The organism is Lentzea sp. NPDC036955 (genome assembly GCF_055608005.1).
Genome location: NZ_JBVJRC010000010.1, coordinates 166,238 through 222,266, shown reverse-complemented (window position 1 = coordinate 222,266; position 56,029 = coordinate 166,238). Strand labels below are relative to the sequence as shown.

Here is a 56,029-nt window from a genome sequence, read left to right as displayed (position 1 = left end):
TCGTTGGCGGACAGCCGGTGCATGGTCCGGCCGAGGTCGACGTACTCGCGCCACGGCTCGGTGGTGCGGCTGACGACCGTGACGCCGAAGCTGGCCCGCTCGTACACGGCCTGGTTGATGGCGATGACGTGCTTGCGCAGCACCAGCTCGTCCGAGACGCGCTCGAACTCGCCGTCGCGGTAGCGGTACTGGCCCGCGGGCAGGTCCGCGACCTTGCCGGGGTGGGTCTGGACGTAGACGTCGACGGCGTCGTCGGTGCGCGGGCCGGTGTGGGCGGTCAGCTGGAACGTGCCGAGGTAGTGGTCCTCGTCGGCAACGTCGAGCAGGTCCTTGATCTCGGGGGTGTGCGCGGCGGCCCGCAGGTCGAGGCCGTAGCCGGGCAGGACCTCCTCGAAGAGGCCGACCATGTGGCCGGTCTCGATCTCCAGGACCTCCTGGACGTTGTTCTGGTACACGCCCTCGATGGCGGCCCTCCGCCCGATGAAGTGCAGCTTGACCTGCGGCTCCTGCTCCTCGACCTGGGCGATCCGGACGAGCTGGTGGCGCAGCGGGTGGTAGTAGTACAACCCCGCCGGCAGGCCCGCGATGTGGTGCAGCTCCAGGTAGATCTGGGTCGCGTAGAGCGAACCCGGCGAGGCGTAGCCGTACTTGGGCAGCAGCCGCTGGTCGCTGTAGTGCGCGCCGAAGTAGCGCAGGATCTCGCCCAGCTCCGCGAACCGCACGGACTTCGGGTCCTTCGAGCCGGTCGCGTCGACCTGGCGGCCCAGCAACGCGGCGAGGTCGGCCGCGGTGACCGCGCCGCCCTCGTAGAACCGGTAGGACTTGCGCGAGAACACGACCTTGCGCTGCAGGCAGGACGCCTCCTCACCGGGCAGCTCGAACGCCTCGCGCCCGCCGAGGTCGTCGCGCACGCCGGGGTTCGACAGCTGCGCGCGGACCTGCAACCGGGAGGACTTCGACTGGTGGTGGGCACCGGAGTTGCCCTGGTCCATCAGCGCGGCTTCCTTGGGGTTCAGCTCGACGCACGCGATCAGGTTCTGGAACCCGGTGCGCTCGTCGGACTTCACGATGACCGCCGCGTTGCGCACCCAGTCGTGCGTCTCGATCGCGAGCCGGATCTCGTCGAGCTCCACCCGGTAGCCGCGCAGCTTCACCTGGCTGTCGGCGCGGCCGGCGAACTGCACGGTGCCGTCCGGGTTCTGCGTGACCAGGTCGCCGGTGCGGAACATGCCGTCCACGAACCGCTCCGCGGTCAGCTCCGGCTGGTGCAGGTACCCGCGGGCGACCTGGAGGCCGCCGATGTGCAGCTCGCCGATCTCGCCCAGCGGCACCATGTCGCGGTTCTCGTCGAGCACCAGGTAGGTGGTGTTCGCGGCCGGCGCTCCGATGGAGATGGACTTGGGGGCGTTCGCCAGCTGCGCCGGGTCGACGGTGAACGACGACGAGTTGATCGTCGTCTCGGTCGGCCCGTAGAGGTTGACGAGCTGCGTGTCCGGCATGGTGGCGGTCGCGCTGACCGCGAGCGTGCGGGACAACGCCTCACCGCCGCTGAAGATCTGCCGCAGGCTCGTGCAGGTGTGGAGCTCCTCGGTGTCGATCAGCGCCTGCAGCAACGTCGGCACGCACTGCAGCGTGGTGACGTCGTGCTCGCGGATCGTGCCGATCAGCATCTCGGGGTCGCGGTAGATGCCGGGCCGTCCCATCACCACCGTGCTGCCGACCGCCGGTGCGAGGATCTCCCACTGCGCGGCGTCGAAGCTCATCGGCGTCTTCTGCACCACGCGCTTCGTGCCGTCGATGCCGTGCGCGTCGTGCAGCCACAGCATCTGGTTGACGATGCTGCGGTGCTCGATCATCACGCCCTTGGGCTTACCGGTGCTGCCGGAGGTGTAGATGATGTAGGCGAGGCTGTCGTGCGCGGGGCTGAAGCCGTCGTCGAACGCCTCGTCGCAGTCGGCGAGCGTGACGATCCTGGTGCCGCTCGGCGCGAGCTCCGCGAGGCGGGCCTTGAGCTCCGGCTGGGTCAGCACGACGTTCGTGCGCGAGTGCTCGATCATGTACCGCAGGCGTTCCTCCGGGTACTCGGGGCTCAGCGGGAGGTACGCGCCACCGCTGCAGAGGATGCCCCACGCGCCGACCACCAGGTCCAGCGACGGTTCGACGAACATGCCCACGCAGTCGTCGGCCGTGATGCCCAGTCTGCGCAGGTGCGTCGCCAGCGCGGAGCTCTGCTCGAACAGCTCGCCGTAGCTGAGGCTGCTGTCGCCGAACACCACGGCCGTGCGGTCGGGGTGCTCCTCGACCTGCTTGCGCAGCAGGTCGGGCAGGCACCCGCCGTCGCGCTGCGTCCCGTCGACTGAAGCTGCGTTCGGCATGCGAGAAGCCCCCAAGGCGTCGGTGGTGACCAATGGGTACGAGAGCCCAGTGCGGTGGAAAACGTACGAACGGCGCCTCGAATCCGTCTGGAGGACGTGCCGAGACGAGGCCGTCACGGCACGTCGGGCCCAGGGTCGTTCCACTGAGGACGGTCGGTCCGGCCCGCACGGGCCGGTGAGGGGCGTCAGGCCGACCTGGAAGGCGCGGTCATCGTCCACTTCGGACTGCGTCGAGCGCCTGCCAGGTGAGCCGGCGCAGCTCGTCGAGGTCGCCGCCGCCCTGGCGCAGCCACACCGTGCTGGCCGCGTCGAGGCACGCCAGCAGGGTCGCCACGACCGCCTCGCCGACGAGGCCGGCCGGGGCGCCACCGGTGCCGACGCGGCGTTCGACCTCCGGGGCCAGCGCCTCCTGCCAGCGCAGGTGCTTCTCCAGGTGGGCGGCGCGCAACGCGGGGGTGGTCGCGACCAGCCGCCCGATCGCGGCGCCGCGTTCGGGGCTCGTGTGCTCGCCGATCACCTCGAACGCGTGCGCCAGCGCCTCCCAGATCGGCTCGTCGTCGGGACGCGCGCGCAGCGCCGCCAGGATCACCGGCCCCTGCTCGGCGAGGTCGCCGAAGACGATGTCCTCCTTCGAGCCGAAGTAGCGGAAGAAGGAGCGCCGGGAGATCCCGGTCGCCGCCACCACCTGGTCGACCGTCGTCTCCTCGAAGCCCTGCTCCAGGAACAACGCCAGCGCGGCGTCCACGACCTCCTCCTGGACGCGGCGGCGGGTGCGGTCCCACAGGCGCTCTGACATGCCGCCAACCCTAGTGCCGTGGCGCACTCCTGGCATCTGGTGCTAGGTTGACACTTGATGCCAGGGAGGCCCAGAAGTGACAATCGACTACCGAGGCGCTCGCGTCCTCGTCACCGGTGCCAGTGCCGGGATCGGTGCGGAGTTCGCCCGTGAGCTCGCCCGCAGGGGCGCTGACCTGGTGCTGGTGGCGCGCCGGGCGGAGCGGCTGGAGGCACTGGCCGCCGAGCTGAAGGGTGTCGAGGTCACCGTGCTGCCGTGCGACCTCACCCAGCCGGACGCCGTGCCGGAGCTGGCCGCCGAACTGCGGGCCCGCGGGCTCACGCTGACCGGGCTGGTCAACAACGCCGGGTTCGGCACGTACGGGCCGTTCGCGCAGGAGGACGTGGAACGGCTGCGCACCGAGATCGCGCTCGACGTCTCCGCGGTGGTCGAGCTGTCCAGGACGTTCCTCGGCGAGCTGGTGGCGTCCGGGCGCGGGGTGCTGGTCAACGTCGCGAGCATGGCCGCCTACCACCCGACGCCGCGGATGGCGGTCTACGGCGCGGCCAAGGCGTTCGTGCTGAGCTTCACCGAGGCGCTGTGGCAGGAGCACCGGCGCAGCGGCCTGCGGGTGCTCGCGCTCTCACCCGGCGCGACCGAGACGGAGTTCTTCGCCGTCGCCGGCGAGCAGGCCTCGGGCGGTGCGCGCAAGGTCGGGCCGGAGCTGGTGGTGCGCACGGCGTTGCGGACGCTGGACCGGCGCAACCCGCCGCCGAGCATCGCGGTCGGGCGGGCGAACCGGGTCCTGGTCAGCTTGTCGCGCCTGGTCAGCAGGCGGCAGGCGGTCAGGGCGATGGCCGCGCTGTCGGCCTGAGGCTCAGGTGCCCTGCGGCCAGGCGACGGTTCCGGTGCGCGGCAGCCTTTTCACGACTGGTGGTTGTGCACCGACGTGCCCGCCCTGGTCGCGTCCCGGCCCCAGTTCGCGAGCAGCTGCAACGCCTCCGCGGACGCCGAACCCGGTTCCGCGTGGTAGGTGGTGAAGAACAGCTCCGGCTCGCTGGGCATCCGCAGCGTCTCGTACGCCAGTGTCATCTCGCCCACCAGCGGGTGCCGCAACACCTTGGTGCCGAAGGACTTCTCCTTCACGTCGTGCTTGGCCCACAGCTTGCGGAACAGCGCGCTCTTCAACGACAGCTCGCCGACCAGCGCGGCCAGCTCCGGGTCGTCGGCATAGCACCCGGCGTCCATCCGCAGGAAGGCGACGACGTCGGCGGCCTTGCTCTGCCAGTCGGCGAACAGCTCCTGGTAGGAGGGGTGCAGGAAGATCAGCCGGCCCCAGTTGCGCTCGCGCGGCTCCAGCTCGGACCAGTCGCCGAACAACGCCGCGGCCATCGGGTTCCAGGCGAGGACGTCCGAACGCCGGCCGCCGATGTACGCGGGCACGCCGACGTTGTCGAGCAGGTGCTGCAACGCCGGGCGCACGTGCGAGCGCTGCGCCTTCTTCTTCGTGCCGGTGCGGCTGCGCGTGAGGTTGCGCAGGTGCGCGTGCTCGGCGTCGGACAGCCGCAGGGCGCGGGCGATCGAGTCCCAGACCTCGGCCGAGACGTTGCGGCCGTTGCCCTGTTCCAGCCGCGTGTAGTACGCGACCGAGACACCCGCCAGCTGGGCCAGCTCCTCGCGGCGCAGACCGGGGACGCGGCGGGCGCGGCCGAACCGCGGCAGCCCCACGTCGTCGGGTGACAGCCGCGCCCGGCGGCTGCGCAGGAACTCGCTCAGCTCGGTGCGTGGGTCCACTGTCATGCCCCGAGTATCCCTGACCTGCGTGAACCGTGCCTGCTACTGCCAGTGGTAGGCACAGCGGACGTACGAAAACCAGGTGTCTGGGTAGCGACCGGCGACCGGGGCAGTGTTCTCGGTGACACGACGAGACGAGGAGAACCTGATGAGCACCGTCGCTGCCTACGCCGCTGCGGCACCCAAGGCACCGCTGGAGCGCACCACGATCGAGCGTCGCGCCGTCGGCGCGCACGACGTCCTGATCGACATCAAGTACGCGGGCATCTGCCACTCCGACATCCACCAGGTCAACGAGGGCTGGGGCGAGGCCATCTTCCCGATGGTCCCCGGCCACGAGATCGCGGGTGTCGTCGTCGAGGTCGGCTCCGAGGTCACCCGGCACGCCGTCGGCGACCGCGTCGGCGTCGGCTGCATGGTCGACTCGTGCCGCGAGTGCGACTACTGCCTGCGCGGCCTGGAGCAGTACTGCGCCAACGGCAACACCATGACCTACAACGCCATCGGCCGGGATGGTCAGGCTACCCACGGCGGCTACTCGCAGCAGATCGTGGTCGACGAGAACTTCGTCGTCCGCATCCCGGACGCCCTGCCGCTGGACGTGGCCGCGCCGCTGCTGTGCGCGGGCATCACGCTGTACTCGCCGCTCAAGCACTGGGGCGTGGCCCCCGGCAAGAAGGTCGCGATCGTCGGCCTGGGCGGTCTCGGCCACATGGGCGTGAAGATCGCCGCCGCGCTCGGCGCCGAGGTGACCGTGCTGTCGCAGTCGTTGCGCAAGAAGGACGACGGCCTCAAGCTCGGTGCCCACGACTACCGCGCCACGAGCGACCCGGCCACGTTCTCCGAGCTGGCGGGCCGGTTCGACGTCATCGTCTCCACGGTGTCCGCGCCGCTCAACCTCACCGCCTACCTCGGCCTGCTCAAGACCGACGGCGCGCTGGTCAACGTCGGTGCCCCCGAGGAGCCGGTCTCGATCAACCTGTTCGGCCTGCTCGGCGGTCGCAAGACCCTCGCGGGCTCGATGATCGGCGGCATCGCGGAGACCCAGGAGATGCTGGACTTCTGCGCGGAGCACTCCCTCGGCGCGGAGATCGAGCTGATCACCGCCGAGGAGATCAACACGGCCTACGACCGGGTGCAGGCCAGCGACGTGCGGTACCGGTTCGTGATCGACGCCGCCACGATCTGACCGGCATCTGCGAGTACCGAGCCTTTTCCATCCTCATGATCGGGTGCGTTGTTCGAGGGTGACCTGAGCAGCAAGGAGGGTGCGGGGGCGGGCAAGACTCCCGGCCGGAGGCGCTCAGGCCGGCGCGCACTGAACCCCGGCGTCCTCACCCCAGCCGGTCGCACGGCAGCACGAAGAACCAGCCCGCCGGCTCGTGCTCCAGCCGTGCCTCCGGCGCGTTCGCCGCGCACTGCGCCCGGCCCTGTTCCACGCTCGCGTCCCACGGCACACCGCGCAGCACCGTGCCGGGCTCCTGGAGGTGTCCGATGATGCTCGACACCAGCAGGATGCCGAGCACCCACTGCCCGGCCCGCACGGCGAACCGCTGCCACGCGGCCGGAGGCGCCGCGTCGAGCCCCACCGCGACCGCTGTGAACAGGAACAGCACCGGCGCGACGCTGTAGCGCTGCCCGGCGAGCACCACGCCCGGCTGCTGCACCTGCAGCGCCGCGCTCCAGTTCAGCACCAGGCTCAGCCCGATCAGGAGCACGCTGCAGCAGGTGGCGACCGCGGCCAGCGCCCGTCCGGCGCGGTCGCCCCACCACAGCGCGGCGAGGACGGGCAGACCGGTCACCAGCAGCGCGCCGAGGACGACCAGGTTGCCGTGCGCGGGGTAGAAGAGGCCGAGCCGTTCCGACCCGGTCAGCGCCACCACCGGCACCCGCAGCAGGGCCGCGAGCAGCACCTGCACGGTGTCGACCGGGTCGTGCGAGTACGGCGTGCGTTCAGCGGACAGCACCACCGCGCCCTGCACCAGCGCACCGGCCAGGAACACGACCGGCACCTCCCGGCGCGGCAGGAACAGCCGTACGAGCGCGATCGGGACCAGCAGGAGGACCAGCGGGCTCGACAGCGTCGCCAAGACCACGAACACCGCGACCGGCACGCGCGGCGCGGTCCGCCACAGCAGCGCCCAGAACACGCCGTACAGCAGGAACCAGTGCAGGTTCGCCATGTTGTTCAACGTCTCGGAGTTGCCCGCCGGCACCACGACCACGAGCGCGGCCAGCACGAACCGCAGCGCCGCCGACCGCAGGTACGCGCCGGACGCCGCGAACGTGACGAGCGCGACGACCGCCCGCAGCACCGCCGCCGCGACCGCGAACCCGGCCGCCGTCCACGGCAGCGGCAGCAGCGCGACCAGCTCGGCCACCAGCCGGGGCAGCACGTGCAGGTAGCCGCCGTACGGGTCGACCAGGTTCTGCAGCGCGGGGGAGCGGAGGGCGTCGACGGCGAACCGCGCGCCGTCCTCGGCCCACAGGTGGTCCAGGCGCGCCCAGCCGGCCGGGACGAGCAGCAGGAACGCCACCGAGGCCAGGAAACCGGCCACGTACCCGGTGACGGCGCGCCCGCCCTCCGGTTCGGGGAACACGCTGTCCGCGAGCGCCAGCGGTCTGTCCGTCGTCACCGTCACTCTTGTCCCCCATGTCCGAATTCAGGGGTGAAGGTACCGGTCAGCGCGCGGCGAGGTCCTGGTGGCGTTCGTAGCGCTCCCACTGCTCAGCGGACACCTGCTTGACCGCCGACGAGTTGAGGGTCGCCACCTCCACCGAGCCGATCACCCACAGCTTGTTCTCGAGCAGCAGCCCGACGACGCCTTCTGGGTTGGCGACCGCGGGCGCACCGGCGGGCACCTGCGCCGCGACCTTCAGCTGGTCGACGCCGACCGGGCGGTCCGGCAGCACGGCGCGGGCGAACTTCTCCGCGACCGAGCGGCGTTCGAACCGCACGACCTTGCCGCCCATGACCACGTCGACCGTGCGTTCCGGTGACGGCAGCGCGAAGCCGTTGAGCGCGCTCGCCTCGTCCGCCGTGGTGCAGCCCTTGAGGCCGACCGCGTCGAGGCCGAAGCGGATGATGTTCGTGGGCGCGTTCCCGGGACCGTCGACCGTGGACCGCAGCACGTCCAGCGCCACCCGGCCGCACGGGTCGGCGCCGTTGACCGGTGCGTGGCCCTGCGGCGTGCGCACCAGGCCGGGGCCCTCGCGCCAGATGCCGGGGATGAGCACCGGCTTGAACGGGTGCCGGGTGAAGTCCTTGTTCCAGAACGTCACGGTCGTGCCGTCGTCGGTGGAGTGCGCGATGGCCCACGTCGAGGCCGCGTCGATCCACATCCAGTCGGCGCTGAACGCCTCGACGACCGACCGGGTGCGCGGCTTGTTCGTCGCCGGCACCGGCTGGAACCCGGACTGGCCGAGCGCCTCGACGCCGGTGGCGAACGTCGGGTCCTTCGACCGCAGCACGTACTGGCCCGCGCCGTTCTGGTGCGAGGCGAGGCCCGTGGTGTCGGTGAACATCAGGTACACCCAGCCGTCGAGGTAGACGGCGGACTGCTGGCCGGCGCCGTAGGTGTTCTCCCGGATCACGTCACCGGCCGGCCCGATGATCGACTGGCCGTTGTTCGCACGTGACCAGCTCAGGCCGTCCGGGCTGGTGGCGACGCCGACGGAGCTGCCGTTCGCGTGGTTGTCGCGCGCCGCCCCGGTGTAGTACATGTAGTAGGTGCCGCCGATCTTGATCAGCGACGGGTCGCACGTGTGCATGGCGTCGAAGCTGGTGCCGCTGCCGGAGAACACCGGGACCGCGGTGCTCATCGGCCCGTCCAGCGCCCCGCCCTCGCTGTAGAGGACGTCGTCGCCGCCGGGGGGCGCGGCGCTGAGCTGGCTGCACCACCACGCGCGCACCTTGCCGCCTTCGAGCATCACGGCCGGCCCGTAGTTGTACGGCGCGTCACCGGAGCCGGCGATCACGACACCGGGGCTCTGCCGGGCGTTCTCCGTCTTCAGGTCCAGCTGGTTCCTCGGCGGTGGTGCCTTGCGCGTCGCGCCGGTCTGCGTCGGCCTGCCCTCGCTCGTGACCGCTACGGGGTCGCCGGCGGCCGCATCGGTGCACGCGGTGACCGCGCCGAGGAGCGCCAGCGCAGCGAGCAGCGGAAGAGGTCGGCGACTCAGGGGCACGCACCCATCATAGTGATCAAGTCCTCCAGACGGGTGAAGAACCTGGTAGCGGGCTGTTTCCCGCCCGGCCGGTCCACCTGCGGTTAGCGGGTGCGAGGCCGTGTTCCGCGGGCAACGCCGCTGCGCAACACCGTGATCCGGACGGCCTGCGGGACCACCGGGTGCGCAGCGGGGTTAGCCGGGAGCCGCGCCGGTGTGCCAGCGTGGCTCCCATGTCGTTGCCAGAGCCGGTGGTCCGCGCCGACGCGACCGACCACTACGACCGGGTGCTGTCCTGCGGTCTGCTGCCGTCCGATGCGCTTTGCCTCACCGCGGTGCGCGGCCTGTCCGTCGGCGAGGCACTGCGCCGCTTCGACGGCCTCCCCGGCGAACGCAGGGCCGACCTGGGCGAGGTGAACGCGCGCTCCGGTGGCGCTCACCCCGACGAGCTGCCGGTGGTCCTCGCCGACGAGGTGGACGGCTGGGTGCTGCTGGTCGAGGACAACGGGTGGCACGGTGCGGACCGGGAGGTGCTGGAACGCCTGTCCGCCGGCACGGTGGCGGCCTCGGCTTTCTGGAACGTCAATCTGGTCAGCAATTTGAGCCTCGCGCACGACGGTGAGCTGCTCGGGGCGTTCGACTTCGTCCTGCGGCAGGAACGGCCCGCCGCGCTCGTGCCGTACCTGGAAGGCCTGGAGTTCGACGACGCGCACCGCATGTGCGCGGAGTCGCTCGCGTTCGTGGAACGGGTGTCGGGCGTGCGGCTCACCGAGCAGTGGGCGGCCGGACCGCACTTCGCGTCCGTGGTCGTCGACCTGCGGCGGTTCCGGCCCAGTGATCCCAGGCAGTGGCTTGACGTCAACGAACCCGGCCTGCTGGCGTGGGCCACCACCGCACGGGAGGCTGAGGTCCGCGCCGCGGCCGAGGAGGTCGCGCGCACCGCCTGCGCGGCGGCGGGTGTCGAACCCGAGGCCACGGTCGACGACGTGCTGCGGGACCACCGGCGGGTCATGGAGCTGCGCTGGGACCGCGCCGCACCACCGGACCCGGACCTCGACCCGGTCGCCCGCCTCCAGGCCGCGGTCCGTCAGCGCGACACCGAACCCGTGGCGGAACGCGAGGTCGAGGCGCGGGCCCACGCACGGGCCGCTGTCGTCGCACTCCGGGCGGACGACCCGCTCGCGGCTCTGGCCGGCGCCCGCTACAACGCCCACCGGGCGCTGCGGTTGCGGCAGCCACGGCCTCGGGTGCCGCCGCAGCACGCCGGCTGACCCCGGACACGCCGGTGCCCCCTGGCCGGAGTCGGCCGGGGGGCACCGGGTGTGGTGGGAGCGATCAGCCGTTCTCGGGCTGGGTGACACCCTCGTGGACGTCGTAGCGGTCCGCGTTCATGACCTTGTTCCACGCGGCGACGAAGTCAGCGACGAACTTGTCGGCGGCGTCGTCACTGGCGTAGACCTCGGCCACGGCGCGCAGCTCGGAGTTCGAGCCGAACACGAGGTCGTTGCGGGTCGCGGTCCAGCGCACCGCACCGGTGGCGCGCTCGCGGCCCTCGAAGTTCTCCTCGTCCTCGGTGACCGACTTCCACTCCGTCTCCATGTCGAGCAGGTTGACGAAGAAGTCGTTGGTCAGCGTCTCCGGCTTGGCGGTGAGCACACCGGCCGTCGAGCCGCCGTGGTTCGCGCCGAGCACGCGCAGGCCGCCGACCAGCACGGTCAGCTCCGGCGCGGAGAGGCCGAGCAGGTTGGCCTTGTCGATCAGCAGGTACTCCGACGGCAGCGGGTTGGCCTTGCTGCCGAAGTTGCGGAAACCGTCGACCTTGGGCTCCAGCACGGCGAACGACTCGGCGTCGGTCTGCTCCTGCGTGGCGTCGGTGCGGCCGGCGAGGAACGGGACCTCGACGTCGCGGCCGGCGGCCTTGGCGGCCTGCTCGATCGCCGCGGCACCGCCGAGGACGATCAGGTCGGCCAGTGAGACCTTCTTGCCGCCGGTCGCGGAGCTGTTGAAGGCCTCCTGCACGCCTTCCAGCGTGCGCAGGACCTGCGCGAGCTGGTCGGGCTCGTTGACCTCCCAGCCGCGCTGCGGCTCTAGGCGGATGCGGGCACCGTTGGCGCCACCGCGCTTGTCGCTCTGGCGGAACGTGGAGGCCGAGGCCCACGCGGTCTTGACCAGCTGCGAGACGGACAGGCCGGTCTCCAGGACCTTCGCCTTGAGCGCGGCGACGTCCTCGGCGGAGATCAGCTCGTGGTCGCGGACCGGCACGCGGTCCTGCCAGAGCAGCTCCTCCTGCGGCACCTGCGGGCCGAGGTAGCGCTGGATCGGGCCCATGTCGCGGTGGGTCAGCTTGAACCACGCACGCGAGAACGCCTCGGCGAACGCCTCGTGGTCCTCGGCGAACCGGCGCGAGATCGGCTCGTAGACCGGGTCGACCCGCAGCGAGAGGTCCGTGGTCAGCATCATCGGCTGGCGGTTGAGCGTGCCGTCCTCGGGGTCGGGCACGGTGTTGGCGCCCGCGTCGCCCTTCGGCTTCCACTGGTGGGCGCCGGCCGGGGACTTGGTGAGCTCCCACTCGAACTCGAACAGGTTCTTGAAGAACAGGTTCGTCCACTTGGTCGGCTGCTGCGTCCAGGTCACCTCGAGGCCCGAGGTGATGGCGTCGCGGCCCTTGCCGGTGCCGTGCGTGCTGATCCAGCCGAAGCCCTGCGCGTCCATCAGCGAGCCCTCGGGCTCGGCGCCGACGAGCGACGGGTCACCGGCACCGTGCGCCTTGCCGAAGGTGTGGCCACCGGCGATCAGCGCGACGGTCTCCTCGTCGTTCATGCCCATGCGGCCGAACGTCTCGCGGATGTCGCGGGCGGCGGCTAACGGGTCCGGGTTGCTGTTCGGGCCCTCGGGGTTGACGTAGATCAGACCCATCTGGACCGCGGCCAGCGGGGACTCCAGGTCGCGCTCACCGCTGTAACGGGTGTCGCCGCCGAGCCACTCGGTCTCCGGGCCCCAGTAGACGTCCTCGTCCGGCTCCCACACGTCCGCGCGGCCACCGGCGAAGCCGAAGGTCTGGAAGCCCATGGTCTCCAGCGCGCGGTTGCCCGTGAAGATCATCAGGTCGGCCCACGAGACCCTGCGGCCCCACTTCTTCTTGACCGGCCACAGGATGCGGCGGGCCTTGTCCAGGTTGCCGTTGTCCGGCCAGCTGTTCAGCGGGGCGAAGCGCTGCATGCCCGCGCCCGCGCCACCGCGGCCGTCGTGCGTGCGGTAGGTGCCGGCGCTGTGCCACGCCATGCGGATCATGAACGGGCCGTAGTGGCCGAAGTCGGCCGGCCACCAGTCCTTCGACTCGGTGAGCACGGCGTCGACGTCACGCGCCAGCTCGTCGAGGTCGACGGTCAGGAACTCCTTCGCGTAGTCGAAGTCCCCGCCCATCGGGTTGGCCTGCACGGGGTGCTTGCGCAGGATCCGCAGGTTGAGCTGCTTGGGCCACCAGTCGCGGTTGCCACCGCCCTCGGTGGGATGGCTGCGCCGGCTGTGCGCGACGGGACAGCCGCCGGCCTCCTCCTCGTTCAGCTCGCTCACCTTGGCGTCAGTGCTGTCTGACACAGGAATCCTTCCGGGTGTTCAGGAACTCTTCGCGGCGGTCGTGCACTCGGGGCAGGTGCCCCAGTAGATGACCTCGGCCTCGTCGATGACGAAACCGTGGTCGTCGGACGCGTCCATGCACGGCGCGTGGCCGACGGCGCAGTCGACGTCGGCGATGGCGCCGCAGGAACGGCATACGACGTGGTGGTGGTTGTCCCCGACGCGGGCCTCGTAGCGCGCTACCGATCCCTGCGGCTCGATCCGCCGCAGCAGTCCTGCTCCGGTCAGCGCGCGGAGCACGTCGTACACGGCCTGGTGGGAGACCGCGCCGAGGTTCTGGCGCACGACACCGATGATCGAGTCCGTGTCGGCGTGCGGGTGGGTGTGCACCGCGGACAGCACAGCCATCCGCGGAGCCGTCACCCGCAGTGACGCTCCGCGCAACATGCGCTCGAATTCGGAAGCCGTGGGCACGAACGCCACCCTGCCCGCTTTTCTGGAATGAGTCAAGTTATTGAGTGATGTCAGACAATCGCCGGACGCCCTCGACCAGCGCGTGCTCCGGTGCGCCCCCGTAGGTCAAACGCAGGAAGTTGCCGGGCGGTTCAGCCGCGAACCACGGCCGTCCGGGGAAGACCACCACGTCACGGGCTGCGGCGGCGGTCGTCAGCTCCACGTCGTCGAGCCCCTCCGGCAACCCCACCCACAGGTGCAAGCCGCCCGACGAGGGCGCGACCGTGAAGTCGGGCAGGTGCGTGGCGAGCGCGGTCCGCAAGGCGTCCCGCCTCGACCGCAGCGACTGCTGGAGCGAGCGCAGGTGCCGGCGCCACGCCGGGGACGTCACGAAGTCGATCGCCGCCTCCTGCAACGGTCCCGCGACGTACAGGTCCTGCCGCGACCGGGTGGTCCGCAGCCGCCGCCCGGCCGGTCCGCGCGCGCCGATCGCCGCGACCCGCAGCCCCGGTGCGGCGATCTTGGTCAGCGAGCGGACGTGCACGACGTGGCCGTCGGTGTCCTGCGAGGCCAGTGTGGGCGGCGCCGTGCCGTCGACGGTGAAGCCGCGCGCCCAGTCGTCCTCGACCAGGAACGCCCCGGCCGCGGCCACGATCCGCATGACCTCGGGCCGTCGTTCGGCGGACAGCACGCCGCCGTGCGGGTTCGCGTGCAACGGCTGGCAGTAGAAGAGCTTCGCGCCCGTGTGCGCGAAAGCGGCCTGGAGCAGGTCCGGGCGCACCCCGTCCGCGTCGGCGGGCACCGGCACGACCTTCAGCCCCGCGTCCCTGGCCGCCGCGATGGCCCCGAGGTAGGTGGGCGACTCGACGAGCACCGTGTCACCCCGTCCGCCGAGCCCGCGGAACACCGTGGCGAGCGCTTCCTGGGCGCCCGCGCACACCGTCATGTCGCCCGCCCTGAGCTCGCCGCCCGCCTCCCTGGCGAACCAGGCGCGCAGCTCCTCCCTGCCCTCGACCGGCACCCGCCCCCACGCGGCCGGCCGGCGCGCGGCCCTGGTGAGCGCGGCGCCGAGCGCCTCCACGGGTTGCAGGTCCGGGTCGAGGTACCCGCTGGAGAGCTGGATGACCTCGGGCCTCGGCACCGCGACCAGGTTCGCCACCAGGTCCTCGCCCGGCCGTCCCTCGCCCAGCGCCACGGACTGCCACGACAGGTCCTGCCCGCCCGGCCCGCTCGCGCGTGCGGCGACGAAGCTGCCGCGGCCCGGCCGGACCTCGACGAGCCCTTCGGCCGCGACGCGCTGGATGGCCTGCTGCACGGTCGCCGGCGAGGCCCGGTGCCGCGCCATCAGCTCGCGCACCGACGGCATCCGGTCGCCCGCGCGCCCGGACCGTGCCGCCGCCCTCAGGTCCTCGATAACGCGCAGCGCTGCGTTATCCTCATTCATGAGAGCCAAGAGTAACGTTATCGTGCCTCCGGGGGTAACACTCGGCGCGCTCGCCGTGCTGGGCTTCAGCTACTCGTTGCCCGCGACCCGGCTGGCCGTGCAGGGACTCGACCCGTGGTTCGTCGCGTTCGGCCGTGCCGCCGGTGCCGCCCTGCTCGCGATCGGCTACCTCGCGTTATCGCGTGCGCCGCTGCCGTCGAGGGCGCAGGTGCGCCGTCTCGCCGTGGTCGCCGCCGGCATCGTCGTCGGCTTCCCGCTCTTCACGTCCCTGGCCCTCACCACGCAGACCTCCGCGCACGGCGCCGTCGTCATCGCCGTGCTGCCCATGTCGACCGCGATCTGGGCCGTCCTGCGCGCCCACGAACGCCCACCCGTCGCGTTCTGGCTCTCCAGCGGCGCTGGCCTGCTCGCCGTGCTCGCGTTCCTGGCGGCCGGCGGTGGTTTCTCCGGGTCGTTCGGCACCGCCGACGCGTACCTGCTGATCGCGGTCGTGGTGTGCGGCCTCGGCTACGCGGAAGGCGGCGCGTTGTCCCGCGAGCTCGGCGGCGCCCGCACGATCTGCTGGGCGCTGGTCGTCGCGCTGCCCGTGACCATCCCGGTCACGCTGTGCACAGCGGACTTCTCCCGTGCCACCGGCACCGTGTGGTTCAACTTCGGTTACGTGACAACGGTTTCGATGTTCCTCGGTTTCGTCGCCTGGTACGCCGCGATGGCCGCGGGCGGTGTCGCGAAGATCGGCCAGCTCCAGCTGGCGCAGCCGGTGCTGTCGCTCGGCTGGGCCGCGCTGGTGCTCGGCGAACCGGTCGGCTGGCCCGCGCTCGTGACCGCTGCGGTGGTGCTCGTGTGCGTGGTGCTGACGCAACGAAGCCGTGTGGTGTCAACGAAGTCCGTGCCGGAGCCGGCGGTCCGCTGACCGCCTGGGTGTCGTACCGCGGCCCTATACTGCACCCCTTCGGCTTTGGGGGTCGGCAGTGGCTACACCGGACGAGTTCCTGGACATCGCGGGCGCGCTCACCGAGGCGCACCGCTCGCAGGGGCAGCAGTACGACACCTTCCGCGTGCGGGGCAAGGTGTTCGGCTACTACTGGCCGCGCACGCGGACCGCCGGTCTGCGGCAGACGCTGTCCGAGCAGCAGGCGCTGGTCGCCGAACGCCCGGACGTGTTCGAGGTGCAGTTCACCTCGGGCGGCTTCGGCTGGGTCGTGGTGCACCTGGAGGGCGTCGGGGCCGACGAGCTGGCCGAGCTGGTCTTCGAGGCGTGGCGGCTGTCCGCGCCGGAGGAGCTGGTCGCGCAGGTCCCCGACCTCGCGGGCGGTGTCCGCGCGGGCTAGCGGAACAGGATGCGGGTGATCTCCGTGTCGGTGGCGCGGCCCTCGTCGTAGCCGCCCTCGCGGCCGAGGTCGTTCATGATGGCCAGCGTGTACCGCTGGCCGGGGCCGACGAAGCCGACGGAGTTCATCACCCAGCCGCTGTCCTCCTCCGACCAGCCGTTCTTCGCGCCGGAGTCGGGGCCCCAGACGCCCCACTGCTGTTCGGGGCCGACGCCGCGCATCTGCTCGACGAGGTAGGCGCGGTCATCCGGGTTCACCTGGTCGAGGACGTGGTTGACCAGGCGGTCCAGGTCGTCGGCGGTGCACTTCTCAAAGCCCCAGTAGGGGAACGCGCTCGTGTAGCCGCGTTGGGCGACGAGGCCGGTCATGCCGTACCGGGGGAACGCGGCGTTGAAGGTCGTGCCGCTGTAGCGCTTCCACAGCGTGTCGGTCGCGTCGTCGTCGGAGCTGTGCAGCATCGCCGTCATCAGGCGGCGGTCCTCGCTGCTCAGGCGGATCTGGCCGGCGCGGTGGCGTTCGAGCAGGTTCACGGCCATCGCGAGCTTGATGGTCGAGGCCGTCCACACCTCGTCACCGGCGTGGTCGTTGCGCCAGACCACACCTTTCTCACGGTCGCGCAGGACGATGCCGACGGTGCCGGGCCGGGTCTCGGCGTACTGCTGAGCGGCCTGGATGCGCTGCTGGAACGCGCATTCGAAGCCGCTGTCGGGCAGCGGGCACGCCGGGGGCGTGGCCACGAGCGGCGCCGCGGCAGGGGTGTGGGCGGCGCCGGTCGGGGGAGCGGGGAGCGGGGTCTCGGCCGTCACGGCAGCGCCGCAGGCCGTCAGGGCGAGCGCGCACGCAACGAGGATCGGCCGGAGCATGAGCCGCACCCTAGACACCCGGCCAGGTGGCGTCGACCGCCGGACGGCAGACCGTCCGATCTGCGCGTTTTGTGGCTGAACCCGACTTCGAGTCAAAGATGTTTGACACGGTGTCGGGTTCGTTTTACCTTGGTGATGTCAGGTTTCTTTGACATCAGGAGCGGGACCGTGGCGGTGGAGGAGAAGCGCGCGTGGGCCATGGGGATCGTCGCCCTGGTCGGGTACGCGGTGTACGTGGTGCTGGTGCTGACAGGTGCCGATGGACGGCCGTTGGCCGAAGCGCCGTACGTCGGCGCGGCGTTGTGGACGATCGGGTCGGGGATCGTCGCCGGCATCGTGGCGGGCATCTGGTTCGGGATCGCGTCCCGGCGCGAGGGCGGGCTCCAGGTCGACGAACGGGACCGGGAGATCGGCCGGTTCGGTGACCACGTGGGCCAGTCGTTCGTGGTCATCGGCGGGATGTCCGCGCTGGTGCTCGCCATGGTGGAAGCGCCGCACTTCTGGATCGCGAACGTGCTGTACCTGGGTTTCGTGCTGTCGGCGGTGCTCGGCTCCGCGGCGAAGCTCGGCGCCTACCGGCAGGGCGTGCTGTGAAGCCCACGAAGGTCACGAACTCCATCCGCGCGCTGCGGTTCGCGCACGGCGAGATGACGCAGGCCGACCTCGCGGCGGCGATCGGCGTGACCCGGCAGACGCTGATCGCCGTCGAGCAGGGGCGGTACTCGCCCTCGCTGGAGGTCGCGTTCCGGATAGCGCGCGTGTTCGGAGTCCCGCTCGAAGAGGTGTTCCAGTACCCGGAGGAGGAGACGACGTGAAAGCCGTTGTGCAGCGAAGATACGGGTCGGCGGTGTTCGGTGACCTGGACGTACCGGTGCCGGGGCGGGGTGAGGTGCTGCTGGAGGTGCGGGCGGCGGGGGTCGACATGGGCACCTGGCACCTGCTCACCGGCCAGCCCTACCTGGTGCGCGTCATCGGGTTCGGGTTCCGCGGCCCGAAGTCGCCGGTGCCGGGCAGGGACGTGTCCGGTGTGGTCGCGGCGGCCTGCCCCGGCGTGAGCGGGTTCGCCGTCGGCGACGAGGTGTTCGGCACCTGCGACGGCGCCTTCGCCGAGTACTCCGTCGCCCCCGTCTCCCGGCTGGCGCGCAAACCGGCGGGGCTCTCGTTCACGGAGGCGGCCGCCCTGCCGATCTCGGGCGGGACCGCGGTGCAGGGCCTGCGCTCGGTCCAGCCGGGCCAGCGGGTCCTGGTGCTGGGCGCCGGCGGCGGCGTCGGGTCGTACGGCGTGCAGATCGCCCGGTCACTCGGCGCGCACGTCACGGGTGTGTGCAGCACGGGCAAGGTGGAGCTGGTGCGCTCGTTGGGCGCGCACGAGGTCGTGGACTACACGGTCGCGGACTTCACCGGAACCTACGACCTGGTGCTGGACTGCGGCGGGCACCGTTCGCTGTCCCGGCTGCGCAAGGCGGTGGGACGGCACGGCACGGTGGTGATCGTCGGTTCCGAGACGGCCGAACCGCTGTTCGGCGGGTTCGACCGGTCGCTGCGGGCCATGGCGCTGAACGCGTTCGTCCCGCAGAAGCTCGTCGCGCTGGCCTCCGCGGAACGCGCCGACGTCTTCGAGGAGCTCCGCGTGCTCGTCGAGGCGGGCCACGTCAGACCGGCCGTCGGCCGCACCTTCCCGTTGGCGGAGGCGGTCGAGGCGATCGAGCACGTCCACTCGCGACGGTCACCCGGCAAGGTCGTCGTCACGATCTGACCGCCGATCCCGCCGGTGGTCACGCGGTGCCGTCGCGCATGCTCACCGCGCGTGCGGCAGCGTGAACGAGTCGACCTGCGGCAGGTCGTGCCCGAGCCGGTCCCGCTTCGCCGTCAGGTACGCGATGTTGTGCGGGTTGGGCGGCATCAGCAGCGGCACGCGGGCGGCGACCTCGATGCCGTTGTCCTCCAGGGCCGCGATCTTGTCGGGGTTGTTGGACATCAGGCGGACGGACCGCACGCGCAGGTGCCGCAGCACGCGGGCGGCGGGGGAGTAGTCGCGGACGTCGACGGGCAGGCCGAGTGAGGTGGCCGAGTCGAGGGTGTCCATGCCGGCGTCTTGCAGCACATGGGTGCGGACCTTTGCCACCAAACCGATTCCGCGGCCTTCGTGGCCACGCAGGTAAACCAGCACGCCGCTGCCCTCGCGGACGATGGTGTTCAGCGCGGCGTCGAGTTGTTCGCCGCACTCGCAGCGCATGGCCCCGAAGATGTCACCGGTCATGCACTCGGAGTGGATGCGGACGAGGACGTTCTCGCGCAGCTTCGTCTTGCCGTAGACGAGTGCCATGTGTTCGTGGCCGTCCGCGCGGAAGGCGATCGCGCGGAAGGTGCCGCGGCGGGTCACCAGGTCGGACTCCGCCACGTCTTCGTCGGTGAAGGCCTGCTCGAACATCTCGGGTCCCCTCGTCACCAGGTTCCTCCCGGGCGGTCAACTACGCTCGGGCCTGACGTCGCACCGTAACCCGGCCGCACAGCGGAGGTCATCCTGTTCAGCATCACCGTCCGCGATCACGTGATGATCGCCCACAGCTTCCGCGGCGAGGTCTTCGGTCCGGCACAACGTCTGCACGGAGCAACGTTCCTGGTGGACGCAACGTTCAAACGGGCTGAGCTCGACGCCGACAACATCGTCGTCGACATCGGACTCGCCACCCAGGAGCTGGGCAAGGTCCTGGCCGCGTTCAACTACCGCAACCTCGACGAAGAACCGCAGTTCGCGGGCATCAACACGTCGACGGAGTGGCTCGCGAAGCACATCGCCGACCAGCTCGCCGACGCCATCGCGGCGGGGGCGCTCGGTGAGGGCGCTCACGGCATCGATGGGATCACCGTCACACTCCACGAGTCGCACGTGGCGTGGGCGAGCTACGAACGTGCACTTCGTACTGCCGGCTGACGTCGCCGATCCGGGCAGTCCCAGCGGCGGCAACGTCTACGACCTCCGGGTCGGCGACGGCCTGCACAAGATTGCCGTCGCTGGTGACTGGCCGCGTCCGCGTGACAGCGGAGCGCTTGAGCAAGCGCTTGCGGGCGTTCCGGACGGGGAGGTGGTCCTCCTCGACGGACTGGTGAGCTGCGGTGTGCCCGAAGTGGTCGTGCCGCACGCACGGCGGCTGCGGCTCGCCGTGCTCGTGCACCTGCCGTTGGCCGATGAGACCGGTCTCGACCCGATGACCGCGCACGACCTGAACGAGCGGGAACGACAGGTCCTGCGCGCCGCCGCAGCTGTCATCGCGACCAGTCCGACGGCGGCGCGTGACATCAAGACCAGGCATGGGCTGGAGCACGTCCACGTCGTCGTCCCGGGCACGGACCCGGCGCCGCCGGCCACCGGCACGGACGGCAAGACGAACCTGCTCTGCGTCGCGTCGATCACACCGCGCAAGGGCCAGGACGTCCTGGTCAGAGCGTTGCAGAGGACGAACCACGACTGGCGGCTGACGTGTGTGGGCCCGCACCGCCCGTTCCTGCACCAGATCCCGCGCGACGACCGCGTCAGCTTCCCCGGACCGCTCACCGGCGAGGCGCTGACCAGCGCCTACGTCAACGCCGACCTGTTCGTGCTGGCGAGCAGGAACGAGACCTGGGGCATGGTCGTCACCGAGGCCCTCGCGCACGGCCTGCCGGTCATCGCGAGCGCCGTCCCGGACGCGCTCGGCACCGGCGGGCTGCTCCTCCCGCCGGGAGACGAAAACGCCTTCGCAGCTGCACTGACGCGCTGGTTCGAAGATCACCGGTTCCGCGCGGAGCTCCGGCGCAGGGCGCGGTCCAGAAGGGCTCATCTGTCCACTTGGGACGAATCTGCGCAGGGCCTGCGGAGGGTGCTGGCTAGTCTGCGGCCATGACCTTCGCGCCGGAATGGCTGGCACTGCGGGAAACCGCCGACGCACGCGCACGTTCGACGGAGCTCGTGGACGTGTTCCGCGGAACTCGGGTGAACCGAACCCCGCTGACGATCCGTGACCTGGGGTGTGGAACGGGATCGATGGGCCGGTGGCTCGCCGGGAAGCTCGGCGGCGTGCAGCAGCACTGGGTGCTGCACGACCGCGACCCCCGGCTGCTCGGCCTTGCGCGGGCGAGCATGAACGCCGTCGAGAACGTCACCGCCGAGACGCGGGAGGGCGACCTCACCGCGCTCACCGCCGCCGACCTCGCGGGTGCCGACCTGGTCACCTGCTCCGCGCTGCTCGACCTGCTCACCGCCGCCGAGGTGAACGCTCTGGCCGCGGCCTGCGTAGGAGCACATGTGCCCGCCTTGTTCACGCTCTCGGTGGCCGGCCGGGTCGAGTTCGACCCGGCCGAGCCGCTCGACGCCGCCTTCCAGGACGCGTTCAACGCGCACCAGCGGCGGGTGGTGGACGGGCGCGCGCTGCTCGGGCCGGACGCACCGGCCGCCGCGCAGGAGGCGTTCGCGGCGCTCGGGGCGGTGGTGCGGACGGCGCAGAGCCCGTGGCGCACGCGTGGTGACGCCCTGCAGCGGGAATGGCTCAGGGGCTGGGTCGCTGCGGCGGTCGAGCAGGAACCCGCACTCGCCCCGGCCGCGTCCGAGTACCTGCGCCGCAGGTCGGAGGCCTCCGCGGTGGTCCACCACGTCGACCTGCTGGCCCTACCTGGAGCTGTGTGATGAAACGTTTCTGGCCGTGGCTCCGCCTGCTGGTGGCGGTGGCGATCCTCGTGGGGCTGGGCCTGCGCCTGGGCACCGGGGCGTTCCTCGACGGGCTGCGCGCGATCGACGCGTTCTCCGTCGCCGCAGCCCTCGCGATCGGGTTCGCGACGACGCTGCTCAGCGCGGGTCGCTGGGTGCTCGTCGCGCGCCGCCTCGGCCTGCCGCTGACCGTGCGGACCGCGGTCGGCGACTACTACCGCGCCCAGCTCGTCAACGCCGTGCTGCCCGCGGGCGTGCTCGGCGACGTGCACCGCGCGGTGCACCACGGGCGCGCGTCCGGTGACGTGGGACGGGGCGTGCGCGCCGTGTTCTTCGAACGGTTCGCCGGCCAGTTCGTGCTGATCGGGATCGGGGTCGCGGTGTTCCTCACCCACCCCGCCCCCGGCCTCGGCTTCGCACCGGACGTGACCACGGTCGCCGTCGTGCTCACCGGTCTGGCGGTGCTCGCCGTCCTCGGCTGGCACGTCGGACCGGTCAAGAGGGTGCTGGTCGACACGCTCGCGGACGGCATCCGGCTGCTGTCGCTCAAGACCTGGCCCGCGGTCGTCGTGCTCTCCGCCGGAGCGGTCGCCGGGTACGTCGCGCTGTTCCTCGTCGCCGCTCGCGCCGCCGGGTCGGACGCCACGGTCACGCAGCTCGCGCCGGTCGTGGTCGTCGCGCTGCTGGTGATGGCGATCCCGGTCAACATCGGCGGGTTCGGCCCGCGCGAGGCGTTCCTCGCGGTGGCGTTCGGCGCCGCCGGGCTGGGCGCCCAGCAGGGGTTCACCACCGGCATCGTCTACGGCGTGCTCGCCCTCGTCGCGAGCCTGCCCGGCGCGGTCGTCCTGCTCACCTCACGGCGCAAGACCGTCGGCCAGGTCGAGGTGATGCCGGAACGACTCGACCAGCCCCGCGAGCACCAGCTCGCCCTTGCGCGCTGAGGCCAGTGACGGCCGCCCGACGACACCGGAGGACGTGTACGGCCTCAGACCCAGGGTGAGCATGTGCCGCCGGTCCTCCGCGAGGTGGTCGGCGGACTCGAAGCCGGGACGGACCAGATCGGGGTGGGCGTGCAACAGGATCGAGGTCTCCAGCTCACCCGCGTGCATGTCGCTGTACGCCGAGGTCTCGATGCCCGCCTTCTCCCGCGCGAACGCCCAGTCGTCGCGGCCGGGGAACAGCGCCATCCCGGTCGACTCCTGCACCACGTTCGACAGCACGTAGTTGCCGCCGTGCGCGTTCACCAGCACGAGGTGCTCCACCCCGTTGTGCCGCAACGAGTCCGCGATGTCCGTGACCAGTGACACCAGCGTGCGCGCGGAGATGCTGACGGTCCCCGGCCAGTCGGCGTGCTCCTGCGAGCAGGAGAACTGGACCGGCGCGAGCAGCCGGACGTCGTACGCCTCGGCGATCCTCGACGCGATCGTCCAGGCGATCACCGCGTCCGTGGCCAGCGGCAGGAACGGGCCGTGCTGCTCGGTGCTGCCGACCGGGAGCACGGCCACGCGCTGCCCGCGGACGTCGGCGGTGGTGTCACTGGGGAACATGGCCCCGACCGTAGTCAATCCGGTGGCACAGCGCAGGAATCTCCCCGGCGGCCAGCTTCGGCATGACCTCGGGCAGCTCCTCGAACGCGCTGGAACCCGTGATCAGCGCGTCGAACCGCTCGTCGGCGAGCAGGTCCAGGGCGAGCGCCATGCGCTCGGCGTACGACCGGTCGGGCCGGCCGACCACGCCGACCTGGCTGCTGCGGATCGTGAGCCGCTTCGAGTGGAAGAACTCGCCCAGCGGCACGGCGACGCGCCGGTCGCCGTACCAGCTCAGCTCGATCACCCGGCCCTCCGGTGCGAGCAGGTTCAACGCCGTGGTGAGCCCGGTTTCCGTCGCGCTCGCGTGGAAGACGAGGTCGCAGCCGTCGAGAGCGGCATCGGGCAGCGCGAACCCGACCCCGAGCCGCCGGGCGACCGACTCGCGGCCGGGGTCGGCGTCGACGAGCTCGACCCGCGCGCCGGGGAACGTCGCGAGCACCGCCGCGATGCTCGACCCGACCATGCCACCGCCGACCACCGCGATCCGGTCGCCGATCAACGGGCGTGCGTCCCACACGGCGTTCACGGCCGTCTCCACGGTCCCCGCGAGCACCGCGCGAGCGGCGGGAACGCCGTCCGGCACCGGGGTGACCGCGGATTCCGGGACCACGTAACGGGTCTGGTGTGGATAGAGGCAGAACACCGTCCGCCCGCGCAGGTCCGCCGGTCCGTGTTCGACGACGCCCACGTTGAGGTACCCGTACTTGACCGGCCACGGGAAGTCACCGTCCTGGAAGGGGGCCCGCATCGTGGCGTACTGGTTCTCCGGCACCCCGCCGCGGTGCACGAGCGTCTCCGTGCCCCGGCTGACCCCCGAGAACAGCGTGCGCACCTCGACCTCGCCCGGACCCGGTCCGGCCAGCTCGACCTGCCGCACCTCCCCTTTTCCGGACTCATTGAGCCAAAAGGCATCCGCCGTACGTGTCACTCACAACACCTCCGCCGCGCTAGGGGCCACTGATGACCACACTCCAGCACACCCGCACCTCCGCCGCTGTCACGCGGGGGCCCCGCGTTCCCCTCAGGGGCACGCGGGAGTCCTACGTTCCCCTCGAACCGGGGGTGTGGGCGGGGGCGCAGGTCGCGTTGCTGGTGGTCGTGGCGGCGATGGTCGGGCTCGGGCCGCTCGGGTGGGCCGCAGGGTTGGCCTACGGGTTCGCCACCTGGGCGTTCCTCGGCTATGGCGTGCAACGGCACCGCATTGCCTCCCTCGGGCCCGCTGACCGGGTCACGCTGGCGCGCGGCCTGCTGGTCGGCGCGGTCACGGCGCTGGTCGCCGACCGCGCGGGGCAGGACGTGCCGGTCGCGCTGGTCGTGGCGCTGGCGGCGGTCGCGTTGTCGCTGGACTGGGTGGACGGCCAGGTCGCGCGCCGCACGGGCACGTCGACCGCGCTGGGCGCCCGGTTCGACATGGAGGTCGACGCGTTCCTGATCCTGGTGCTGAGCGCGTACGTGGCCGTCCACACGGGTCCGTGGGTGCTCGCGATCGGGCTCATGCGGTACGCGTTCGTCGCCGCGTCGTGGAAGTTCCGTTGGCTCAACGCGCCACTTCCGGCCAGCTACGCGCGCAAGGTCGTGGCGGCGGTGCAGGGCATCGTCCTCGTCGTGGCGGCGTCGGGGCTGCTGCCGTTCGCGGGCGTGCTCGTCGGTCTCGCGCTGGTGTCGCTGGTGTGGTCGTTCGGTCGCGATGTGCTCTGGCTGTGGCACAACGGCGCTGCCGTGGTGGGAGAATCCCGCCATGTCTGAGCAGACCTCCACCGCGGCGAAGGTCGGCAACGTCGTCGTCTGGATCTTGCAGATCGCGCTCGCCGTGCAGTTCTTCCTGAACGGCTACTCGCTGTTCACCGACCAGTTCGTCGCGAAGTTCGACGACATCGGCCTCGGCCAGTGGTTCCGGTACTTCACCGGCGTGCTGGAGATCGCCACCGCGGTCGGTCTGCTGGTCCCGCGCATCTGCGGCCTCGCGGCGCTCGCGCTGGCGGGCATCATGGCCGGCGCCGCGCTGACCGAGGTGTTCCTCGTGACCAACGGCGGCCTCGACGACGCGAAGATGCCGCTGCTCTTCATGGTGTGGGCGCTGGTGATCGCGGTCTACCGCCGCGAGCAGGTCCTCGGCGCGCTCAGCCTCGCGAAGAAGAAGTGACCTTCGGGAAGTAGCGCAGCACGGCGACGTCCCCGACCTTCTCGACGTCCTCCAGGTGGAACCGGCGGGCCGGTCCACCGGGGAACTCGGCGGGGTTCACGAAACGCGGGGCCGTCGCCTGCCCGATCAGCATCGGCGCGACGGCCACCCTGACCTCGTCGGCCAGCCCGGCGCTCAGGAACGCCGTGTGGATGCTCGTGCCGCCCTCGACCATCAGCTTCCGCACACCGCGTTCGCCGAGGTCGTCCAGGATCTCGGGGAGTTCGCTGAAGGTCTTCGTCTCCGCCAGGTGTCCGACCGTGGTGACCGGGGCCTGCGAGTACACCAGGCGCTCCCCGCCGCAGTGCCAGAAGCGCAGCCCGGGGTCCAGCCGGCCGCTCCTGGTCACGGTCACCCGCAACGGGAACTCCGGCTTTCCCCCGGCAACCCTGCGCGCGCGCCGCTCCTCGCTGTAGACGAGCAGTCGCGCGTTGTCGCGCCGCAACGTCTCGGCCCCGACCAGGACCGCGTCCGACTCCGCGCGCATCCGGTCGACGTGGTCGAAGTCCTCGGCGTTGGAAAGCGGGAAGCGCTCGGTGCCGCGGTCGTCGATGTGGCCGTCGAGGCTGACGGCCACGCTGAGCAGAACGTGCGGGCGGGTCACGCATCCGATGCTAGTGCAGTTGAACCGGTCCGGGGTCGCGCCGCGTTTAACCCAGGAGCAGGGAAAGGGGAAACTCGGTGCGGACGGTGTTGCGGCGGACGGCCACGGTGCTGGCGGGGCTGTTCGTGTTGTTCGTGCTCATCGCACCGAGCGACCTGGAGAGGTTCACGGTCGAGGCGTTCCTGCGGGTGCCGCTGGAAGGTCTCGTCGGCGTGCTGCTGCTGGTGCTGCTGCCGGACCGGTTCCGTCGGCCCGCCGCGCTCGTCCTCGGTGTGGCGCTGGGGCTCTTCACCGTCGTGAAGGTCATGGACATCGGGTTCGACGCGGTGCTGTACCGGCCGTTCGACCTCGTGCTCGACTGGCCGCTGCTGGTGCCCGCGGTCGACTTCGTGGACGTGACGTTCGGCCGCTTCGCCTCGGTGCTGGCCGTGGCGCTCGCGGTCGCGCTGGTCGCCGGGATCGTGGTGCTGGCCGCGATGTCCGTGCAGCGCCTGGGATCGGTGGCCGCAGGACGGCGCCCGGTCGTCGTCCGGGTCGTCGCGCTGGCCGTCGTGGGGTGCGTTTCCCTTGCGGTGCCGGGAGTCCCGGTCTACTCCGACGCGGCGGCGACCTCGGTGGCCGACCACGCGCGGCGCTTCCAGGCGGGGCTGCGCGACCAGGACGTGTTCGCGAGGGAGGCCGCGGTCGACGCGTTCCGCGGCCGCCAGGGACTGCTGTCGGCGTTGCAGGGCAAGGACGTCGTGTTCACCTTCGTGGAGAGCTACGGCAAGTCGGCGCTGGACCTGCCCGACGTGGCCGCGAAGCTCGCCGACGGCGGCGCACGGCTGAACGCCCGCGGGTACACCGCGAAGTCGGCCTACCTGACCTCGCCGACCGCGGGCGGCGGCAGCTGGATGGCGCAGGCGACGCTGCTGTCCGGGCTGTGGATCGACAACCAGCAGCGCTACCGCAACCTCGTGGCGAGCGACCGGCTCACGCTGCCGCGCGCGTTCCGCGAGGCGTCGTGGCACTCGGCCGGCGTCGTGCCGGGCATCACGCAGGCGTGGCCGGAGGGCGGCTTCTTCCACTACGACGAGGTCTACGCGGCGCAGGACCTCGGCTACACCGGCCCGCGCTTCGGGTACGCGACCACACCGGACCAGTTCACGCTGGAGTCGTTCCAGCGCAACGTCCGCGGGAAGCGGCAGGGCCCGGTGATGGCCGCGATCCCGCTGGTGTCCTCGCACGCACCCTGGTCGCCCACACCGGACTTCGTCGACTGGGACCGCCTCGGCGACGGCGCCGTCTACGCCGGCATGCCCGCCTCGGACGACCCGCCCGAGGCGATCTTCGGCCGCGACCCGGCCGCGGTGCGCGCCGACTACGCGCACTCGGTGTCGTACTCGCTGGAGTCGGTCGTGTCCTACCTGGAGCGCTACGGCGATGACGACCTGGTGTTCGTGTTCCTCGGCGACCACCAGCCCGCGCAGGTGGTGACCGGTGAGGGCGCCTCGAAGGACGTGCCGGTCACGGTCGTCGCCAGGGACCCGGCCGTGCTGGAGCGGGTCGGGGAGTGGGGGTGGGACGACGGGCTCCGTCCGGGCGCGACGGCACCGGTGTCGCGGATGAGCGACTTCCGCGACCAGTTCCTCTCGACGTTCTCCCCGCCGGAGGCGTAGCCGGGGTGCGCCCGAACTCGAGCTCCTCCGGGCCGCGGCGCCGACCGCGAGCCCGGACCGTCGTCCCCCGGACCGTCGTGCTCAGCCCATCGTCTTCTGGCCGTCGATGGTCTCGCGGATGATGTCCGCGTGGCCGGCGTGCTGCGCGGTCTCGGCGACGATGTGCACCAGCACCCGCCGCGCCGACCGGGTCGCGCCCTCGGGGAACCACGGCGCCGTGGGCAGCGCGTGCGTCAGGTCGAGGTCGACCGTCTCGACGAGTCGGTCGGTGTAGGCCGCGACCTCCTGGTAGCGGGCCAGAACGCCCTCCAGCGTCTCGCCCGGCGCCATCCGGAAGTTCGCGGCGTGGTTCTCGTAGTCCGTCGACTCGTGGTCGACCTCCATGGCCGACGTGCCGTGCTCGATGAACCGGACCCAGCTCTCCTCGACCGTCGCGACGTGCTTGATCAGGCCGCCGATGCACAGCGCGCTGGCCGTCGGGCTGGACGCCGCCTGCTCGTCGGTGAGGCCCTGCGCGGTGAACGTCAGGAACCAGCGGTGCTGCCGCAGGCTCTCGAGCAGGTCCGCGCGCTCGCCGGTGAGGATCTCGGTGGTGGTCATCGCCTGTGTCCTTCGCTCGTTTGTCCGACACGAAGGACTCTATGACCACTTGAGGTCAGCTTGTGTCCTAGACGAACGCCGCTCAAGCGGAACTTGAGCGGCGTTCGAGCGACAGGGCGGTGACGTGGTCGTCACCGTCGGTGGTTCACCGGTTCAGGTAACCGTCGTCCGGGCGATCGACCCGGCCGCCGCCCTCCTCGGTCTCCTCGACGTGCATGGCGGTCTCCTCGGGCGCGGTGACGTGGCCGCCCTCGCCCGCCGCGACCGCGACCGCGTCCGGCTCGTCGTCGACGGGCTCGCCACCGCCCTCGGGCGTCGTGAACTGCTGGGGTTCGGTCATGCCCTGGTGGTTTCCGGTGATCGGGGCCCGCAAACTCATCGGCAGTGCAGCCGCACGGCCGTGTCCCGGCCGCCGCCGCGCAGCGTGGCGAGGTTCGCGCCGGTCAGCCCGAGCACGGCCTGGGCGGTCGCACGGGTCGCCGTCGCCGGGGTGAAACCGGTCGCGTCGAACGCGATCGCGCCCCGGTCCGCGACCGGTGCCGAGCAGCCGACCTGCAGCGATCGCAGGTACGCGCGGGCCTTCGCCGCGCTCTGACCGGACAGCACCTGGGCGGCGAGGCCCGTGCTGTTGGCGTTGGAACCGGACTGGGCGCTCGGGAACCCGCCGTCGGCCTGCTGCCGGCCCCGCAGCCACGTCAGGGCGCTGCCGGTGGGCCTGCCGGTCGAGCGCAGGGCCTGGACGACGATCGCGGTCGCGTCCACGTCGCTGACGCACGGCGAGGTCTCGAACGCCACCGGGAACCCGCCGTCGGGGCACTGGCTCGCCGCGAGGTACCCGGCGGCCTTGCCGTCCTTCAGCGCGATGACCCCGTACGACTGCGTGAACGCGTTGGAGAAGTCGCCGAACTGCGACCGGTCGGTGTAGCGGCCGGAGGGCGCCTGCAAGGCCGTGAGCCCGGCGAGCAGGTCACGCCCGGCGAACGCCCGCGGGTCCTTGCCCTTCACCCGTGCGGCGACGGCGAGCTTGGCGTGCGCACCGGCGTACGCCTCGCCGTCCGTGCCGAGGTAGGCACCGGCGATCTCCGGCTTCGCGAGCCACGCGATGGCCCGGTCGGCGTGGCCGTCGGCCGAGCGGGCGGCCGAGAACGCGAGCACCGCGTCGATCGTCAGGCCCTGGTCCGGGTACTTCACGCCACCGAAGTCGGTCTCCAGCCGCTCGCCGTCCACCAGCTGCGCGGCCAGCCACCCCGCGGCGGCGTCGACGCGGTGGGCGGTGCCGGCGTGGGCCGGGACGGCGGTGACGAGCGAGACGCCGACGACGGCGGCGACGATGAGTTTCTGCACGCTCCGACACTCTCATCCCGCTGCGCCCCACCGGCGGGTTTTGCGAGACTCGTCGCATGATCGCCGACGACCTGCGCCACTACCTCCAGCAGACCCGCGACTCCGTGGTGTCCTCTTTGGACAGACTGGCCGAGTACGACGTGCGCCGCCCGCTCGTGCTCAGCGGCACCAACCTGCTCGGCCTCGTCAAGCACCTGGCCGGCATCGAGCTCGGCTACCTCGGCGACTGCGTGGGCAGGCCCGCTCCGGTCGTGCTGCCGTGGGTCGAGGACGGTTCGATCTGGGAGGGCGCCGACATGTGGGCGAAACCGGACGAGAGCCGCGAGTACCTGCTCGACCTCTACCGCACGGCCTGGCGCCACACCGACGAGGCGATCGCCGCGCTGCCGCTGGACGCACCCGCCTCCGTGCCGTGGTGGGCCGAGCACAAGCGGCAGACCACGTTCGGGCACCTGCTGGTCCGCGTGGTCTCGGAGACCGCCCACCACGCCGGGCACTGCGACGTCGTGCGCGAGCTGGTCGACGGCCGCAACGGCGCCGGCAACCCGCCGGAGTACTTCGCCCTGGTGGAGCGCATGGCGGCGCAGACGCGCTGACGGCCACCCTGCCGAAAGTTAAGGTGCACCGGTTCCGAACGCCAGAGGTGCGCGGGCGCCGGGCTTCGTAGGTTCGACCGGGTGACTTGGCTGACTGTGGGTACCGACGCGGTGCTCGGTGTGTTCGCTCTGATGTTCGCGTTCCTGTGGTTCCGCTTCCGGTTGCGGGCCGTCCTGGCCGGAGCGGGGGTGGTGCTGGCCTACGCGGTCAGCGAGGTGGTCAAGCTGCTGGTGCGCGAGGACCGGCCGTGCCGGACCAGGCCGTCGCTCGCGGAGTGCCCCGAGGTGGGCGACTGGTCGTTCCCCAGCAACCACTCGGTGATCGCGGGTGCGGCGGCGATGGCGATCTGGGCCATGCACCGCGCGCTGGGCTGGGTCGCGGCGGTGTGCGCGCTGGCAGCGGCGGCGTCGCGGGTGGTCGTGGGTGTCCACTACGTGCACGACGTGCTGGCCGGGCTGACCCTCGGTGCGCTGGTGTCGTGGGGGATCGCGGTGCTGCTGACCAGGGTGCTGCCGAAGCGGCGGGCACTGCCCGACGACGCGCCGACCGTGGTGATGAGCCGGCTGGGATGATGGGCCCCGTGTGGCTGAGGCTGGTCCTGTGGGTGTGCGCGGCGCTGCCGGTGGTCGCGGCGGGCGTGACCACCAGGGCCGGGCGCCTCGCCGGGTGGGAGGTCCTGCTCTACCTCGCGGTGCTCGCGGCGGCGTTCGCCGCGGTGCGCCGCAGACCCGCTGTCGCGCTGGGCTCGGCGCTCAGCGCGTGGCTGGTCTGCTACCTCGTGCGCGTCGAGCTCGACAGCGCCACCGGTGTCCTCGCGCTGGCCCCGGCGCTCGCGGCCACCAGCTTCTTCGCCGGCCGGTACGCGCGTGACCCGAGGGTCGGCGCGATCACGCTGACCGTCGCGGAGGTCATCGGTGTGGTCGTGGCGCTGGTCGACCGCGGTGGCTCCGACACCGCCCTCGCCGTCACGTCCGGCATCGGCGTCCTGGGCGTGGTGCCGTGGGCGTTCGGGCGGTTCCGCCGCCGGTACGCCGAGCTGCAGGAGGTCGGCTGGGAGCACGCCGCGTTGCTGGAACGCGACGCCGAGAACGCACGTAACGCCGAACGCGCGCGCCTGGCCGGTGAGATGCACGACCTCGTGGGCCACGAACTGGCCAGAGCCGCACTGCTCGTCGGTGCGCTGGAGCTGGAACCGGCGCTCTCACAACAACAACGCGAGGCCGCCAGGACCGCGCGGGCCAGCGTCACCGCCGCCGCGGAACGCCTCGCGGACGTCATGCAGGTGCTGCGCGCCGACGCGGACGAACCGGTCACGTCGGTCGAGGAGGTCGTCAGCCGCTCCGGCCTGCGGGTGGCGCTCGTCAACGACCGCACCGAGCCGCTGGACGGGATCATCGCGCGGACCGTGCACCGCGTCGTCGCCGAGGCGCTGACGAACGTGATCAAGCACGCCCCCGGCGCCGACGTCAGCGTGCGCCTCACCGCGAACCTGGAGCTGCGCGTCACGAACGGTCCCGCGCCGCGGACGCAGGCCGTCGGCAGCGGCAAGGGCCTGGTGGGCCTCGCCGAACGGGTCGCGCTCGTCGGCGGCTGGTTCGAGGCGGGCCCGTCGGACGACGGCGGGTTCGAGGTCAGGGCGAAGCTCCCGGAACGCCCGCGCGCCCGCACCACGCCCACGCACGTGCGCCGCGAACGCACGGAGGAGGAGATCCGCCGGACCGCCCGCCGAACCGTGCTGATCACGTCGGTGGTGTGCGCGGGCATCGCGATCGGCGTGCCGGGCTACATGGTGTTCGACGCGGCGACGTCCGTGCTCACCCCGCAGCAGTTCGACCGCGCCCAGCCGGGGCAGCGCGAGGACGACCTGGACCTGCCGCTGCGCACCCGCGTCGACAACCCGCTCGGCGTCACCGCACCGCCGGGCACCGACTGCCGCTACTACAGCACGCACCCCAACCCGTTCGACGGCGACCGCCACGACCTGCACCAGCTGTGCTTCCGGGATGATCGGCTCGTGTCCAAGCTGTGGCTCGCGAGGAGGAGCGGTTGATCAGGGTCGTGCTCGCGGACGACGAGCCGGTGGTCAGGTTCGGCGTGAAGGCCGTGCTCGCGACCGCGGGGGACGTCGAGGTGGTCGCGGAGGCGGAGAACGGCAGCCAGGCGATCGACCTCGTGGCCCGCCACCGGCCGGACGTGGCCGTGCTCGACATCCGCATGCCGGTGTTCGACGGGCTGGACGCGGCGAAGGTGGTCCGCGAGTGCCACCCCGGCACGAAGACGCTGGTGCTGACCACGTTCGCCGACGACGCGTACATCAGCAGGGCGCTGGGGGAGGGCGCGGCCGGGTTCGTGCTCAAGACCGGTGACCCGCAGGAGATCATCGCCGGTGTGCGGGCGGTCGCGAGCGGGGGCGCGTACCTGTCGCCGCTGGTGGCCAAGCGGGTCGTCGACCGCCTCTCCCGCGCGCACCCGCGCCCCCTGGCGCAGCAGCGCATCGAGGTCCTCACCGCCCGCGAACGCGAGGTGCTCGGCCTGCTCGGTGCCGGCCTGTCCAACGCCGAGATCGCGTCCCGCCTGCACGTCGTGGAGGGCACCGTGAAGGTCTACGTCAGCACGATCTTCCGGCAGCTGGGCGTCCGCAACCGCGTGCAGGCCGCGATCATCGCCCACGAGTCCGGCATCATCCCTGCCTGACCGGCGTCTGCAAGTACCACCAACTCCCAGTTGGTGGTACTTGCAGACGCCGGAAAAGGTCAGGTGCGGGCGCCGATGCCGGAGATGGCGCGGACTTCCATCTCCGCGGCCAGTGCCGCGTTCTCCGGCTCCCGCTTTGAGAAGATCGTCGCCAAGAACCCGCACAGGAACGAGAACGGGATCGACACCAGGCCGGGGTTGCCGAGCGGGAACCACGCGAAGTCGACGTCCGGGAAGATCGACGTCTTCGCACCGGACATCACCGGCGAGAAGATGATGAGCACCAGGCACGACCCGAGGCCGCCGTAGATGCTCCACAGCGTGCCGGTGGTGTTGAAGCGCCGCCAGAAGATCGTGTAGAGGATCGTCGACAGGTTCGCCGACGCCGCCAGCGCCAGTGCCAGCGACACCAGGAACGCCACGTTCTGGCCGTTCGCCGCGATGCCACCGATGATCGACAGCACGCCGACCACCACGGCGGTGAGGCGGGCGACCTTGATCTCGCGGCGTGGTTCCACGTTGCCGCGCTTGATCACGTTGGCGTACACGTCGTGCGCGAACGAGGCCGACGCCGCGAGGGTCAGACCGGCGACCACCGCGAGGATCGTCGCGAACGCCACGGCCGACACGATGCCGAGCAGCACCGCGCCACCGATCTCGAACGCGAGCAGCGGCGCCGCCGAGTTCTCACCGCCCGGTGCCGCGGCGATCTTGTCGGTGCCCACCAGTGCCATCGCGCCGAAGCCGATCACCAGCGTGCACAGGTAGAAGATGACCATCGTCCAGGTCGCCCACACCACGGAACGGCGCGCCTCGGCGGCGTTCGGCACGGTGTAGAAGCGCATCAGCACGTGCGGCAGCGACGCGATGCCGAGCACCAGCGACAGCGCCAGTGACACGAAGTCCAGTTTGGACATCGCGCTGAAGCCGTACTTGGCGCCGGGGTCGAGCACCGCCGCCCCGAGCTCGTTGTGCTCGGTGGCCTGCTCCATGATCGCGGACAGGCTGAAGCCGAACTTGCCGAGCAGGAAGACGCTCATCAGCGTCACGCAGAGCAGCAGCAGGACGGCTTTGATGATCTGCACCCACGTCGTGCCCTTCATGCCGCCGACCAGCACGTAGAGCACCATGACCATGCCGACGACCGCGATCAGCAGCGCCTGGCCCCACTTCGAGGACACGTTGAGCAGCAACGCGATCAGGCCGCCCGCGCCCGCCATCTGCGCGATCATGTAGAAGAACGAGATCACCAGCGTCGCGTTCGCCGCCGCCGCGCGGACCGGGCGCTGCCGCATCCGGAACGCCAGCACGTCGCCGACGGTGAAGCGGCCGGTGTTGCGCAGGCCCTCCGCGATCAGCAGCAGGCCGACGAGCCACGCGACGACCCAGCCGACGGAGTACAGGAAGCCGTCGTAGCCGTGCGCCGCGATGCCGCCGGAGATGCCGAGGAACGACGCGGCGGACAGGAAGTCGCCCGACAGCGCCACGCCGTTCTGCGCGCCGGTGAACGAGCTGCCCGCGGCGTAGTAGTCCGACGCCGTCACGTTGCGGCTGCTGAAGCGGTAGACGATGTAGAGGGTGATCAGGACGAACACCGCGAAGACGCTGAGGTTCAGCACCGGGTTGCCGGTGGTGGGCATGCCTTACTCCTCGACGCCGGTCTTCTCGGCGAGCAGCCTGCGCTGCGGGTCCAGCCTCCGTTTGGCGTAACGCGCGTAGGAGAGCGTGATGACGATGGACACGACGAACTGGCCGAGACCCAGCAGGATCCCGAGGTTGATCACTCCGATGACCTTCGTGCTGACGAAGTCCTTCGCATACGCGGACAGCAGCACGAACGTCAGGTACGAAGCCAGGAACAAAGCGGTCATCGGGAAGATGAACGTCGTGAGCCGGCGGCGCAGGGTCCGGAATTCATCGCTCTGTTGAATCAGCGCGAAGTTCGGTTTGCCGTTCGAATCGACGTACGACAAGGCCTCGGGGTCGTCGAACGACGCGAAACCCCTGATTTCCGGTTGTCCGTGCTGTGTTTCGCCAGGCGACCACATCGCCTTGGTCATCTGTTCCCGCCCCTCCTGCGTGCGGGCACACTCTAGCGCCCGCACGTGTCCAGTCAACGCCGCTGGGAGCTGCGCGAGTACCGGGAACAGGACAAAATCGGACAGGTCCATTCGTCTCAAATGGTTGTCCAGCAGGGATCTTCTGGTTCGGCAGCACCGGAGTTGCGAGATGCGCAACATCGCCGCGACTGGTTCGGACCGTTGTCGCACGTGTGCGGCTGGCCTAGGATCGTCCGGTCCGCGTTTTCGTGACGGTTGGGGATAAAGTGGGGTTCTTAGCGCGCGAACGCACGATCGCGCCTCCCGGTTGGAACCGCTGGCTCGTTCCGCCCGCGGCTCTCGCGATTCACCTCTCCATTGGCCAGGCCTACGCCTGGAGCGTCTTCAAGACGCCGCTGGAGAAATCGCTGGGCATCACCGGGACGCAGAGCGCCCTGCCCTTCCAGCTCGGCATCGTGATGCTGGGCCTGTCGGCCGCGGTGCTCGGCACGACCGTGGAGCGCCGCGGACCGCGCTGGGCGATGTTCATGTCGCTGGTGTGCTTCTGCTCCGGCCTGCTGATCTCGTCCGCCGGCGTGTGGGCCGGCCAGTACTGGGTCGTCGTGGCCGGCTACGGCCTCGTGGGCGGCATCGGCCTCGGCATCGGGTACATCTCGCCGGTCTCGACGCTGATCAAGTGGTTCCCCGACCGTCCGGGCATGGCGACCGGCATCGCGATCATGGGCTTCGGCGGTGGAGCGCTGATCGCCTCCCCGTGGTCGACCTCCATGCTCACCGCGTTCGGCAACACCTCGACCTCGGGCATCGGCAAGGCCTTCCTGGTCCACGGCATCGCCTACGCGGTCTTCATGACCGTCGGCGTGCTGCTGATCCGCCTGCCCTCCAAGGAGTTCGAGGCGGCGAAGGCCGAGCTGGCGAAGGACCGGCCGAAGGCGGTCGTCCCCCACAACGTCTCGGCGAACAACGCGATCAAGACGCCGCAGTTCTGGCTGCTCTGGGTCGTGCTGTGCTTCAACGTCACCGCGGGCATCGGCATCCTGGAGAAGGCCGCGCCCATGCTGGTCGACTTCTTCAAGGAGTCGTCCACGCCGGTCGCCACGGCGGCCGCCACCGGTTTCGTCGCGCTGCTCAGCGCCGCGAACATGGCCGGCCGGATCGTCTGGTCGTCCACCTCGGACCTGGTGGGGCGCAAGAACATCTACCGCCTCTACCTGGGCGTCGGCGCGCTGCTGTACCTGCTGCTGCTGACCATGGGCTCGACCAGCGTCCCGCTGTTCGTGATCGGCGCGATGGTGATCCTGTCGTTCTACGGCGCGGGCTTCGCGACCGTCCCCGCCTACCTGCGCGACCTCTTCGGCACCTACCAGGTCGGCGCGATCCACGGCCGCCTGCTCACCGCGTGGTCGGTGGCAGGCGTGCTCGGGCCGCTGATCGTCAACGCCATCGCGGACGCGGGCAAGAAGGCCGGCCACACCGGACCGGACTTGTACGCGACGTCGTTCTACATCATGATCGGCCTGCTGGTCGTCGGTTTCGTCGCGAACGAGCTGATCCGCCCGGTCGACCCGAGGTTCCACGAGCCGAAGGCCGCGGCCGCGGCCACCGGGGACGCGGCAGGTGACCAGACCACCGTGGCCAGGTGGAACGAGGCCGAGGCTGCGGACACCGCCGCCGAGAAGGCCGAAGACGCGGACAAGTCGGAAGGCGTGGTGCAGAAGTGAGCGCGGAAGTGAACTCTGCCCAAGGGGAGAAGTCGCAGCTGCTGTTGCTGGTCGGCGCGTGGCTGTGGGTGGGCATCCCACTCGCCTACGGGCTGTACCGCCTCTTCCTGAACGCGGCGAAGCTCTTCGTCTGAGCCGATGTTCACCACGCTCGTCAACTGGCGCAACTGGCGCCTACCGGTGAAGCTCGCCGCGGTGTTGATCGTCCCGGTCACCATCGCGGTGGTCTCCGGCGTTCTGCAGATCCAGTCGCACATGGAGCGGGCCGACTCCTACGCCGCACTGCAGCGGCTGGAGAAGGTCCGCACCGCGCTGATCCCGGTCGTCGAAGGCGTCCAGGCGGAACGGCGGGTCGTCGCGGAAGGCGGCGGCCAGGACGTCCTGCGGGACCAGGTCCGCCGCACCGACGACGCACGGGAGGCGTTGCGCACCGCGATCGGGAAGGCCTCGCTCAGCGAGGTCGTCACCGCGCGCATGAACGACGTCGAGGCCAAGGTCGCCCGGCTGCCCGCGCTGCGGGAGCAGACCTCCGACGTGCCGGCCGCGGTCAAGGAGTACACCTCGCTGACCGAGTCGATGCTCGACGTCGACGAGGTGCTCGCGAGCGACTTCGGCGACCCGGCGCTGTCGAAGACCGCGATGGGCCTGCACCACGCGCTCCACGTGCAGGAGGAGGTCCTCTACCAGCAGGCGGTCGTGCTGTCGGGCCTGGACCGCGGGCTGCTCGCGCAGGCCGAGGTGCGGTCGCTGGTCGAGTCGAACGTGAAGCTCAGCTACATCGCCGGCCAGTTCGCCGCGCTCGCGACGCCGGAGCAGCTGAACTCGTACTGGCAGGGCTTCAACGGCCCCGACATCGAGGCCCACCGCAAGATGCTGAGCGCGGCGCTGCTGCACCCGACCTCGGACTCCGCGGCGTCCGGCGGCGCGCGGCCCAGGCCGTTGCCGATCGCGGCCGCGGACTGGACGAAGGCCTCCGGGGCGGTCGCCGAGTCGCTCGACGGCGTCGTCCGCGGCCTGCAGACCGACCTGCGCGACACCGCGAACCGGCTGCGCGACGAGACCAGCGACGCCGCGGGTGCCGCGTCGGCGCTGCTGTTCGCGAGCCTCATCCTGGCCGCGACCGTCGGGTTCGTCGTCGGCCGCTACCTGCTGCGCTCGCTCAACGCGCTGCGCCGCTCCGCGCTGGACGTGGCCTGGGAGAAGCTGCCGGAGATGGTGGCGACCGGGCGCGGCACCACCGAGGTCGAACCGGTGCCGGTGCACACGACCGAGGAGTTCGGCCAGGTGGCGCGCGCGTTCGACGCGGTGCACCAGCAGGCCGTCCGCTCGCTCGTGGAGCAGGCCGGTCTGCGCGCGAACATGCGCAACATCTTCGTGAACCTCTCGCGGCGCAGCCAGAGCCTCGTGGAACGCCAGCTCAGGCTGATGGAGGAGCTGGAGAAGTTCGAGGAGGACCCGGAGCAGCTCGCGAACCTGTTCAAGCTCGACCACCTGGCCACCCGCATGCGCCGCAACAACGAGAACCTGATGGTGCTCTCCGGTGGTGACGTGGCCAGGCGCTTCACCCGCCCGATCCCGCTGACCGACGTGCTGCGCGCGGCGGCCGCGGAGATCGAGCAGTACCAGCGGGTCGTGGTGCACACCGCGCCCGGTGCCGAGGTCGTCGGCTACGTGGCGAGCGACCTCGTCCGCCTGCTCGCCGAGCTCCTCGACAACGCGACGGCGTTCTCGCCGCCGCACACCCAGGTCAGCATCAGCGCGTCCATCGAGGCCGGCGACATCGTGCAGATCGACGTCGTCGACCAGGGCATCGGCCTCGACGCCGAGGCGCTGGGTGCCGTCAACGGCCGGTTGGAGGCCGCCGGCGAGGGCGCAGACGTGCAGGTGTTCCGCGAAATGGGACTTTTCGTCGTCGGCAGGCTCGCGGCGCGCCACCAGATCGTGGTACGTCTCGATGCGAAACAAGGCAAGGGGACTCGCGCGATCGTGTTGGTTCCCGCCGAACTGGCACCACGGCGGGACGAGTCCTGGGAGTCTTTCCGCGGGGAGGCGATCGAGGAGCAGACGTTGCAGACGCCCATGCGCGTTCCTGGACAGCACGCGTCCTGGTTCGCCGCACCCGCTGCGAGCACCCCGCCGCCCCCCGCACGCCAGACGCCCGAGTCGGCCCGAGGCTTCCTCGACGCCTTCCAGCGCGGCGTGCAGAAGGGCCTTCCCGACCGGCAGGAGAGTCGATGAGCACGCAGGTGGACCAGTTCGGCTGGCTGGTCACCAACTTCGCCGAACGCACGCCCGGCATCGAGCACGCGGTGGTGATCTCCGCCGACGGCCTGGTGCTGGTCTCGTCCTCGAAGCTCCCACCGGAGTCGGCCGAGCAGTTCGCGGCGATCGTCGCCGGCGTCGTCTCGCTCGCCGAGTCCGCGTCCTCGTGCTTCGCGGGCGAGGCCGTGGTGCGCACGGTGGTCCAGATGGACCGCGGCGTCATGCTGCTGATGTCGATCAGCGACGGCTCGGTCCTCGCGGTGCTCGCCGCCGCCGGCTGCGACGTCGCGCAGGTCGCGTACGAGATGACGGTGGTCGTGCGGCAGGTGGGTCAGCTGCTCACGCCGGAGCTGCGGGCAGAGCTGGCATGAGCGGCGACGACGATCAGCAGGTCAGCTTCGGCGACCTGATGAGCGGCTTCAGCCTGGACAGCGACCGGATCAGACGCCGTGGCCGCAAGAACAGGGCCAAGCAGGAACCCGCGCCCGAGCCGGTGGCGGAACCGGACCGCCCCGCACCGCCGGTGTTCCCCCGGCCCGACCTGTACGCCCAGCCGGACCCGTACGCCACGACGGTGTTCGAGCCGGTGCCGCCGCTGCCGCCGATCGAGTCGGCGTCGATCGTGCGCGCCTACGCGTGGACCGGTGGCCGGACCACCTCCGAGGTGCACCTCGAGATCGAGACGCTGGTCTCGGTGAACGAGCGGTCGGTGACCGCGGTCCGGCCGGAGCACCAGGAGGTGCTGGCGCTGTGCTCGCAGCCGCGGTCGGTGGCGGAGATCGCCGCACTGCGCGGCCTGCCCCTGGGCGTCACGAAGGTGCTGCTCGGCGACATGGCGGGCCACGGCCTGATCGACGTGCACCGCACCGCGTCGTCGTACGGCGACGACCGTCCCGACGGCGCGTTGATGGAACGCGTGCTGGCCGGCCTGCGCCGCCTCTGACCCTCCTTGCCGACGGCATCTGCAAGTACCACCAACCCTTGATCAAACCGCCGCTGACTACCACCAACTTGTTCGCCGTGCACCGAACCTGGCCGGGCGCGGCGGGGAGCCGGAAGCGCTGTTGGTAGTAGAAAAGTGCTGGTTGATGTTGAGTTGGTGGTACTTGCAGATGCGGGGGCAAGCAGGGGGTCCGCTACGGTCGGGGGGCCGGGCGATCTGTGGGGAGGGGCCGTGGAGTTCCAGGACGTCGTGCGCAAGCGGCGCATGGTGCGGAAGTTCACCGACGAGCCGGTCAGCGACGAGAGCCTGCGGCGGATCATGCGCAACGCGGTGCGCGGGCCGTCGGCCGGGTTCTCGCAGGGGCAGGGGTTCCTGGTGCTGCAGGGGGAGTCGCTGCGGCGGTTCCGGGAGCGGTGCCAGGTCTGGGCCACCGACGACACGAAGGCCGCGCCGGTGCTGGTGGTGCCGATGTCGGTCAAGGACACCTACCTCGACCGGTACGCGCAGCCGGACAAGGGCTGGACCGACCGCAGCGAGGACCACTGGCCGGTGCCGTACTGGCACGTCGACACCGGCATGGCGGCGCTGCTGATCCTGCAGACCGCGGTCGACGAGGGACTGGGCGCGGTGTTCTTCGGGATACCGCGGGAGGAGTGGCCGGCGTTCCGGGCGGAGTTCGGCGTGCCGGACACGCACGAGCCGATCGGAGCCATCGCCATCGGGCACCCGGCGGAGACCGAGGTGTCGCCGGGGGCGTCGCCGCGGACGCGGAAGCGTTCGGCGTTCGAGGAGGTCGTGCGCTGGGGGCAGTGGGGGTGACGACGGCGTTCCGGCTGCTCGGGCCGCTGGAGGTCGTGCTCGGCGGACGGCACGTGCACGTGCCACCGGGCAAGCGCCGGGTGGTGCTGGCCGCGCTGCTGGTGCGGGTGCGGCAGGTGGTCGGGGTGGACGAGCTCGTCGACCTGGTCGGCGGCACCCGCAACGCGCTGCAGACGACGGTCGGGCGGCTGCGGGAGGACCTCGGCGACCCGGAGCTGATCAGGACGCGACCGGGCGGGTACCTGCTCGACGTCGACCCCGCCGAGGTCGACCTGCACCTGTTCGGGCGCGCGGAACCGGAGGTGGCGCTGGGGCTGTGGCGCGGGCGGCCGTTCGCCGACATCGGCAGCGACCGGCTGGAACGCGACCACGGGCCCGCGCTCGTCGAGACCCACCTCGCGGCGCTGGAGGCGCGGATCGAGGGGGACCTGCGCCGGGGCCGGCCCGAGCAGCTGGTGCCGGAGCTGCGGGCGCTCACCCAGCAGCACCCGGTGCGGGAACGGATGTGGGCCCAGCTCGTGCACGCCCTGCACCGCAGCGGCCGGCCGGCCGAGGCGTTGCGGGCCTACGAGGAGGTGCGCAGCAGGCTCGCCGACGAGCTCGGCGTCGATCCGGGCGCCGAGCTGCAGCAGGCGCACCAGCAGGTGCTGCGGGCGGACAACCGGCCCAGGGCGCGCAACGACCTGCCGGGCGACATCGCGGACTTCGCCGGACGGCAGGACGACCTGGACCGGGTGCTCGCCGCGGTGCCGCCGGGGTGCGTGGCGATCACGGCGATCGACGGCATGGCGGGCATCGGCAAGACGACGCTCGCGGTGCGGGCGGCACACCGGCTCAAGGACCGGTTCCCGGACGCGCAGCTGTTCGTGGACCTGCACTCGCACACCGACGGCGTCGAACCGCGCACGCCGCTGGACGCGTTGCACGCGCTGCTGACCGCCCTCGGGGTGCCCGCGAGGGACGTCCCGGACGAGCTGGACGCGCGAGCGGCGCTGTGGCGTGCGGAGATGGCGCACCGCAGGGCGTTGGTGGTGCTGGACAACGCGGTCAGCGCGGCGCAGGTCCGGCCGCTGCTGCCGGGCAGCGGGCTGGTGCTCGTCACGAGCCGGCACCGGCTGGTGGACCTGGACGCGGCCCGCACGATCTCACTGGACGTGTTGCCGGAACAGGACGCGCTGGACCTGCTGACGGGCATCGTCGGCCCGCGCGCCGGCCAGGACCCGCGGGCGGCCCGCGAGATCGTCCGGCTGTGCGGGTGCCTGCCGCTGGCGGTGCGGATCGCCGGTGCGCGGTGGCGGACGCGACCGGCGTGGACCGCGCAGGACCTGCGGCGCCGGCTCGGCGAGCAGCGGCTGACCGAGCTGGCGGCGGGGGAGCGCAGCGTCGCGAAGGCGTTCGCGATGAGCTACGACCAGCTCACCGGCGAGCAGCAGCGGTTGTTCCGGCTGCTCGGGCTGCACCCCGGCGACGACTGGGACGCGTCCCTCGCCGCCGCGCTGATCGGCACGACCCGGCCCGACGCGGAACGGTTGCTGGACGCGCTGCTCGACGCACACCTGGTGCAGCAACGGGACAACGGCCGCTACCGCTTCCACGACCTGCTGGCCGACCACGCGAAGGCGAGCGTCCTCCCGGACGAACGGGAGGAGGGCGTCGTGCGCGTCCTCGACCACTACCTGCACAACGCCGCCGCGGCGGAGGTCCTGATGTCGCCCGGCAACCCGCGGATCCCGCTGGCGGTGCGGTACCCGCCGCTCGACCCGCCGCCGCTCGCGAACGCCCGCCAAGCCGCGGCGTGGCTCGACACCGAGCGCCGCAACCTGCGGGTCGCCGTTTACCTGGCCGCCTACCAGGGCCACTACGAGCACGCCTGGCAGCTGCCGCACCACCTGTCGCAGTACCTGCTGAACCGCGGCCACGGCCGTGACCGCGTGGAGGTGCACAGCCTCGCGCTCGCCGCCGCGTACCAGCTCGGCGACCTCCGTGCCCGCGCGGAGGCGTTGAAGGGCCTGGGCAGGGCGCACTTCGCCCGTCCCGGCGGCAACCCGGCCGAGCACCTGCACGCGGCGCTCGACCTCATGCGCCAGATCGGTGACGTGCGCGGGGAGGCCTCGGTCCTCGGGCTGCTCGGCATCACCGCGCGGGAGGCGAACGACCTCGACGCGGCACAGGGGCACTTCGAACGCGGCCTGGAGCTGATGCGCCAGGTAGGTGCGCCCACCGGTGAGGCGAGCGCGCTGCACCACGTCGGCGTGATGCACGCGCTGCGCGGCGACAACGACCGGGCCATGACACACATCAGGGCGGCGCTGGCGCTGCTGGAGGAGCACGGCGACCGCAACCGGGCCGCGATGGCGTTGCAGGACATCAGCTTCGTGCACTACAACCTGGGCGACGACGACGAGTGCGTCGCCCACCTGGAGCTGTCGCTCGCGGCGTTCCACGAGGCGGGCGACTGGCGCGGTGAGGCGTTCGCGCGCACCGACTTCGCCCACACCGCGCTGGAGCTCGGCAGGCCGGCCAAGGCGCTGGAGATGGCACGCACGGCGGCGGCGTTGTGCCGCACCGGAACCGGGCTGGCCGACGACGACGCGGTGCTGCGCGGCCTGGCCGACGCCGAGGACGGCTACGGCGAGCTCGGCCTGTCGTTCGCGCTGGCCATCGCGGCCGAGGTCGAGGGACGGCTGCACGACGCCGTCCGGTACGCGCGGTGGTGCGTGGACGCGATCACGCGGTCCGGCCGCCACTGGGCCGGTGACCGCGTGCTGGGCCAGCTGTGCCGGCTGCACGCGGCGCTCGGCGACCACGGGACCGCCGTCGCCTTCGGGGAACGGGCGGTCCGCGCCGCCGAGGGCCTGAACCAGCCCAGGGCGGTCGCCGTCGCCCGCGCGCTCCTCGCCGCGGCTACAACCACAGCCCCAGCAGCACCAGCGCGGTGACGGCCGCGGCCACGACCGCCACGGCCACCCACTGCTCCACGACGTCCCTCGTCCTGCGCATTCCCGGCTCCCCTCGGTGGTGTGGCCACCGAGGGTGCGCGGCGCCGCCCACACCTCGTCCCCACCGCGGTCACACCGGCTCACCCGGCGGAACGGTGGTGACGGGACTGCGTGCGCGCAGTGGTGCGCTGAGTGTGCGCCGTGAACGTCCGGTTGATCTGATCGGGCGACGTCCCACCGCCAAAGTGTGGATCAAGGTCGCACCATCTGGCGCCGTCGGGCACCGGACTGGTTGCGTTCGGGGCATCACGTCCACCGCGCGGAGGTCCCACGCCCATGCAGCCGTTCCAGCTGCCGGAGTTCTACACGCCCCACCCGGCCCGGCTGAACCCGAACCTCGAACGCGCCCGCGTCCACACGCGGGCCTGGGCGCGCGAGATGGACATGGTCGACGCGCCGCAGCACGGCACGGTGATCTGGACCGCCGCTGACCTCGAAGCGCACGACTACGCGCTGCTCTGCGCGTACACGCACCCCGACTGCGACGGGGAGGCGCTCGACCTGATCACCGACTGGTACGTCTGGGTCTTCTACTTCGACGACCACTTCGTCGAGCTGTACAAGCGCACCAGGGACGTCCCGGGCGCGCAGGCCCACCTCGACCGGTTGCCGCTGTTCATGCCGGTCGACGGCCACATCACCGCACACCCGGCGAACCCGGTGGAGAAGGGCCTCGCCGACCTGTGGCGCCGCACGGTCGGCCGGCACTCGCTCGACTGGCGGGAGCGGTTCGCCGCCAACACGAAGCACCTGCTCGACGAGTCGATGTGGGAGCTGCACAACATCAGCGCGGCCCGGCTCGCCAACCCGATCGAGTACGTGGAGATGCGCCGCAAGGTCGGTGGCGCACCGTGGTCGGCGAACCTCGTCGAGCACGCCGTCGGCCTCGAGGTGCCCGCGCGCATCGCGCTGTCCCGGCCGATCGGCGTGCTGCGCGACACCTTCAGCGACGCCGTGCACCTGCGCAACGACCTGTTCTCCTACGAGCGCGAGGTGCTCGACGAGGGCGAGCTGTCCAACGGCGTGCTGGTGTTCGAGAAGTTCCTCGGCCTGTCCACCCAGGCCGCCGCGGACGCCGTCAACGACCTGCTGACCTCGCGCCTGCACCAGTTCGAGCACACCGCGCTCACCGAGGTGCCGATCCTGCTCGACGAGCACGGCATCGACCCCGTCGGCCGCGCGGCCGTCCTGGGTTACGTGAAGGGCCTGCAGGACTGGCAGGCGGGCGGTCACGAGTGGCACCTGCGGTCCTCGCGGTACATGAACTCCGGTCCGCCGCCGCAGCTCGGCGTCCTGGGCTCGTTCGCCAAGACCCTGCCGCAGCGGCTCCGGCAGTTCTCCAGCACGCCCAGGGTCGTCGAGCCGTACGCGCTGCCGGCGTTCGAGGTGCCGTTCACCCTCTCCCTGGCACCGCACCTGGACCAGGCCCGCGACCAGGTGGTCGCGTGGGCGGTCGAGCAGGGCATGACCGGTGAGGGCGTCTGGGACGAGGCCCAGGTCCGCGGGTTCGACTTCCCGCTGTGCTCGGCGGGCATCGACCCGGACGCCACGGCGCAGGAGCTGTACCTGTCCGGCTGCTGGCTCACCTGGGGCACCTACGCCGACGACGCCTACCCGCTGTGGTTCGGCCGGACCCGCGACCTGCTCGGCGTGAAGACGCAGACCACCCGCCTCAAGGCGTGCATGCCGGTCGACCTCGTGCAGACCGTGGTGCCCGCCAACGCGATGGAGCGCTCGCTGGCCGAGCTCTGGCAGCGGACCGCGGCGCCGATGAACCCGGCCTTCCGCGCCACGTTCCGCCAGACCGTCGACGCCATGCTCGACGCGTGGGTGTGGGAGGTGGTCAACATGCACCACAACCGCATCCCGGACCCCGTGGACTACGTGGAGATGCGGCGCAGCACGTTCGGCTCCGAGCTGACGACGTCGCTGTCCCGCTTCTCGCACTCCGCGATCGTTCCCGAGCAGCTGTGGCAGACGCGGGTCGTGCAGACGATGGAGCGGTCGGCCATGGACTACTGCACGATGCTCAACGACGTCTTCTCGTACCGCAAGGAGATCCAGCACGAGGGCGAGGTGCACAACATGGTGCGCGTCGTCGAGAACTTCCTCGGCGTGCCGCAGAGCCGTGCCTTCGAGCTGACCTACGCGCTGATGGACGCCCGGCTCGGCCAGTTCGTGCGGTCCGTCGAGACCGACCTGCCGAAGATGTTCGACGACCTGGCCCTGGACGCCGGTGCGCGGGCCGGCCTGACGCGGTACGCCGACGAGCTGAAGGACTGGATCGCCGGGATCATCCACTGGCACGAGGAGACCAGCCGGTACGACGAGGCCGGCGCGCTGCCGGTGGGCCGGCTCCCGGTCTTCCACCGCGGTCCCACCGGTCTGGGCACCGCGGCCGCCCGGCTCACCTCCCGAACGCCGGGCTGAGCCCCCGGTCAGCCCCGGTCAGCCACTGACAGCCGTTGGTCAGCCCCCGGTCAGCGCACCCCGCCACGGTGTGCGCATCGGCCACTCCACAGGGGGAGCACCATGACGAACGTCCTCATCTCCGGCGCCAGCATCGGCGGTCCGGCGCTGGCCTACTGGTTGCGCCACCACGGCTTCGACGTCACCGTCGTCGAACGCCACCGCGGCCTGCGCCCCGGCGGCCAGGCCGTCGACGTCCGCGGTCCTGCGCTCGACGTGGTGGAGCGGATGGGCCTGGGGGACCGGTTGCGGTCCATGACCACGGGCATGCGCGGCATGAGCGTGGTCGACGAGGAGGGCACCGAGCTCCACCGCTCCACCGAGCACACGCTGACCGGTGGCGACCTCGCCAGTCCCGACGTCGAGGTCATGCGCGACGACCTGGCCCGCCTGCTGTTCGACGCGGTGGAGGGCGTCGAGTACCTCTTCGACGACACCATCACCGCGATCGACGGCACCCGCGTCACGTTCGAGCGGGCCGCCCCGCGGGACTTCGACGTGGTCGTGGGCGCGGACGGGCTGCACTCGAACGTCCGGCGGCTCGTGTTCGGTCCCGAGGCGCAGTTCGTCCGCCACCTGGGCACCAACCTCGCCGTGTTCACCGCGCCGAACTTCCTGGGCCTCGACCACTGGCAGGTGTTCCAGCAGGGCGAGGTCGTCGGCGGCGGGGTCATGAGCGCCCGCGCCAACGCGGAGTGCCGGGTCTACATGGGGTTCTACGGCGAGGTGGACTTCGACCACCGCGACGTCGAGGCCCAGCGGCGGCTGGTGGCGGAGAAGTTCGCCGACGCCGGGTGGGAGTGGCAGACCGCGCTCAAGCACATGTGGGAGGCGCCGGACTTCCACTTCGACGCCATGGCGCAGGTCCGGATGCCGTCCTGGTCGCGCGGCGGCGTCGTGCTGCTCGGCGACGCCGGCTACTGCGGTTCGCCGTTGTCCGGTCAGGGCACGAGCTTGGCGCTCGTCGGTGCGTACGTGCTGGCCGGCGAGCTGAGCGTGAACCGCGAGACCGCGTTCCAGCGCTACGAGGAGCTGCTGCGCCCGTACGTGACGGCCAACCAGGACATGGCGCTGAAGAACCAGGCCAACGGCGGGCAGCCGACCGAGGAGTTCGCCGCGGTCGTGAGCTCCTTCCAGCTCCCCGGCCGCTGATGGCCCGGCTCACAGCCATTTGACTCGGGGTGATCCCTCCCGCACGATCGGGTGGACAACAGCATCCGCACGCCGCGGGGGAAGCCGGTGGAACTCCGGCGCTGACCCGCAACGGTGACAGTCCGAATGCCCGTGGCGCGCGGTGGCTCCATCGACCCGTCGAGGACAGCGGGGCAGGGGGAAGAGCAGTGATCCGGACATCCGCGCTGGCCGCAGTGGTAGTGGCCGCGCTCGTCGTGACACCGGCCGCTCAGGCGGCTGAGCCGCCGTCAGCGGGAACGTGGCTGGCCGGCCAGTTCGTCGGTGGCGACCACCTGGTGAAGGGGCCGGACCTCGTCGACCACGGCCTGACCGCGGACGGCGTCTACGGGCTCGCGGCCGCCGGTGTCGGCCGGTCGACGGCGGTGCGGGCCGCGGCGTGGCTCGCCGAACCCGAGCAGTTCCAGTACTTCGCGGGCGACGGCGAGGCCGAGTCCTACGTCGGTGGCCTGGTGAAGCTCGCGCTGGTCGCGCAGGCGCTGGGCACCGACCCGCACGCGTTCGCCGGTGCCGACCTGCTCGAACGCCTTGCGGCGCTGCGGGAGGAGTCCGGCCGCTACCGCGACCGCACCGACCCCGACTACGACCAGACCAACGCGTTCACGCAGGCGCTGGCGATCATCGTGCTGACCCGCGCCGACCAGCCGGTGGCGCAGCCGGTCGCGTTCCAGGTGTCCACGCAGTGCGCGGACGGCGGGTTCCCGATCTCGTTCGGGCAGCCGGTCTGCAAGTCCGATGTGGACGCGACGGCGATCGTGCTGCAGGCGTTGCAGGCGGCGGGGGAGCCGACGGCGTCCGCGCGGGCGCTGGACTGGCTGGTGGCGCAGCAGAAGGCGGACGGCGGGTTCCCGTCGGCGTTGCAGGGCTCGAACGCCAACAGCACCGGCCTCGCGGTCGGCGCGCTCGTCGGGGGCGGCCGGACGGTGGCCGCGGACCGGGCTGTGGCGTACCTGCGGTCGTTGCAGGTTGGCTGTGCCGGACCGGAGGCCGCTCGCGGCGCGATCGCCTACGACAGCACGGGTTTCGAGGTCTACGGCGCCGTGCGCGCGACCACCCAGGCGATGCTCGGCCTGGCCCGCAAGGGCCTCGCCGACGTGTCGTTCGCCGGTGCCACGCCCGGTGTGCCCGCGGTCGACTGCGCGACCCCGCCGACCACCACGCCCCCGTCGACCACCGCACAGCCGACCGTGCCGCCGACGACGACCGCTCCGGTGACCACCTCGTCGACGGCCACCCCGGTCGCTCCCGCGCCGGCCGGTCCGACGCCCCCGGCCACTCAGCGGCTCGCCGCGACCGGCCCCGAGGAGGCCGTCGCGCTGACCCTGCTCGGTTCCTCCGCGCTGCTCGCCGGCGCCGTGCTCGTCCTCGTGTCCCGTCGTCGGAAGGTTGGTGCGTGATGCGCCGCATCCTCGCTGTCCTCGCCCTGGTCGCGAGCTCGTTCGTCGTCGCACCCGCCTCCGCCGCGGACTGCGCGGGCGTGAAGGTCGTGGTGGACTTCACCGCGCTGGGCGGCGGCGTCCAGACCGGCTGCGCTCCCGGCGACCCGGCCACCGGTCTCGCCGCGCTGACCGGCGCGGGCTTCACGTACTCGTTCGTGCCGCGCCAGGCCGGTTTCGTGTGCCGGATCAACGCGCTGCCGAACCCGTGCACCGCGCCCACGACCAGCGCCTACTGGTCGTACTGGCACGCCTCGCCCGGCGGTTCCTGGGCCTACAGCTCCGCGGGTGCGGGCAGCTACGACCCGGCGCCCGGCAGCGTCGAGGGCTGGGCGTTCGGTGCCGGCACCGCCCCCGGCGCCACCCCGTGACGAGGTTCTTCTGCGTGCTGGCACTGGTGATCGCCGCGGCGGTCCCGGTGCCGGCTCAGGCGGCGGGCTGTGACGGCGTGACCGTCGTCGTCGACTTCCGCGGTCTCGGCGGTGGTGTGCAGCAGGGGTGCGCGGCGGGCAGTCCGGGTTCCGGGGTGGCGGCGCTGGCGGCGGCCGGGTTCAGCTACGCCTACGCGTCACGGCAGCAGGGGTTCGTCTGCCGCATCAACGGCAGGCCGGGCACCGACACCGACAGGTGCGTCACCACCTCGCCCGCCACCGCGTACTGGTCGTACTGGCACGCGCCACCCGGTGGTTCGTGGTCCTACAGCAACCAGGGCGCGGCGACCTACGTGCCGGCCCGCGGCAGCGTCGAGGGATGGGCGTTCGGCGCGGGGGAGCAGCCGGGGATCGCCCCGCCGGCCGCACCCGCACCTGCACCGCCACCGGTCCAGCAGCCGCCCGCTCAGCAACCCCCTGCCCAGCAGCCTCCGGTCCAGCAACCGCCCGCACCACCGCAGGTCCCTGTGACCCCGCCTGCCGGGCAGCCGTCCACCACTGCACCGCCCTCGTCCTCTGCCGCGACGACTTCGGCGTCGGCTTCGGAGCCGTCTTCGAGCACGGCCGCCGCCGTGACCTCGGCCGCGGTCGAGGAGAAGGCGCAGCAGCAGGACCAGGAGCCGGGTAGTCCGTTGTGGACGGTGCTCGGCGTGCTGGCGATCGGCGCGCTGGTCATGGCGGGACTGCTCGTGGCCCGTCGCCGGCGCAGCGCGGAAGAGTGAGCGCTCGGCGGAGGTCCGCGGCGTGAGGCTCCACTCCGGCGCGTGGTGGCTGTGGGCCCTGGGCCTGGCCACCGCCGCCAGCCGCACCACGAACCCGTTGCTGCTGGGCCTGGTCCTGGCGGTGGCGGGGGTCGTGGTCGTGACGTGCCGCGCGAACACGCCGTGGGCGGAAACCTATGGTGTGTTCCTCAAGTTCGGTCTGCTGGTCATCGGCCTGCGGGTGCTGCTGCACGTGTTCCTCGGCGGCATCGCGGGCCCGACGACGTTGTTCACCCTGCCGCAGGTCCCGTTGCCGGACTGGGCGCAGGGCATCCGCATCGGCGGACCGGTGACCGCGGAGGGGCTGGTCTTCGCGCTGTACCAGGGGTTGTTGCTCGCCACGATCCTGAGCTGCGTCGGCGCCGCGAACGCCCTCGCCAACCCGAAACGCCTCCTGCGCTCCCTGCCCGCCGCGCTGTACGAGGTGAGCGTGGCCGTGGTGGTGGCGCTGACCGTTGCGCCGCAACTGGTGTCATCGGCGCGTTCGGTCCGCAGAGCCCGCCGGTTGCGCGGCGACACGGCCCGCGGCGTGCGCGCGATCCGCACGATGCTGGTGCCGGTGCTGGAGGACGCGCTGGAACGCTCGCTCGTCCTCGCCGCCTCCATGGACTCGCGCGGCTACGGCCGCACCGCCGGCATCTCGCGCCGCGACCGCGCGGTGACCGGCGCACTGGTCCTGGCGGGCCTCTTCGGCCTCTGCATCGGCACGTACGGCCTGCTCGCCGACGCCTACTCCGGCTGGCCCCTGCTCGCGCTCGGCGTGCTGCTGGCCGTCGCGGGCCTGCTGGTCGGCGCCCGCCGGGTGCCGCGCACCCGCTACCGCCCCGACCGCTGGACCCCGCGCGCGGTCGCCGTGGCGCTGAGCGGCGTGGCGAGCGCCGCGGCACTGGTGCTCTCGACCGACCCGGCGCTGTCGCCGGCGACGGTCCCGCTGCAGGCACCCGAACTACCGCTCGCACCGGCGCTGGCCGTGCTGGTGGCGCTGGCACCGCTGGGGATCGCGAGGGAACGATGATCAGGTTCGAGGACGTCACCATCACCTACACCGGCACCCCGGTGCTGGCTGGCCTGTCCGCGGAGATCCCCGAGGGAGAGCTCTGCCTGGTCGTCGGCCGCACCGGCGCGGGCAAGTCGACGTTCCTGCGCGCGATCAACGGCCTCGTCCCGCACTTCAGCGGCGGCACCCTGGAGGGCCGCGTCCTCGTCGACGGCCGCGACACCGCCCACCACCCACCCCGCGAACTCGCCGACGTGGTCGGCTTCGTCGGCCAGGACCCGCAGGCGGGCTTCGTGGCGGACAACGTCGAGGACGAGCTGGCCTACTCCATGGAGTCCCTCGGCCTGCCCGGCGACGTCATGCGCAAGCGGGTGGAGGAAACCCTGGACCTGCTGGGCATCGCGGACCTGCGCGACCGTCCACTCGCGACCCTGAGCGGCGGCCAGCAACAACGCGTCGCCATCGGCGCCGCCCTCACCGCTCACCCGCGCGTCCTGGTGCTCGACGAACCCACCTCCGCCCTCGACCCCGGCGCCGCCGAGGACGTCCTGGCAGCCGTGCAACGCCTGGTGCACGACCTCGGCATGACCGTCGTGATCGCCGAACACCGCCTCGAACGCGTGGCCCAGTACGCCGACTCCGCGCTGCTCCTGCCGGGCGGCGAGCTGGGGGACGTGGGCGCGACCCTGGCCAAGGCCCCGGTCGCCCCGCCCGTGGTGCGCCTGGCGCAGCTGGCGGGGTGGACGCCGGTGCCGGTCTCGGTCCGGGACGCGCGCCGCATGGCAGGCCCGCTGCGCGCCCGCCTGGCCAAGGCCACCGCACCCGCTGCCCCGTCCGCGACCGCCGCCTCAGGCGAGGTTGCGGGCGCCGCCGCGCGAACCGCCGCGCCGCCCGCTGTCTCACGCGACGCTGCGCGTGCTGCCGCGCCCGCCACCGCGCCCGCCGCCGTGCCCACCTCCACCGCACCCGCCGCCGCAACCCCCGTCCTCTCCACCCGCGACCTCGTCGTCCGCTACAACGACGTCCACGCCGTCCGCGGCATCTCCCTCACCATCGCGCACGGCGAACGCGTGGCGCTGATGGGCCGCAACGGTTCCGGCAAGTCCACCTTCCTGTGGGCCGCCCAGGGCAGCGGCCGCCGCACCTCCGGCACCGTCACCGTCGCCGGCACCGACCCGAAGACCCTCAAGCCCGCCGAGCGCCGCCGCACCGTCGCCCTCGTCCCCCAGCAGCCGAGCGACCTGCTCTACCTGGAGACCGTCGCCGACGAGTGCGCCCAGGCCGACCGCGAGTCCGGCCGCCCCGCGGGGACGTGCCGCGCGGTGCTGGACGGCCTGGCCGACGTCCCCGACGGGACGCACCCGCGTGATCTGTCCGAGGGGCAACGGCTCGCGCTCGTGCTCGCGGTCATGCTGACCGGCACCCCGCGGGTGCTGCTGCTCGACGAACCGACCCGCGGTCTCGACTACCCGGCCAAGGCCGCGCTCGCGCGGGTGCTCGCAGGTCTGGGGAGCGCGGTCGTCCTGGCCACCCACGACGTCGAGTTCGTCGCGGAGTTCGCGACGCGCGTGGTGGTGCTGGCCGACGGCGAGGTCGTCGCGGACGGGCCCGCGCGTGCGGTGGTCACGTCGTCGCCGGTGTTCGCGCCGCAGGTCAGCAAGGTCCTCGGGCCGTGGTTGACCGTGGAGGAGGTCGAGGCAGCGCGATGATCGCCCTCCGCACCCGCTCGGCCGTCGCGCTCGCGATCTCCGGGGTTCTCGGGCTGGCCGCGTTCACGTGGCCGTTGTTCATCGCGCCGACCAGTGACCTCGCACGTGGTGGTGACGCACCGTGGACGTTCGCGTTGCTGCTGCCGGTGGTGCTGGCCGTGGTGCTCGCGGAGATCAGCGACCGCGGCATGGACTCCAAGGCGGTCGCGATGCTCGGCGTGCTGTCGGCGCTCGGTGCCGCCATCCGGCCGCTCGGCGCGGGCACCGCCGGCATCGAGACGGTCTTCTTCCTCATGGTTCTCGGCGGGCGGGTGTTCGGGCCGGGGTTCGGGTTCGTGCTGGGCAACACGACGTTGTTCGCCTCCGCCCTGCTGACCGGCGGCGTCGGGCCGTGGCTGCCGTACCAGATGCTCGGCGCGGCCTGGGTCGCGCTCGGGGCCGGGCTGCTGCCGCAGTGGCGCGGCAAGGCGGAGATCGCGCTGCTCGCCGGGTACGGGGTGGTCAGCTCGCTGGTCTACGGGTTCCTGCTGAACCTGTCGTTCTGGCCGTTCGCGGCCGGCGAGGGCACGAGCGTCAGCTTCGATCCGGAGGCCTCCGCCGCGCAGAACCTCGTGAAGCTCGCCGCGTTCACCCTCGCCACCTCGCTCGGCTGGGACCTCGGGCGTGCCGCCACCACCGCCGTGCTGGTCGCGGTGACGGGGCCGGTGCTGCTCAGGACGTTGCGCCGGGCGGCGCGAAAAGCGGCCTTCCTGCCCGGTCGCGACCGGCCGGAATTGGCTCAGACCATTGACGGCAATCGGGAGGTGTGACCACCCTGTGAGTCGGGCCGCCGCCCCCGACTCGGAGGAGGAGTCGTGAGAACTCGTGTTCTCGCCGCGGTCATCACCGTGACCGCCGCGCTCTCCGTCAGCGCGCAGTCGCAGGCCGCGGAACCGTTGCAGGGCCTGGTGCCGGTCCCGGTCTCCGTGCAGGCACGCGCCGGCGTCACGCACGCGCTGACCGCCACCACCAAGGTCTACACCGCTCCGGCGGCACGGGACGTGGGCGACTTCCTGGCCGGCGTGCTGCGGCCATCGACCGGGTTCGCGCTGCCGGTGTCCGACACGACCGGCACGCCCGCCGACGGCATCGCGCTCCTGCTCTCCGGTGCGCCGGGCATCGTGGGGCAGCAGGGGTACCAGCTCGACGTGGCCGCGTCCGCGATCACCATTCGCGCCAACACCTCCGAGGGTCTGTTCGCGGGTGTGCAGACGTTGCGGCAGCTGTTGCCCGCCAAGGTGGAGAGCACGACCGCGCAGCCCGGCCCGTGGACCGTGCCGGGTGCGTTGATCGTCGACCACCCGCGGTTCTCCTACCGCGGCGCGATGCTGGACGTGGCACGGCACTTCCACCCCGTCGCCTCGGTCAAGAGCTACCTCGACCAGCTCGCGCTCTACAAGATCAACTACCTCCACCTACACCTGAGCGACGACCAGGGCTGGCGGATCGTGGTCGACAGCTGGCCGCGGCTCACCTCCCACGGCGGCAGCACGCAGGTCGGCGGCGGCCCCGGCGGCTTCTACACCAAGGCCCAGTACAGCGAGATCGTGCAGTACGCGGCGGCCCGCAAGATCACGGTCATCCCGGAGGTCGACCTGCCGGGCCACACCAACGCGGCGCTCTCCTCGTACGCGGAGCTCAACTGCACCGGCCAGGCCCCGCCGCTGCGCACCGACATCGAGGTCGGCTACTCCTCGTTGTGCGTCAACAAGGACATCACCTACAGGTTCGTCGACGACGTGGTCCGCGAGATCGCGGCGCTGACCCCCGGCCCGTACTTCCACATCGGCGGCGACGAGGCGCACGCGACCACCGACGCCGACTACAAGGCGTTCATGGACCGCGCCCTGCCGATCGTCAAGAAGTACGGCAAGACCGTGCTCGGCTGGCACGAGTTCGTGAAGACGACGACCGACACCGCCGCGATCCCGCAGTACTGGGGCACCTCCACGGCCAACGCGACGGTGCAGGCGGCGGTCGCGCGCGGCAACAAGGTCGTCATGTCGCCCGCGAACAAGGCGTACCTGGACATGAAGTACAACTCCAGCACGCCGATCGGCCTGACGTGGGCGGGCCTGATCGAGGTCCAGACCGCGTACGACTGGAACCCCGGCACGCACCTGAGCGGCGTCCCCGAGTCCGCCGTCCAGGGCGTCGAGGCTCCACTGTGGACCGAGACGGTCGCGAGCTCGAACGACGTCGAGTACCTGGCGTTCCCGCGGCTCGCGGCGATTGCCGAGCTGGCCTGGTCGCCGTGGTCGACGCACAGTTGGGACCAGTTCAAGGTGCGCCTGGGCAGCCACGGCCCGCGCTGGACCGCCATGGGCATCAACTTCTACCGGTCCGCCCAGGTCCCGTGGGACACCGGTGGCCCTGGGCCCGGCCCGTGCGCGGAGCCCGCGTGGGACCGCGACAAGGCCTACAGCGGCGGCAACGTCGTTTCGCACGGCGGCCACAGGTGGACCGCGCAGTGGTGGACGCGGGGCGAGGAGCCGGGAACCACCGGGCAGTGGGGTGCGTGGCGCGACGGCGGCGTGTGTTGAGCGCTTCTGGGTACTCCGCCGGACATGACTGATCCGGAAGAAGCCGAGGAGTTCGCCGAAGAGGTCGGTGTCGACCCGACCCCGCAGGAGGTGGACGAGTACCGCGAGATGACGCAACCGGGCGAGTGGCGCGCCGACGAGAAGATGGCACCGGGTGGCGCGCCCGCACCGCAGGACGGCGACGACCCCACCGGCGGTTCCGGAGCGTGATGTCCGATTTATCCGGTGCGGGTGAGTAGCGTTCGCCCGCACCGGGTACCAGGGTGTCGTGGATGCCCGAGTTGCCGTATTCGCCCCGTCCCCTCAACTGACCGTCACCGTCGAGGACCTCGACGGTGAGCCCGACGTGCACCTGCACGCGGGCGGCCAGGGTTTCTGGCAGTCCAGGATGATCGCCGCGTTGGGCGTCGAAGCCGTCGTGTGCGCGACCTTCGGCGGCGAGACCGGACGTGTGCTGCGCACGTTGCTGGAAGGCGAGCACGTCGACCTGCGCGCACGTGATGTCGCCGCGCGCAACGGCGCCTACGTGCACGACCGCCGCGACGGAAGCCGGTCCGAGGTGGTCGAGATGCTCCCGGACGCGTTGTCCCGCCACGAGCTCGACGACGTCTACGAGCTGGCCCTGATCGAGGGCATCCGCGCCGGCACGGCCGTGCTGAGCGGCCCGTCCGACGACCGGGTGCTGCCGCACGACGTCTACCACCGCCTCACCGCCGACCTCACCAGCAACGGCTGCCGCGTGATCGTCGACCTCGCCGGCGACCGGCTGGCCGAGGCCGTGCGCGGCGGCCCGCACGTCGTGAAGGTCAGCCACGAGGAGCTGGGCGAGGAGGACGTGCCCAAGCTCATCGCGAAGTGCCGCGAGCTCGCCGAGTCGTGCGTCCACGGCGTGGTGGTCTCCCGTGCGGACGAACCGGCATTG

At 71.7% G+C, this 56,029-nt stretch carries 54 protein-coding genes, 1 pseudogene and 1 riboswitch (2 of these 56 cut by a window edge); of the genes and pseudogenes, 37 read left to right on the top strand and 18 right to left on the bottom strand.

Translation table 11 applies throughout. The features are described from left to right. Both ACZ7CF_RS32675 and ACZ7CF_RS32670 read right to left on the bottom strand, forming a co-directional pair. Positions 1–2,375, bottom strand: partial view of a non-ribosomal peptide synthetase family protein gene (locus ACZ7CF_RS32675; RefSeq protein WP_470371384.1) — the 5' portion only. 1,513 nt of this gene lie to the left of the window's left edge; the window shows 2,375 of its 3,888 coding nt (coding positions 1–2,375); the start codon lies at positions 2,373–2,375; its stop codon lies beyond the left edge, outside the window. A 208-nt stretch (positions 2,376–2,583) separates the two neighbouring features. Next, positions 2,584–3,171, bottom strand: a complete 588-nt coding sequence (locus ACZ7CF_RS32670; protein WP_470371383.1) for a TetR/AcrR family transcriptional regulator — start codon at positions 3,169–3,171, stop codon at positions 2,584–2,586. A gap of 76 nt (positions 3,172–3,247) precedes the next feature. On the opposite strand from ACZ7CF_RS32670, the gene ACZ7CF_RS32665 reads away from it, so the two are divergent. Beyond that, on the top strand, positions 3,248–4,024 hold the full coding sequence (locus tag ACZ7CF_RS32665) for an SDR family NAD(P)-dependent oxidoreductase (protein ID WP_470371382.1): 777 nt from the start codon (positions 3,248–3,250) through the stop codon (positions 4,022–4,024). Between the two features lie 50 nt (positions 4,025–4,074). Here the strand turns inward: ACZ7CF_RS32665 and ACZ7CF_RS32660 are convergent, their stop codons facing one another. Further along, positions 4,075–4,950 (bottom strand): helix-turn-helix transcriptional regulator, encoded by an 876-nt coding sequence (locus ACZ7CF_RS32660; RefSeq protein ID WP_360397976.1) that lies wholly within the window; start codon positions 4,948–4,950, stop codon positions 4,075–4,077. 142 nt (positions 4,951–5,092) lie between these two features. Between ACZ7CF_RS32660 and ACZ7CF_RS32655 the strand changes: the two genes are divergently transcribed. Next, entirely contained in the window at positions 5,093–6,133 is a 1,041-nt protein-coding gene (locus ACZ7CF_RS32655) for an NAD(P)-dependent alcohol dehydrogenase (protein ID WP_470371381.1), read from the top strand. Between the two features lie 145 nt (positions 6,134–6,278). Here ACZ7CF_RS32655 and ACZ7CF_RS32650 read toward each other — a convergent pair whose 3' ends face one another. Both ACZ7CF_RS32650 and ACZ7CF_RS32645 read right to left on the bottom strand, forming a co-directional pair. Then, positions 6,279–7,580, bottom strand: a complete 1,302-nt coding sequence (locus ACZ7CF_RS32650; protein WP_470371380.1) for a hypothetical protein — start codon at positions 7,578–7,580, stop codon at positions 6,279–6,281. Between the two features lie 46 nt (positions 7,581–7,626). Further along, on the bottom strand, positions 7,627–9,129 hold the full coding sequence (locus ACZ7CF_RS32645) for a glycoside hydrolase family protein (protein WP_470371379.1): 1,503 nt from the start codon (positions 9,127–9,129) through the stop codon (positions 7,627–7,629). Between the two features lie 212 nt (positions 9,130–9,341). Between ACZ7CF_RS32645 and ACZ7CF_RS32640 the strand changes: the two genes are divergently transcribed. Then, positions 9,342–10,379, top strand: coding sequence for a DUF6461 domain-containing protein (locus ACZ7CF_RS32640; RefSeq protein WP_470371378.1), 1,038 nt, complete (start codon positions 9,342–9,344; stop codon positions 10,377–10,379). A 64-nt stretch (positions 10,380–10,443) separates the two neighbouring features. Here ACZ7CF_RS32640 and katG read toward each other — a convergent pair whose 3' ends face one another. From katG to ACZ7CF_RS32625, 3 genes are read right to left on the bottom strand one after another with little or no spacing between them, the layout of a single operon-like run. Next, positions 10,444–12,705, bottom strand: coding sequence for a catalase/peroxidase HPI (katG, locus tag ACZ7CF_RS32635; protein ID WP_458434182.1), 2,262 nt, complete (start codon positions 12,703–12,705; stop codon positions 10,444–10,446). A gap of 18 nt (positions 12,706–12,723) precedes the next feature. After that, a complete protein-coding gene (locus ACZ7CF_RS32630) occupies positions 12,724–13,158 on the bottom strand; it encodes a Fur family transcriptional regulator (RefSeq protein ID WP_360397988.1) in 435 nt (144 codons plus the stop codon). Between the two features lie 37 nt (positions 13,159–13,195). Next, positions 13,196–14,581, bottom strand: a complete 1,386-nt coding sequence (locus ACZ7CF_RS32625) for an aminotransferase-like domain-containing protein (protein WP_470371377.1) — start codon at positions 14,579–14,581, stop codon at positions 13,196–13,198. Positions 14,582–14,603: 22 nt separating this feature from the next. Between ACZ7CF_RS32625 and ACZ7CF_RS32620 the strand changes: the two genes are divergently transcribed. Together ACZ7CF_RS32620 and ACZ7CF_RS32615 are read left to right on the top strand one after the other, a co-directional pair. Beyond that, a complete protein-coding gene (locus ACZ7CF_RS32620) occupies positions 14,604–15,494 on the top strand; it encodes a DMT family transporter (protein ID WP_470371376.1) in 891 nt (296 codons plus the stop codon). A gap of 58 nt (positions 15,495–15,552) precedes the next feature. Continuing rightward, positions 15,553–15,912 (top strand): MmcQ/YjbR family DNA-binding protein, encoded by a 360-nt coding sequence (locus ACZ7CF_RS32615; protein ID WP_458434180.1) that lies wholly within the window; start codon positions 15,553–15,555, stop codon positions 15,910–15,912. On the opposite strand, the gene ACZ7CF_RS32610 is transcribed toward ACZ7CF_RS32615, so the two are convergent. Beyond that, entirely contained in the window at positions 15,909–16,775 is an 867-nt protein-coding gene (locus tag ACZ7CF_RS32610; RefSeq protein WP_360397994.1) for a serine hydrolase, read from the bottom strand. The genes ACZ7CF_RS32615 and ACZ7CF_RS32610 overlap by 4 nt on opposite strands. A 135-nt stretch (positions 16,776–16,910) precedes the next feature. Here ACZ7CF_RS32610 and ACZ7CF_RS32605 point away from each other — a divergent pair, with 135 nt between their 5' ends. Genes ACZ7CF_RS32605 through ACZ7CF_RS32595 form a run of 3 tightly spaced genes read left to right on the top strand, consistent with a single transcriptional unit; the run spans position 16,911 to position 18,531 of the window. Continuing rightward, on the top strand, positions 16,911–17,369 hold the full coding sequence (locus tag ACZ7CF_RS32605; RefSeq protein WP_470371375.1) for a hypothetical protein: 459 nt from the start codon (positions 16,911–16,913) through the stop codon (positions 17,367–17,369). Then, complete coding sequence (locus tag ACZ7CF_RS32600) at positions 17,366–17,590, top strand: helix-turn-helix transcriptional regulator (RefSeq protein ID WP_360397998.1); 225 nt, start codon at positions 17,366–17,368, stop codon at positions 17,588–17,590. Before ACZ7CF_RS32605 ends, ACZ7CF_RS32600 begins: the two co-directional genes overlap by 4 nt. Then, positions 17,587–18,531: an NAD(P)-dependent alcohol dehydrogenase gene (locus ACZ7CF_RS32595; RefSeq protein ID WP_470371374.1), complete on the top strand. Its 945-nt coding sequence runs from the start codon at positions 17,587–17,589 to the stop codon at positions 18,529–18,531. The genes ACZ7CF_RS32600 and ACZ7CF_RS32595 overlap by 4 nt, the downstream gene beginning before the upstream one ends. Positions 18,532–18,573: 42 nt before the next feature. Here ACZ7CF_RS32595 and ribA read toward each other — a convergent pair whose 3' ends face one another. Next, on the bottom strand, positions 18,574–19,224 hold the full coding sequence (ribA, locus tag ACZ7CF_RS32590; RefSeq protein ID WP_360398002.1) for a GTP cyclohydrolase II: 651 nt from the start codon (positions 19,222–19,224) through the stop codon (positions 18,574–18,576). A gap of 75 nt (positions 19,225–19,299) precedes the next feature. Here ribA and ACZ7CF_RS32585 point away from each other — a divergent pair, with 75 nt between their 5' ends. The 4 genes from ACZ7CF_RS32585 to ACZ7CF_RS32570 are packed head-to-tail and all read left to right on the top strand — an operon-like array spanning position 19,300 to position 22,400. Further along, positions 19,300–19,710 (top strand): 6-pyruvoyl trahydropterin synthase family protein, encoded by a 411-nt coding sequence (locus ACZ7CF_RS32585; protein ID WP_360398258.1) that lies wholly within the window; start codon positions 19,300–19,302, stop codon positions 19,708–19,710. Then, positions 19,688–20,659 (top strand): glycosyltransferase family 4 protein, encoded by a 972-nt coding sequence (locus tag ACZ7CF_RS32580; protein WP_360398004.1) that lies wholly within the window; start codon positions 19,688–19,690, stop codon positions 20,657–20,659. The genes ACZ7CF_RS32585 and ACZ7CF_RS32580 overlap by 23 nt, the downstream gene beginning before the upstream one ends. After that, positions 20,656–21,438 (top strand): class I SAM-dependent methyltransferase, encoded by a 783-nt coding sequence (locus tag ACZ7CF_RS32575; RefSeq protein ID WP_470371373.1) that lies wholly within the window; start codon positions 20,656–20,658, stop codon positions 21,436–21,438. Before ACZ7CF_RS32580 ends, ACZ7CF_RS32575 begins: the two co-directional genes overlap by 4 nt. After that, complete coding sequence (locus ACZ7CF_RS32570; RefSeq protein WP_470371372.1) at positions 21,438–22,400, top strand: lysylphosphatidylglycerol synthase transmembrane domain-containing protein; 963 nt, start codon at positions 21,438–21,440, stop codon at positions 22,398–22,400. Before ACZ7CF_RS32575 ends, ACZ7CF_RS32570 begins: the two co-directional genes overlap by 1 nt. On the opposite strand, the gene ACZ7CF_RS32565 is transcribed toward ACZ7CF_RS32570, so the two are convergent. Both ACZ7CF_RS32565 and ACZ7CF_RS32560 read right to left on the bottom strand, forming a co-directional pair. Then, complete coding sequence (locus tag ACZ7CF_RS32565; protein WP_360398010.1) at positions 22,314–23,006, bottom strand: creatininase family protein; 693 nt, start codon at positions 23,004–23,006, stop codon at positions 22,314–22,316. The genes ACZ7CF_RS32570 and ACZ7CF_RS32565 overlap by 87 nt on opposite strands. Then, positions 22,993–23,976, bottom strand: coding sequence for a zinc-dependent alcohol dehydrogenase (locus ACZ7CF_RS32560; protein WP_470371371.1), 984 nt, complete (start codon positions 23,974–23,976; stop codon positions 22,993–22,995). The genes ACZ7CF_RS32565 and ACZ7CF_RS32560 overlap by 14 nt, the downstream gene beginning before the upstream one ends. Before the next feature lie 32 nt (positions 23,977–24,008). Between ACZ7CF_RS32560 and ACZ7CF_RS32555 the strand changes: the two genes are divergently transcribed. Next, entirely contained in the window at positions 24,009–24,794 is a 786-nt protein-coding gene (locus ACZ7CF_RS32555) for a CDP-alcohol phosphatidyltransferase family protein (protein WP_470371370.1), read from the top strand. Continuing rightward, positions 24,787–25,191 carry a DoxX family protein gene (locus ACZ7CF_RS32550; protein ID WP_360398014.1) on the top strand — a complete coding sequence of 135 codons (405 nt, stop codon included), beginning with the start codon at positions 24,787–24,789 and terminating at the stop codon, positions 25,189–25,191. Before ACZ7CF_RS32555 ends, ACZ7CF_RS32550 begins: the two co-directional genes overlap by 8 nt. On the opposite strand, the gene ACZ7CF_RS32545 is transcribed toward ACZ7CF_RS32550, so the two are convergent. Beyond that, a complete protein-coding gene (locus tag ACZ7CF_RS32545; protein WP_470371369.1) occupies positions 25,169–25,834 on the bottom strand; it encodes a RibD family protein in 666 nt (221 codons plus the stop codon). The two genes, ACZ7CF_RS32550 and ACZ7CF_RS32545, sit on opposite strands and share 23 nt — an antisense overlap. Before the next feature lie 77 nt (positions 25,835–25,911). On the opposite strand from ACZ7CF_RS32545, the gene ACZ7CF_RS32540 reads away from it, so the two are divergent. Further along, entirely contained in the window at positions 25,912–27,492 is a 1,581-nt protein-coding gene (locus ACZ7CF_RS32540; RefSeq protein ID WP_470371368.1) for a sulfatase-like hydrolase/transferase, read from the top strand. A gap of 81 nt (positions 27,493–27,573) precedes the next feature. Here the strand turns inward: ACZ7CF_RS32540 and ACZ7CF_RS32535 are convergent, their stop codons facing one another. The 3 genes from ACZ7CF_RS32535 to ACZ7CF_RS32525 form a co-directional block, all read right to left on the bottom strand. Continuing rightward, positions 27,574–28,092, bottom strand: coding sequence for a DinB family protein (locus ACZ7CF_RS32535; RefSeq protein WP_360398020.1), 519 nt, complete (start codon positions 28,090–28,092; stop codon positions 27,574–27,576). Positions 28,093–28,237: 145 nt separating this feature from the next. Beyond that, positions 28,238–28,432: a hypothetical protein gene (locus tag ACZ7CF_RS32530; RefSeq protein WP_458434166.1), complete on the bottom strand. Its 195-nt coding sequence runs from the start codon at positions 28,430–28,432 to the stop codon at positions 28,238–28,240. Between the two features lie 35 nt (positions 28,433–28,467). Continuing rightward, the gene (locus tag ACZ7CF_RS32525) at positions 28,468–29,436 is read right to left on the bottom strand and encodes a peptidase (RefSeq protein WP_470371367.1); all 969 of its coding nucleotides are present in this window, start codon (positions 29,434–29,436) and stop codon (positions 28,468–28,470) included. 56 nt (positions 29,437–29,492) lie between these two features. Here ACZ7CF_RS32525 and ACZ7CF_RS32520 point away from each other — a divergent pair, with 56 nt between their 5' ends. From ACZ7CF_RS32520 to ACZ7CF_RS32505, 4 genes are all read left to right on the top strand, one after another. Then, a complete protein-coding gene (locus tag ACZ7CF_RS32520; protein ID WP_470371366.1) occupies positions 29,493–30,032 on the top strand; it encodes a DinB family protein in 540 nt (179 codons plus the stop codon). 81 nt (positions 30,033–30,113) lie between these two features. Beyond that, a complete protein-coding gene (locus ACZ7CF_RS32515; RefSeq protein WP_470371365.1) occupies positions 30,114–30,605 on the top strand; it encodes a phosphatase PAP2 family protein in 492 nt (163 codons plus the stop codon). An 8-nt stretch (positions 30,606–30,613) separates the two neighbouring features. Beyond that, on the top strand, positions 30,614–32,083 hold the full coding sequence (locus ACZ7CF_RS32510; protein WP_360398029.1) for a sensor histidine kinase: 1,470 nt from the start codon (positions 30,614–30,616) through the stop codon (positions 32,081–32,083). After that, positions 32,080–32,727 (top strand): response regulator transcription factor, encoded by a 648-nt coding sequence (locus tag ACZ7CF_RS32505; protein WP_360398031.1) that lies wholly within the window; start codon positions 32,080–32,082, stop codon positions 32,725–32,727. The genes ACZ7CF_RS32510 and ACZ7CF_RS32505 overlap by 4 nt, the downstream gene beginning before the upstream one ends. A gap of 59 nt (positions 32,728–32,786) precedes the next feature. Here ACZ7CF_RS32505 and ACZ7CF_RS32500 read toward each other — a convergent pair whose 3' ends face one another. After that, positions 32,787–34,367, bottom strand: coding sequence for a solute symporter family protein (locus ACZ7CF_RS32500; protein ID WP_360398033.1), 1,581 nt, complete (start codon positions 34,365–34,367; stop codon positions 32,787–32,789). Positions 34,368–34,370: 3 nt separating this feature from the next. After that, positions 34,371–34,898, bottom strand: a complete 528-nt coding sequence (locus ACZ7CF_RS32495) for a DUF485 domain-containing protein (RefSeq protein WP_360398035.1) — start codon at positions 34,896–34,898, stop codon at positions 34,371–34,373. Between the two features lie 155 nt (positions 34,899–35,053). Here ACZ7CF_RS32495 and ACZ7CF_RS32490 point away from each other — a divergent pair. The 18 genes and pseudogenes from ACZ7CF_RS32490 to ACZ7CF_RS32405 form a co-directional block, all read left to right on the top strand. Then, positions 35,054–36,385: pseudogene (locus ACZ7CF_RS32490) on the top strand (OFA family MFS transporter); the annotation flags it as partial. 119 nt (positions 36,386–36,504) lie between these two features. Further along, on the top strand, positions 36,505–36,642 hold the full coding sequence (locus ACZ7CF_RS32485; protein ID WP_360398039.1) for an MFS transporter small subunit: 138 nt from the start codon (positions 36,505–36,507) through the stop codon (positions 36,640–36,642). A gap of 4 nt (positions 36,643–36,646) precedes the next feature. Further along, entirely contained in the window at positions 36,647–38,746 is a 2,100-nt protein-coding gene (locus ACZ7CF_RS32480; protein ID WP_470371364.1) for a sensor histidine kinase, read from the top strand. Next, positions 38,743–39,141 (top strand): roadblock/LC7 domain-containing protein, encoded by a 399-nt coding sequence (locus ACZ7CF_RS32475; RefSeq protein WP_360398043.1) that lies wholly within the window; start codon positions 38,743–38,745, stop codon positions 39,139–39,141. The genes ACZ7CF_RS32480 and ACZ7CF_RS32475 overlap by 4 nt, the downstream gene beginning before the upstream one ends. Next, positions 39,138–39,713: a DUF742 domain-containing protein gene (locus tag ACZ7CF_RS32470; RefSeq protein WP_470371363.1), complete on the top strand. Its 576-nt coding sequence runs from the start codon at positions 39,138–39,140 to the stop codon at positions 39,711–39,713. Before ACZ7CF_RS32475 ends, ACZ7CF_RS32470 begins: the two co-directional genes overlap by 4 nt. Before the next feature lie 231 nt (positions 39,714–39,944). Then, entirely contained in the window at positions 39,945–40,532 is a 588-nt protein-coding gene (locus tag ACZ7CF_RS32465) for a nitroreductase family protein (protein ID WP_360398047.1), read from the top strand. Next, positions 40,529–43,471 (top strand): AfsR/SARP family transcriptional regulator, encoded by a 2,943-nt coding sequence (locus ACZ7CF_RS32460; RefSeq protein WP_470371362.1) that lies wholly within the window; start codon positions 40,529–40,531, stop codon positions 43,469–43,471. The genes ACZ7CF_RS32465 and ACZ7CF_RS32460 overlap by 4 nt, the downstream gene beginning before the upstream one ends. A gap of 336 nt (positions 43,472–43,807) precedes the next feature. After that, positions 43,808–45,961 (top strand): terpene synthase family protein, encoded by a 2,154-nt coding sequence (locus ACZ7CF_RS32455; RefSeq protein WP_458434160.1) that lies wholly within the window; start codon positions 43,808–43,810, stop codon positions 45,959–45,961. Between the two features lie 102 nt (positions 45,962–46,063). Continuing rightward, on the top strand, positions 46,064–47,152 hold the full coding sequence (locus ACZ7CF_RS32450) for an FAD-dependent monooxygenase (protein ID WP_458434159.1): 1,089 nt from the start codon (positions 46,064–46,066) through the stop codon (positions 47,150–47,152). A 68-nt stretch (positions 47,153–47,220) separates the two neighbouring features. After that, positions 47,221–47,292, top strand: a riboswitch (adenosylcobalamin-variant (AdoCbl-variant) riboswitch). A gap of 48 nt (positions 47,293–47,340) precedes the next feature. Then, the gene (locus ACZ7CF_RS32445) at positions 47,341–48,588 is read left to right on the top strand and encodes an LPXTG cell wall anchor domain-containing protein (protein WP_470371361.1); all 1,248 of its coding nucleotides are present in this window, start codon (positions 47,341–47,343) and stop codon (positions 48,586–48,588) included. Next, complete coding sequence (locus tag ACZ7CF_RS32440) at positions 48,585–48,998, top strand: hypothetical protein (protein WP_360398057.1); 414 nt, start codon at positions 48,585–48,587, stop codon at positions 48,996–48,998. The genes ACZ7CF_RS32445 and ACZ7CF_RS32440 overlap by 4 nt, the downstream gene beginning before the upstream one ends. 14 nt (positions 48,999–49,012) lie before the next feature. Continuing rightward, the gene (locus ACZ7CF_RS32435) at positions 49,013–49,780 is read left to right on the top strand and encodes a hypothetical protein (RefSeq protein ID WP_470371360.1); all 768 of its coding nucleotides are present in this window, start codon (positions 49,013–49,015) and stop codon (positions 49,778–49,780) included. 22 nt (positions 49,781–49,802) lie between these two features. Then, complete coding sequence (locus ACZ7CF_RS32430) at positions 49,803–50,834, top strand: CbiQ family ECF transporter T component (RefSeq protein ID WP_470371359.1); 1,032 nt, start codon at positions 49,803–49,805, stop codon at positions 50,832–50,834. Continuing rightward, complete coding sequence (locus tag ACZ7CF_RS32425) at positions 50,831–52,525, top strand: ABC transporter ATP-binding protein (RefSeq protein ID WP_470371358.1); 1,695 nt, start codon at positions 50,831–50,833, stop codon at positions 52,523–52,525. Before ACZ7CF_RS32430 ends, ACZ7CF_RS32425 begins: the two co-directional genes overlap by 4 nt. After that, entirely contained in the window at positions 52,522–53,334 is an 813-nt protein-coding gene (locus tag ACZ7CF_RS32420; protein ID WP_360398065.1) for an ECF transporter S component, read from the top strand. Before ACZ7CF_RS32425 ends, ACZ7CF_RS32420 begins: the two co-directional genes overlap by 4 nt. A gap of 45 nt (positions 53,335–53,379) precedes the next feature. Then, a complete protein-coding gene (locus tag ACZ7CF_RS32415) occupies positions 53,380–55,107 on the top strand; it encodes a family 20 glycosylhydrolase (protein WP_470371357.1) in 1,728 nt (575 codons plus the stop codon). A gap of 24 nt (positions 55,108–55,131) precedes the next feature. After that, complete coding sequence (locus ACZ7CF_RS32410; RefSeq protein ID WP_360398067.1) at positions 55,132–55,317, top strand: hypothetical protein; 186 nt, start codon at positions 55,132–55,134, stop codon at positions 55,315–55,317. A 58-nt stretch (positions 55,318–55,375) separates the two neighbouring features. After that, positions 55,376–56,029 carry the 5' portion of a 1-phosphofructokinase family hexose kinase gene (locus tag ACZ7CF_RS32405; RefSeq protein WP_360398069.1) on the top strand. 252 nt of this gene lie beyond the right edge of the window, so only the first 654 of its 906 coding nucleotides appear in the window; the start codon lies at positions 55,376–55,378; its stop codon lies beyond the right edge, outside the window.

What these genes read in the sequence shown, in the direction of transcription:
- ACZ7CF_RS32670 (WP_470371383.1), bottom strand. Translation starts at nt 3,171, where the DNA reads ATGTCAGAGCGCCTGTGGGACCGCACCCGCCGCCGCGTCCAGGAGGAG.
- ACZ7CF_RS32660 (WP_360397976.1), bottom strand. Translation starts at nt 4,950, where the DNA reads ATGACAGTGGACCCACGCACCGAGCTGAGCGAGTTCCTGCGCAGCCGC.
- ACZ7CF_RS32655 (WP_470371381.1), top strand. Translation starts at nt 5,093, where the DNA reads ATGAGCACCGTCGCTGCCTACGCCGCTGCGGCACCCAAGGCACCGCTG.
- ACZ7CF_RS32640 (WP_470371378.1), top strand. Translation starts at nt 9,342, where the DNA reads ATGTCGTTGCCAGAGCCGGTGGTCCGCGCCGACGCGACCGACCACTAC.
- ACZ7CF_RS32625 (WP_470371377.1), bottom strand. Translation starts at nt 14,581, where the DNA reads ATGAATGAGGATAACGCAGCGCTGCGCGTTATCGAGGACCTGAGGGCG.
- ACZ7CF_RS32610 (WP_360397994.1), bottom strand. Translation starts at nt 16,775, where the DNA reads ATGCTCCGGCCGATCCTCGTTGCGTGCGCGCTCGCCCTGACGGCCTGC.
- ACZ7CF_RS32605 (WP_470371375.1), top strand. Translation starts at nt 16,911, where the DNA reads ATGTCAGGTTTCTTTGACATCAGGAGCGGGACCGTGGCGGTGGAGGAG.
- ACZ7CF_RS32575 (WP_470371373.1), top strand. Translation starts at nt 20,656, where the DNA reads ATGACCTTCGCGCCGGAATGGCTGGCACTGCGGGAAACCGCCGACGCA.
- ACZ7CF_RS32570 (WP_470371372.1), top strand. Translation starts at nt 21,438, where the DNA reads ATGAAACGTTTCTGGCCGTGGCTCCGCCTGCTGGTGGCGGTGGCGATC.
- ACZ7CF_RS32565 (WP_360398010.1), bottom strand. Translation starts at nt 23,006, where the DNA reads ATGTTCCCCAGTGACACCACCGCCGACGTCCGCGGGCAGCGCGTGGCC.
- ACZ7CF_RS32555 (WP_470371370.1), top strand. Translation starts at nt 24,009, where the DNA reads ATGACCACACTCCAGCACACCCGCACCTCCGCCGCTGTCACGCGGGGG.
- ACZ7CF_RS32550 (WP_360398014.1), top strand. Translation starts at nt 24,787, where the DNA reads ATGTCTGAGCAGACCTCCACCGCGGCGAAGGTCGGCAACGTCGTCGTC.
- ACZ7CF_RS32535 (WP_360398020.1), bottom strand. Translation starts at nt 28,092, where the DNA reads ATGACCACCACCGAGATCCTCACCGGCGAGCGCGCGGACCTGCTCGAG.
- ACZ7CF_RS32530 (WP_458434166.1), bottom strand. Translation starts at nt 28,432, where the DNA reads ATGACCGAACCCCAGCAGTTCACGACGCCCGAGGGCGGTGGCGAGCCC.
- ACZ7CF_RS32520 (WP_470371366.1), top strand. Translation starts at nt 29,493, where the DNA reads ATGATCGCCGACGACCTGCGCCACTACCTCCAGCAGACCCGCGACTCC.
- ACZ7CF_RS32500 (WP_360398033.1), bottom strand. Translation starts at nt 34,367, where the DNA reads ATGCCCACCACCGGCAACCCGGTGCTGAACCTCAGCGTCTTCGCGGTG.
- ACZ7CF_RS32495 (WP_360398035.1), bottom strand. Translation starts at nt 34,898, where the DNA reads ATGGACCTGTCCGATTTTGTCCTGTTCCCGGTACTCGCGCAGCTCCCA.
- ACZ7CF_RS32480 (WP_470371364.1), top strand. Translation starts at nt 36,647, where the DNA reads ATGTTCACCACGCTCGTCAACTGGCGCAACTGGCGCCTACCGGTGAAG.
- ACZ7CF_RS32475 (WP_360398043.1), top strand. Translation starts at nt 38,743, where the DNA reads ATGAGCACGCAGGTGGACCAGTTCGGCTGGCTGGTCACCAACTTCGCC.
- ACZ7CF_RS32470 (WP_470371363.1), top strand. Translation starts at nt 39,138, where the DNA reads ATGAGCGGCGACGACGATCAGCAGGTCAGCTTCGGCGACCTGATGAGC.
- ACZ7CF_RS32455 (WP_458434160.1), top strand. Translation starts at nt 43,808, where the DNA reads ATGCAGCCGTTCCAGCTGCCGGAGTTCTACACGCCCCACCCGGCCCGG.
- ACZ7CF_RS32450 (WP_458434159.1), top strand. Translation starts at nt 46,064, where the DNA reads ATGACGAACGTCCTCATCTCCGGCGCCAGCATCGGCGGTCCGGCGCTG.
- ACZ7CF_RS32425 (WP_470371358.1), top strand. Translation starts at nt 50,831, where the DNA reads ATGATCAGGTTCGAGGACGTCACCATCACCTACACCGGCACCCCGGTG.
- ACZ7CF_RS32420 (WP_360398065.1), top strand. Translation starts at nt 52,522, where the DNA reads ATGATCGCCCTCCGCACCCGCTCGGCCGTCGCGCTCGCGATCTCCGGG.
- ACZ7CF_RS32410 (WP_360398067.1), top strand. Translation starts at nt 55,132, where the DNA reads ATGACTGATCCGGAAGAAGCCGAGGAGTTCGCCGAAGAGGTCGGTGTC.